Below are 57,671 nucleotides of genomic sequence, written 5' to 3' on the forward strand. Positions count from 1 at the left end.
CAGTATGATGTTTCTACCAATGCCAACTATCAATTTGGTACAGGAGCGAATACATATTACTTAATAGCAAGACCAAAAGGATACAATCAAAATCTAACTTGGGAATCTAGCACAAAATATAATGCTGGTTTAGATTTTTCATTATTTAGCAGAAGATTATCTGGAAATGTAGATGTTTATTTGGCAGATACTAAAGATTTATTATCCATAGTTGCGGAAGGAGCATTACAGAATTTAAGAGTCTTAGGTCCTAAAAACATTGGTTCTCTACAATCTAAAGGTTTAGATTTTAATTTAAACTATCAAATGTTTAAAAAAGAGAATTTTACTTTAGATGTTAACTACAACTTAAGTTATAATCATTTAGAAATTACAGAATTATTTACCGATAATATTCCACAAGGAGGAGTAGGACTTGGTGGTTATGTACAGACTCACAAAGTTGGTCTAGCTCCATTTTCTTATTGGGTATATCAACAGGTTTATGATAGTACAGGCAAGCCAATTGAAGGAGTGTATGTAGATAGAAATGGTGATGGTACAATAGACAGTTTTGATAAATATAATTACAAAAAACCTCAAGCAGACGTTACAATGGGCTTAATGATTGATGGTACATTTATGAAAAACTGGGATTACTCAATGGCTTGGAGAGCAAGTTTTGGTAACTATGTATATGATCAAGTAAATGCAGATAGAGCATACTTTTCAACAATTAATAATGTTGTAGATAATACCTTAGCAAATTCACCTTTAGATTTTGCAAAAACAGGATTTGCATTTGCTAATAAAGAAAGTGATTACTATATTAAAAATGCAAGCTATCTAAAATTAGATAATGTTACTTTAGGTTATACCATTAGGAATAACAACTTCATAGGTGATAGAACCTCTTTAAGAATATACGGAGGTGTGCAAAACGCATTAATTATAAGTGATTATAAAGGATTAGACCCAGAAGTCTTCAATAATGGTCTAGATGGAGTAATTTACCCTAGAGCTAGAATGTATATGCTTGGAGTAAACGTTAATTTTTAATTTAATCAATTTAAAATAATATGAAAAATATATTAAAAAAAGTAAAATGGTTAGCATTTTCAGCATTATTATTTACCGCAGTTTCATGTTTAAATGATTTAGATGTTTCTTTGAAAGATGATGATTCTTTCTCGGTAGATAATTATTTTAACAATCCTGATAATCCAGAACTACCTTATAAACAGTTTTTAGCAAAAATTTATGGTGGTTTATCTTTATCTGGTCAAGCAGCTCCTACAGGAGATTCAGATTTACAATCATTAGTAGATGAAGGATTTTCTCAGTATTTAAGAGGTTACTGGCAGTTACAAGAGCTTACTACGGACGAAGCAATTATTGCTTGGGGAGAATCTGATAACCCAACAATTAAAGATTTAAACTTTAATACATGGAATGCAGATAATAAATTTAATGAAGCATTTTTTGCAAGAGTTTACTATCAGATATCTGTAGCAAACGAGTTCTTAAGAGAAACTACAGATGAAAAATTGAATTCAAGAAAAGTTTCAGAAGATCTTAAAGCTAAAATTAAAGTGATGAGAGCTGAAGCAAGATTTTTGAGAGCTTTATCTTATTATCATGCTATCGATCTTTATGGTAATTCTCCTTTTGCAACAGAAGAAAATGCTTTAGGTTCTGTACCAGTAATGAAAACCAGAGCAGAAATGTTTGATTATGTTTTGAATGAACTTAATACAATTGAAGCAGATCTTCCTGCCCCAAGAGCTAATGAATATGGTAGAGCTGATAAAGGAGCTTTGTGGATGTTAAAAGCAAAACTTTTAATTAACGCAAAAATTTACACAGGTCAAGATAAAAGCACTGAAGCTTTAGCTGCTGTGAACAGTGTATTAGGTGCGGGCTACAGCTTGTCACTTGACAGAAATAATTTATTTGCGGCAGATAATGATGTTAACGGAGCTCAAAAAGAGATTATTTTTCCTGTAAGATATGATGGCGTTAAAACTAAAACTTGGGGAGGTATGACTTATTTAATTCATGGAAGTACTAATGATGCAGTTGCTAAAACCCTAGGTATTGATTTTGGATGGCAAGGTTTCAGAGCTAGAAAAGAATTTATACAAACTATTGCAGGTGACCCACGTGTAAATGTTGTATCTGGTACCGATTCTGAAGATATTACAGACTATTTAAAATTTGCGCAAGGTAAAAAATTAATAAAATTTACTAATAAAACATCTGCAGGTGTTTCAGGTCAAGATCCTACTTTCCCAGATACAGATTTTCCAATGTTTAGATTGGCAGATGTATATTTGATGTATGCAGAATTAGCGGTTGTAAATGGTAAAGGAGACAAAGCTACAGCTCTAAATTATATTAATGATTTAAGATTAAGAGCTGGCGCAAATCCAGTAACTCTATCTGCGCTTACTCCAGATTTTGTTTTATCGGAGAGAGCAAAAGAGCTTTATTGGGAAGGTCACAGAAGACAAGATTTAATAAGATTTGGAAAATATATTTCTGGTTATAACTGGCAGTGGAAGGGCGGTTCATTGAATGGTTCTGCTATAGCTGATTATAGAACTTTATTCCCAATTCCTACAAAAGAGATTAGTTCTAATTCTAATTTAATTCAAAATCCTGGTTATTAATCAGTTTTGACAAATATTATGTTATGAAAAAAAATATAATTAATAAAATTTTATTCGTTTTTATTGCAATATTTAGTTTTATTGCATGCGAAAATAGAGAGTTAATTACCGTGGATAATCAATCAGCGCCAATAATGCTAGATATATCTGCTGAAAAATTGGTGTTGGATAAAAATTTTCCAAGCAACCCTGGTTTAACTTTAAGTTGGGATGTTGCAACCTATACAGTTCCTACTGAAATAAAATATAAAATAGAAGTGTCTAAAGATGAGGCGTTCACTACTCCTTATACATTAGGTACAGTTGCAGGTTCTGTTAGAGCAACTACTTTTTCAGTAGAACAAATGAATCAGGCAGCTCAAGGAATTAATTTAGCGCCTAATGTCTCTGCTAAAATGTACATTAGAGTTTCTTCTTACTTAGGTACAGTAAGTGAAAATTTAGTAGCTAAATCTAATGTTACCAGTTTAATGATTACACCATATGTATTAGTATATCCTGATTTTTATCTTGTAGGTGGTGCTACTTATGTTGGTTGGACCGCTGAGAATGCTCAAATTCTTCATAAAAAAGATAACTTATCTTATATCTATACATACTTAGAAAATAATCAACCTTTCAGATTTTTAGGTCAACAAAGTTGGAATCCTATTAATTATAGTGTTGATAAAGAAGGTACTAGAGCAAATTATAGATATTTCAAACAGCTTTCTGGTAACTTGCTTCAAGATGGTGATGAAAACATGAAATTTACAGGCGATACAGGCATTTATAAAATAGAGATTGATGCAACTAAAAATATTCAGTCTTTAAATATTACCGCATCTCCTGTTTTAGGATATGATTTTCCTGAAGTTTATCTTGTTGGTACAATTAATGGATGGGATGCAGCAAACGCTATTGCTATGACTAAAGTTTCATCTGGAAAATTTGAATACACAGTGAAATTAGATAATGGAGCTGCTTTTAAAGTTCTAGGTCAAAAAGATTGGAAAGAATTAGAATGGGGTAATATTTCTGGTTCAGGAAATTCAGGTTTCTTAGGTCCTAAAGGTGATAGTGGAGATATCAAATTTGATGGTGGTGGAAACACGTATAAAATTACAGTAGATATTAAAGCTGGAGTTTATACCATTGTTCAACAATAATTCAACAATAATTATGAAAAATATAATAAAATTTTTATCATTGGTTCTATTATTGCCGTTTGTTCTTCATTCTTGTAACAACGAGGATTATAGAGACTGGACAAAAGCAGAGCCTTCTTTTAAATTATATGATACGAGTTTAGGAAGCAATGTATTATATTCAACAATGGAGAATAATCCATTCAGACTTACTTGGGATAATTTAAACGCGGCATCATCTTATGATATTGTGTTTTCTAATTCAAATGATTTTACAGTTAAAGTAAAGTTAGGTACATCAAATAAAAATACTTTTACTACTACAATAGGTGCTCTTAATACAGCTTTATTGCAAGCTGGATATTCACCATATTCAATTAAAAAAGTCTATTTTAGAATAGAAGCAGGTTCTAATGTTTCTCTTCCTATTGCTTTTGATGTGCAACCTTATCCTGTAGAAGTACCTGTAATTACAGCACCTACAGCAGGTAGTGTAATTACTTTGGATGCAAACAATCCAACAGGTATTGCAAAAACCATTACTTGGAACGATTATTCTTACGGAATTGATGTAAAATATCTTGTAGAGGTTTCATTATCTGGAGCTAATAAATTTAAAGAATTAGGCACTGTTAATAATCTTAAACTTATTAATGTAACCAATTTTGATTTAGATAAACTTCTTCTAAGTGTTGGTGGTACAATTGGTGTACAAGGTAATTTTGATATCAGAGTATCTGCAATTACGAAATTAGTAGATCCAGAGATTATAAAATCTTCTGCAATTGTAACTTTCAAAGCAACTCCATATCAACTTTCATCATTTATTTATGCGCCTGGAGGCTATCAAGGTTGGAATCCTGATACTGCAAACACGCTAGTTTCTGCTACAAGTAATGGTACGTATTTCGGATTTATTAATTTCCCTGCTGCTGGTACGGAGTTTAAATATACTCAAAACAGAAATTGGGATGTTAACTGGGGAGATAATGGTGCAGATGGTACCTTAGAACTAAACGGATCTAATATACTTTCTCCTAGTGCAGGTTATTATAAAGTAACTGTTGATACTAATAATTTAACACACTCAATGGTACCTTATTCATTAGGCCTTGTTGGTGGTTTCAACAGTTGGGGAGGTAGTCCAGATGCACAAATGGAATGGGATGATTCTATCCTTAAATTCAAAATAGTAGTTACTTTACCTGCTGGTGAATTCAAATTTAGAGTGAACAGCGATTGGGGAGAAAATTACGGTGATGATGGTGCAGATGGAACACTTAATGCAGGTGGTTCTAACTTAAACATTACTTCAGCTGGAACTTATACCATTACATTTGATCCATTCAATATGGTTTATACTATAAATTAGCTGTAATATATCATACAATTTTTAACATAAAAACTGTTGCTTTATAGCAGCAGTTTTTTTATATTTAATGTTTTTTTATTTTTTATTGAGAAATTCCTAAATAATTATAATACAAATATTTAAAGTATGAAATTGATTAAAACAAGTGCGCTTCTGGCTTTACTTTCTGTAGCAGGTATCAACGCACAATCTCTAAAGTCTCCAGACGGAAATTTCGAAATGAATTTTCAACTGAAAAATGGAGTTCCTTATTATCATCTGAATTACAAAGGAAAAACAGTCATAGAAGATTCTAAATTAGGCCTTCGATTGCTAAAAGATAATACCATCGCTTTTGACAATGTCAATAAACTTCCAGATGGTAAAAATCTCAATTCTGACTTCGAAAAAATTGCAGAAAGCAGAGATTCTAAAAACGAAAATTGGGCTCCCGTTCTTGGAGAAAAAAAATATTACACCAATCATTACAACGAACTTTCGGTTACATTGAATCAACCCAATGAAAACCGAAAAATCATCGTTAAATTCAGACTTTTTAATGATGGACTAGGTTTCAGATATGAGTTCCCTCAACAGAAAAATCTTAATTATTTCGTTGTAAAAGAAGAAGATACCGAATTTAATTTCCCTTATGATTTAAAATCTTGGTGGGTTCCTGCAGACTATGATACGCAGGAATATAGACCTACAACCAGTTTGGTTTCTCAAATTTCTACAAAATGGGAAAGCAGTTTTGATAGTAACGCTTCTCAAACTTTGGTTAAAAATGCAGTTCAATCGCCTCTTATGTTAAAAAAAGAGGTTTCTGGCAAAGAAAAACCACTGTATATAAACCTTGCAGAAGCTGCTGTAATCAATTATCCCGCTTCTCATCTTGAAGTAGATTCAGAAAATTTTGACTTCAAAACCCATCTTACTCCAGATGCTCAAGGTGCAAAAGGTTACATGCAAACTCCTGCAGTAACACCATGGAGAACCGTAATCGTTTCAGAAAAAGCAGAAGAAGTGCTAGATTCTAAAATGATTTTTAACTTGAATGAACCAACGAAATACACGGATACTTCATGGATTCATCCAGTAAAATATATTGGAGTTTGGTGGCAAATGTTCGTTCCAAATCGTGGAACTTGGAATTATACCAATATCGATAATGTACATCTTGGCGTTACAGATTATTCTAAAACCAAACCAAACGGAACACACGCTGCGAATAATGACAATGTTAAAAAATACATTGATTTCGCTTCTAAACATGGCTTTGATGCTGTTTTGGTAGAAGGTTGGAACGAAGGTTGGGAAGATTGGTTCGGAAAATCGAAAGAATTTGTTTTTGATTTTATTACACCTTATCCAGATTTTGATATTAAAATGCTGAATGAATATGCACATTCTAAAAATGTAAAACTCATCATGCACCATGAAACTTCTGCTTCAGCTACCAATTACGAAAGATGGCTTGACCCAGCTTTTAAATTGATGAAAGAACATGGTTATGATGCGGTGAAAACGGGTTACGTAGGAAATATTATTCCAAGAGGCGAACATCACTATTCTCAGTGGATGATTAACCATTATCAAAGAGTAGTAGATAAAGCTGCAGAATATAAAATCATGGTTAATTCTCACGAAAGTGTTCGTCCTAGTGGTTTAAGCAGAACTTATCCGAATTGGATTGCTGCAGAAGCTGCTCGTGGAACAGAATTCGAAGCGATGGGAGGAAACAATCCAGACCACACTACCATTTTGCCATTTACCAGATTTATGGGTGGACCAATGGATTACACTCCAGGAATTTTCCAAACACAATACAATTATTACGATGCTAACAGTAAAAATTTTGCCAATACTACTTTAGCTAAACAATTAGGATTATATGTGGTGATGTATTCTCCACTTCAGATGGCTTGTGATTTACCAGAAAACTACGAAAGACATTTAGATGCTTTCCAATTCATCAAAGATGTAGCGGTAGATTGGGATGATACCAAAATTTTATCAGCCGAACCAGGGGATTATATTCACACTGCTAGAAAAGCGAAAGGTTCAGAAAATTGGTTTGTAGGAGGTGTTACAGACGAAAATGCTAGAGATTTCACCGTAGATTTTTCTTTCTTAGAAAAAGGAAAAAAATACGAAGCCACTATTTACGAAGATGGTAAAAATGCAGATTACGAAAAAAATCCGCAGGCTTATCATATTTACAAAAAAATAGTAACCAATGGTTCTAAAATTAAGGTTCACCTTGCAAGAAGTGGTGGTTATGCTATTTCATTAAAGCCAATTAAATAGAATCAATAGAGACGGGCTTTAGCCCGTCTAATAATAAAAAAAAATATAATTGGCTTTAGCCAAAACTTATAAAAAATGAAAAAACTAACATTTTTATTTCTGTTCATCACAACATTTTCCTTTGCTCAATTCCAAAGAGTAGAACCCGCTTTTTGGTGGAAAGGAATGAAAAATCCTGAGCTTCAGATTTTGTTATATGGCAAAAATATTGCCCAACAAAATATTGAACTTTCAGATGGAATTCAGATTAAGGATTTAACGAAGGTAGAAAATCCTAATTATGTGTTTATCACCATTAATACTAATGAAATTAACACTCCTAAATTTAAAATTTTCCTTAAAAATGGCAAGAAAACCATCAGTACATATCAGTATGAATTGAAGGAAAGAACGCCTAATTCATCTGCGCGTGAATCTTATACATCTAAAGATGTTTTCTACCTGATTATGCCAGATCGTTTTGCCAATGGCGATGAAAAAAATGATTCTAACAAATCTCTCATCGAAAAAGCAGACAGAAAAAGTGAAGGTGGAAGACATGGTGGTGATTTAAGAGGAATTATCAATAATTTAGACTATCTTAAAAATCTTGGAGTGACTACACTTTGGCTCACTCCAGTTTGCGAAGACAATGAAAAAGCGTATACGTATCATGGTTATGCACAGACTGATTTGTACAAAATAGATGCGCGATACGGAACCAATGAAGAATACTGTGAACTTTCTACTGAGCTCAAAAAAAGAGACATGAAATTGGTGAAAGACTACGTAACCAATCATTGGGGAGTTTCGCATTGGTTGATTCAGGATTTGCCTACCAAAGATTGGATTCACTGGTTTGAAGATGGGAAGAATGGTTTCAAACGTTCTAACTACAGAACCAATTCTCAAATGAATCCTTATGCTGCTGATGTCGATAAAAAAGTAGCTTTAGATGGTTGGTTTGATACCACAATGCCTGATCTTAACCAAAGTAATCCATTGGTTTTAAAATATTTAATTCAAAATGCAATTTGGTGGATAGAATATGCGCAGTTAGACGGTTATAGAGTAGACACTTATCCTTATAACGACAAAGATGGAATGGCAAAATGGTGTAAAGCGATTACAGATGAATATCCTAACTTCAATATTGTAGGCGAAACTTGGATGTATGACCCAGCTCAAATTGCTTTTTGGCAAAAAGATTCTAAAGTTGGCGAAATAGAAAATTACAATTCTAATTTACCTTCGGTAATGGATTTTATGTTGTATGAAAACCTTCCAAAAGCTTTACAAGAAGAAGAAAATTGGGACAAAGGAATGATTAGACTTTATAATTCTTTTGCCAGTGATTTCTTATTCCCAAATCCTAAAAACATGATGGTTTTCTTTGAAAATCATGATACTCCTAGAATCAATGAAATATTCAACGGAAATCCTGCTTATTATAAATTGGCATTAACGATTGTTTCTACCATTAGAGGAATTCCACAGTTATATTATGGTTCAGAAATAGGAATGCGTGGTGATAAAAATAAAGGAGATGCAGACATCAGAAGAGATTTCCCAGGTGGTTGGAAAGGTGATGTTCAAAATGCTTTTGTTTCTAGAACACCAGAGCAAAATGAGTTTTTTGATTATACCCAAAAATTATTAAACTGGAGAAAGTCTAAAGACGTTATCCATAATGGGAAAACCAAAAACTTTTCGCCAGAGAAAAATGTTTACGTTTATTTCCGTTATAATGATGAAGAAAAAGTAATGGTAGTCATCAACAGCAGTGATAAAGAGCAAGCCATCGAAATGAATAGATTCCAAGAAATGGTTCCTTCTAGTTTTACAGCAAAAGATGTAATGAAAGATGCCGAAGTTCAAATTAAAGATTTGTTAACTATTCCTGCAAAATCTTCATTGATTTTAGAAATAAATAAGTAAATTCGTTAAAAACAAATAAAAACTATAGTATATGAGTAATACACAGAAAAAACCACTCTTGTCTTTCTGGCAAATCTGGAACATAAGTTTTGGTTTTTTGGGAGTGCAAATTGGTTATTCTCTTCAGAACGCGAATACCAGTAGAATTCTTTCGGCAATCGGTGCAGATGTACATCATTTAAGCTATTTTTGGTTGGCAGCTCCTCTTGCAGGACTTTTTGTACAACCTATTGTAGGTCTTTCTAGTGATAAAACTTGGACAAGATTAGGTCGTAGAATTCCATTTATTTTAGGTGGAGCAATTGTTTCTGCGTTGGCAATGTTTTTCATGCCAAATTCTGAACATTTCGCACAATTATTTCCTGCCGTTTTCTTCGGAGCGATGATGTTGCTTTTCATGGACGTTTCTTTTAACGTTACCATGCAACCATTCCGCGCTTTGGTAAGTGATATGGTAGACGAATCTCAAAGAAATAAAGGATATTCTATCCAAAGTTTTTTAATTAATGTAGGAGCTGTTTTCGGTTCACTATTACCATTTTTATTGACTTGGTGGGGAATTGCAAACGAACCAGAAGCTGGTCAAAAAGTTGCACCTACTGTAATTTGGTCTTTCTATATTGGTGGAGCAGTTTTATTGGCTTCGGTTTTATGGACTTCTTTTAGAACGAAAGAATATCCGCCAGAAGAATACGCGAAATACAATAATATAGAAGAAAAAGAAAACGAAAATCCAGAAAAAGTAAGTTTCTTTACTTTGATTAAAAATGTACCAAACGCCATGAAACAATTGGCTGTTACACAGTTTTTTTCTTGGTTTGCATTGTTTTTAATGTGGGTTTACACTACACAAGGAATTGCTCAAAATATTTGGGGAACTACAGATGCTACCTCTAATGCTTTCAACGAAGCAGGAAACTGGACAGGTGTTATCTTTGCCGCTTATAGTGTTTTTGCTGCTTTATTCTCTTTAGTGATTACTCCATTAGCAGATAAATACGGAAGAAGAAATGTTTATGTTGTTTCTTTAATTTTAGGCGGACTTGGTTTGTTATCTATTATGTTTATCAAAGACAAAAACCTATTATTCTTACCAATGATTGGAGTAGGTATAGCTTGGGCAGCTATTTTAGCATTGCCTTATGCCATTTTATCTTCTAAACTTCCAGCAAAACAAACAGGAGTTTACATGGGAATTTTCAATGCTACCATTACTATTCCACAGATTGCTGCTGGTTTATTAGGTGGAGTTTTACTTTCTGCTTTAGGAGGAACTGCAATTAACATGGTTGCTTTAGCAGGAGTTTCTATGGCTGTTGCAGGAATTGCAGCACTTTTAGTGATTAAAGAATAATCGTTTTTAAAATAATCACTTCAAAATCCACCAAAATTTGGTGGATTTTTTTATTATCTTACATCAATGACTTCTGCTTTTGATTAGGCTAACTTTGCAGTATAAAATTGATAAATAATTATCTACATATGAAAACAATATTACATAAAGCAAGCGAAAGAGGATTTCAAAATCACGGTTGGTTAGTTGCCAATCACAGTTTTTCTTTTGCAAATTATTACAATCCAGACAAAGTGCATTTCGGAAATTTAAGAGTTCTCAATGACGATTTTGTAGAAAAAGGAATGGGTTTTGGGATGCATCCTCACGCAAATATGGAAATTGTGACCATTCCATTAAGTGGAGAGCTACATCACCGCGATTCTATGGGGAATTTTGGAGCAATTAAAAAAGGCGAAATTCAAGTGATGAGTGCAGGAACAGGAATTCAACACAGTGAATTTAACGGAAGTAAAGAACAGCCCGTAACTTTATTGCAAATTTGGGTGATTCCTAATAAAATGGGAGTAGAACCAAGATATGACCAATTGAAGATTTCTGACAATGCCATTGATAATGAATTTCAACAGATTATTTCTCCTAATCCTAATGATGAAGGAAGCTGGATTCACCAAGACGCTTGGTTTCACTTAGGAAGTTTCACCGTAAAATCTTCTAGAACTTATCAAGTCAAAAAAGAAGGAAATGGAGTTTACGTTTTCGTTATTTCAGGAAGCGTAAAAATAGGAGAAAATATTCTTGGGCAAAGAGATGCTTTAGGAATTACAGAAACAGAACATTTTGATTTAGAAATAGATAAGGATTCTGAAATTTTATTGATTGAAGTTCCAATGGAATTGCCTAAAATCTAAAAATTAAGTTAAAATTGAAGAGCAATGAAGAAAAAATATTTTTTCTGTTGCTTTTTGTCAATAAAAAATATAATTTTGCCAAATCAAATTCCAAACAAATTGAATATTAAATCGCAACATTTTGGCTCTTGTACATTCCAAGAAATTGGGAAGCTAAAATACGCAGCAAAATAATTGAGGCCGATAATCAGAACGATTGTCGGCTTTTTTTATATCGTTTATTTTTGATTTTCAATGCGTTTGCAGTTTGAAATAAATCTAGTAAAAACCTGAATCTTGCAGGTGAAAGTCCTGCAAGTCATTCAGAAAAAAAAACAAAAACAAAAATGAATAATACGTATAAATCAGCTGGCGTAGACAAAGAAGAAGGCTACAAAACCGTAGACAAAATAAAATCTGCTGTAGCCGAAACGCACAATAAAAATGTACTGAACAATCTGGGAAGTTTTGGAGCTTTCTATGAAATTGGTGGCTATAAAAATCCTGTTTTGGTTTCTGGAACTGATGGAGTAGGTACCAAATTAAAAATTGCATTAGATACCAAAAAATACGATTCTATCGGTGTAGATTGTTTCGCAATGTGTGCCAATGATATTCTGTGTCATGGCGCAAAACCTCTATTTTTTTTAGATTATTTAGCTTGCGGAAAACTAGATGCAGATGTAGCAGCAGAAATCGTTCTGGGAATGGTAAATGCTTGTAAAGACAATGAGTGCGCATTAATTGGTGGTGAAACTGCAGAAATGCCAGGAATGTATCAACCAGGAGATTATGATGTGGCTGGTTTCTGCGTAGGAATTGTAGAAAAAGACCAAATTATTGATGGTTCTAAAATTAAAACGGGTGATAAAATCATCGCTTTACCAAGTTCAGGATTCCATAGCAATGGTTTTTCATTGGTAAGAAAAATTTTCCCAAATTTTGAAGAAGAATTCGAAGGAAAACCTCTTTACGAGACACTTTTAGTTCCTACGAAACTCTATTACAAAGACGTTTTTAAACTGAAAGAAAATGTGGGAATTTCAGGAATTGCTCATATTACAGGTGGCGGTTTAATCGAAAACGTTCCAAGAATTATTCCGAATGGATTGTGTGCGAAAATTGACACTTCTAAAATCCAAATTCCAAACGTAATGTTAGAATTAGAAAAACGTGGAAACATCGAAAGAATGGAGATGTTTGGTACTTTTAACATGGGAGTAGGAATGGTTATCGTAGTAGATGAAAGTCTTGCCGAAAAAGCACTTTCTTTAATCGAAGACGCTTATTTAGTAGGTGAAATCGTAGAAAACGAAGAGAAAATTCAATTAATATAGAAACGAGATTTTAGATAAGAGATATCAGACAAAAATCTGAAATCTGAAATCTGAAATCTGAAATCTAACATGAAAAATATTACAGTTTTAGTTTCGGGTTCTGGTAGCAATTTACAGCGCATCATTGATTGTATTGATAATGGAGAAATTCCCAATACAAAAGTCAATTTGGTGGTTGCAGACAGAGATTGTTATGCTTTAGAAAGAGCAGAAAATCATCAAATTCCGCATCAACTCATCAAAAGAGGAAAAGATTTTTCTGAAAATTTAGAAAAACTTTTGCCCGAAAATACAGATTTAATTGTCTTAGCTGGTTTTCTATCGATTCTAAGTAAAGAATTTTGCGAAAAATACAACGGAAAAATCATCAATATTCATCCTGCCTTATTGCCAAAATTCGGTGGAAAAGGAATGTGGGGACATCACGTTCACGAAGCGGTAATTGCAACCCAAGAAAAAGAAAGTGGTGCAACCGTTCATTTTGTGACTTCTGGAATTGATGAAGGCGAAATTATTCTTCAAGGGAAATTTGAAATTGCAGAAAATGAAACTCTAGAAACTTTAGCACAGAAAGTTCATCAAATCGAGTACGAGATTTTCCCGAAAGCGATTGATTTGGTTTTAAATAAAAGAGTTCCATAGGAACGACAGATTTTACAGAATTGGAATTCATTCCAATGATTTAATAAAAAAAGTATAAATAAAAATGAAAAAACGAGCATTAATCAGTGTCTCCAACAAAAACAATCTTATTGATTTTGCCAAATTTTTAGAATCTAAAAATTACGAACTCATTTCTACTGGCGGGACCTTTAAACATCTTAAAGAAGCGGGACTTAACCCAATTCAGATTGATGAAGTGACCAATTTTCCTGAAATGTTAGACGGAAGAGTAAAAACCCTTCATCCAAAAGTTCATGGTGGACTTCTTGCGGTTCGTGATAACGAAGAACACATGAAAACTGTTCAGGAACATGGAATAGAACTGATTGATATGGTGATTGTAAACCTTTATCCGTTTTTCGAAAATGTAAATAAAGAAATTTCATTAGAAGAAAAAGTAGAATTCATCGATATTGGTGGACCATCAATGCTTCGTTCTGCAGCTAAAAATTTCGCTTCTGTGACTGTAGTTACCGATGTGGAAGATTATGCTAAAGTTCAACAAGAAATTTCTGAAAACGGGAATACTACAATAGAAACTCGTAAAAAATTGGCAGGTAAAGTTTTCAACTTAACTTCTGCTTATGATGCTGCAATTTCTCAAATGTTGTTGAATGAAGAATATCCTGAATATTTACAAGCATCTTACCAAAAAGTTTCAGATTTAAGATACGGAGAAAATCCTCATCAATCAGCAGCGTATTACGTTTCTACTACAGAAAACGGTGCGATGAAAGATTTCGAAATTTTAGGGGGTAAAGAACTGTCTTTCAATAATTTGAGAGATATGGATTTATGTTGGAAAGTAGTGAATGAATTCAAAGATGAAATGGCTTGTTGTGCCGTAAAACATTCTACACCTTGTGGAGTTGCCATCGGAAATTCTGCTTTAGAAACTTATACCAAAACTTTCGAATGCGACCCAATTTCTATTTTCGGGGGAATCATCGGAATGAATTATAAAGTAGATGCGGCAACAGCGGAAGAATTGAATAAAACTTTCCTTGAAATTGTAATGGCGACTGATTTTGATGAAGATGCATTAGAAATTTTGAGAAAGAAGAAAAATCTTAGAATTATAAAAATCAAAAATCCAGTTTCAGACAAAAAAACTTGGGTGAAAATAGATGGCGGAATTTTGGTTCAAGATGTAGATGATCAATTTTCTACAGATTTTAAAGTAGTTACAGAAATCCAACCAACAGAACAGCAAGAAAAAGCACTTTTATTCGCTCAAAGAGTGGTTAAATATGTAAAATCAAACGCTATCGTAGTTTCAAACGGAATTCAAGCGTTCGGAATTGGAGGCGGTCAAGTGAATAGAATTTGGGCTACAGAACAAGCGATTTCTAGAGCTAAGGAAAAATTCAGCGGCGATTTAGTTTTGGCTTCAGATGCATTTTTCCCTTTCAGAGATGTAGTTGATTTCTGTGCTAAAGAAGGAATTACAGCGATTGTACAACCTGGCGGTTCTGTAAAAGATGAAGATTCTATTGCAGCTGCTAATGAACATAAAATTCCAATGATGTTCACAGGAATGAGACATTTCCTACACTAATTAAAAATTGAAGAATTAAAAAATTAATTTTGACTTAAAATCAAACAAATTCGTAAATTTGATAAAATCAATATACCAAATACTAACATACCAAATACCAAATACAAAAAATGAAAGTATTAATAATAGGAAACGGAGGTAGAGAATCTGCTATTGCAAAAAAATTGTCAGAAGACAAAAGAATCAGTCAAATGTTTTTTGCAAAAGGCAATGCTACAACAAAAAATTTAGGTAAAAACTTGCCTTATGAGAGTGTAGCAGAGTTAAGAGATTTTGCTCTTAGAGAAAAAATAGATTTCACATTCGTAGGTCCAGAATTACCTTTAGTTAATGGTATTGTAGACGAATTTCAGAAACATAATCTCAAAATTTTTGGCCCAACAAAACGTGCCGCAGATTTAGAAGGAAGCAAAGCTTTTTCTAAAAAATTTATGCAAGATTATGGCATCAGAACAGCCAAAGCTGCTATTTTTGATTCTTATGTAGAAGCAGACCAATATATCCAAAATCATTCTTATCCTTTGGTGATTAAAGCAAGTGGTTTAGCAAGCGGAAAAGGAGTAGTTATTTGTGAAGACAAAGAAACTGCGCATCACACTTTGCACCAATTCATGATTGAAAGAATTTATGGAGATGCTGGAATAAAAGTTGTCATTGAAGAGTTTTTACAAGGTTTCGAAGCGTCTATTATTGCTTTTTGGAATGGCGAAAAAGCTTTTCCATGTGTTTCTGCCAAAGATTATAAAAAAGTAGGAAACGGAAATACTGGCGCAAATACTGGTGGAATGGGAACTGTAGCTCCAAGTCCAGAATTTACGGCAGAGCATTTAGCAGATTTTAATAAAAATATTTTAGAGCCTACCGTTAAAGGAATTAAAGACAAAGCACTTGATTTTGTAGGGATTATATTTTTTGGCGTTTTGGTACAAGATAATCAATGTTATTTGTTAGAATATAACATGAGATTTGGCGATCCAGAAACGCAAGTCATCATGGCACTTTTAGAGAATAATTTGCTGGATGTTATCCATGATTGTATCGAAGGAAAAGATTTAGATTTACAGTTTTCAGACAAGAAGGCGATTTGCCTCGTAATGTGTTCTGGCGGTTATCCCGGGAATTATGAAATCGGTTACGAAATCCAAGGTTTAGATAAGGTAAAACACAGCAATGTTCTCTTTGCTGGAGCAGAGCAAATTGCAGGAAAAGTAGTCACCAATTCTGGTAGAGTGCTTAACGTGGTTGCAACTGGTGATACTTACGAAGAAGCCCGCGAAAAAGTCTATGAAGATGCTAAAACACTTCATTTTGACTACGCATTTTACAGGGAAGACATCGGAAAATTTTAATAAAATGAGGGAATTTTCCCTCAATTTTTTTAGGAGCTAATCCTGCTTTCCTCTGCAATCTGTCATTGCGAGCAAAGCGAAGCAATCCCAAGTTTTTTGCTCACAATAACAGGATTTCCGTTGCAATCAGGGCTAGTTACGCTTAGAAATAATAAGTAATTTTTGTTTATTTAGTCGAGTTTCTAAGTCTTGAATTTTTGGTTCTTTTGGTTCAAGCCAAAAGAACATTAAAGTAATAAAATAGAAAAATAAATGAATAAAGGAATCATCATTTTGGACTTCGGTTCACAATATAACCAATTGATTGGTAGAAGAATACGCGAAATGGAAGTGTATTCGGAAATTTTACCTTTTAATACCTCTTTAGAAGAAATAAAATCCAAAAATCCTGCGGGAATCATCCTTTCTGGAGGCCCGAGTTCTGTAAATTCTCCAGATGCACATTTGGTAGAAAAAGAATTATTCGAATTGGGAATTCCAGTTTTGGGAATTTGCTACGGAATGCAACTTACAGCACATCTTTTGGGCGGAAACGTAAAAAAAGGTGAAAAAGGAGAATACGGAAAAGCAACTCTAGAAATCACAAAATCTAATCCACTTTTTACAGGAGTAAGCAGATTTTCTACCGTTTGGATGAGCCATTTTGATGAAGTGGAAACCTTGCCAGAGAATTTTGAAATTTCAGCAAAATCTGGAGTAATTGCAGGGATTTTTAACGAAAAGAAAAATATTTATTGCGTTCAGTTCCATCCAGAAGTTTCGCACAGTGAATTTGGAGCTAAAATGCTCGAAAACTTCGTTTTCCAGATTTGTAAAGCAGAAAAAAATTGGAAACTTACCAATTATATCGAAAAAACCGTTGCCGAAATCCGCGAAAAAGTAGGAAATGACAAGGTCATTCTTGGGCTTTCTGGTGGTGTAGATTCATCGGTAGCTGCGGTTCTCATTCATAAAGCTATTGGTGACCAGTTGCAATGTATTTTCGTAGATACAGGACTTTTGCGTAAAGATGAAGGCAAAAAAGTAATGGAAAATTACGGAGAACATTTCCATATGAATATTGATATGGTAGATGCTTCACAAAGATTTTTATCAAAATTAGCTGGCGTTTCAGATCCAGAAGAAAAACGAAAAATCATCGGTAGAGAATTTGTGGCCGTTTTTGATGAAGAATCTCACAAATTTGAAGGCGCTAAATTTTTAGCTCAAGGAACCATTTATCCTGATGTTATAGAATCTCAATCGGTAAAAGGACCTTCTGCAGTGATTAAATCTCACCACAATGTAGGTGGATTGCCAGAAGAAATGAAACTTCAACTTCTAGAACCGCTTCGTGAATTATTTAAAGACGAAGTAAGAAAAGTAGGCGAAGAATTGGGAATCCCGCATCATTTGGTTTACAGACATCCGTTTCCAGGACCAGGTTTAGGAATCAGAGTTTTAGGAGAAGTAGATGCCGAAAAAGTAAAAATTTTACAAGAAGCAGATGATATTTTCATAGAAGAATTGTATAAAAATGATTTGTATGAAAAAGTTTCTCAGGCTTTTGTGGTTTTACTTCCTGTGAAATCTGTTGGAGTAATGGGAGACGAAAGAACGTATGAATACACCGCTGTAGTTCGCTCTGCGAATACTACAGATTTTATGACGGCAACTTTCAGCCATTTTCCTTGGGAATTTTTAGAAAATGTATCGAACAGAATTATCAATGAGGTGAAAGGAATCAATAGAGTGGCTTATGATATTTCGAGTAAACCACCAGCAACAATTGAGTGGGAATAAATTTTAAAATCTTTCATATTAATGAAAGATTTTTTTTATTTTTGGAATAACCTAAAACACAAATGATTATGAAAAAAATAGCTTCTATTTCGTTTTTTCTGATGGTTAATTTCTTGTTTTCACAAATTTCTGATGTGAAGATAGAAGGAGATTTTAACGGAGATGGCGAAAAAGAATTTGCATACGCTAAGGTTTCAGATTGTAGTGATGAATGCGAAGGAAATTGTATTACTACCATTCATTTTTCCGATGAAAAAATTAAACCGATTACCATCAAAAATGCTAAAAACGATGATTTATATAACCTGAAAGATTTAAACAATGATGGCGCAGATGAAATAGGATTTTATCCGAATTGGTGTACCAGTTGTTGGCACTCTTTTTACGTCTACACTTTTAAAAATAATGAATCGAAATTCTTGGTAAAACCTATTCCTACACATTGTTCGCAATGGGAAGAAAATAAATTTCCAATTGAAAAAGATCCTCTGAAAAAAGGATTTGTAAGAATTATTTCAAGTGTTTGGAAAAATGATGAAATCAAAGTAGAAACCAAATCTGTGAAGCTCAAATAATGATTTTTGTCTTATTTTCTTAAATTATTCTCTGCTTAGCATAATTTAGTCCTTTTTGAATGATAATTTTGCATCTTCAAATTTAAATGATTGTTTAAAATTAATGAAGATGAAGAAAATTCTTTTATTCAGTTTTGTATTGTTCAGTTTGGCGATTTTTGCGCAAAATGATTCTAAAAAAGACACCATTTCTAACTATTCTAAAATCTTAAGAAACACTAGTTTTAGTGGTTTGTTGCAGACGAGATATTTGGTTTCTCTCACCGAAAATGTAGACGTAAACGGTGTAAATATTGCAGACCAACAGAAATTAGTATCCAATAGTTTTAATGTAAGAAGAGCAAGATTTTTATTGAAATCTAAAATTAATGACCGTTTTGACTTGGGAATGATGCTTAATTTTTCTGAATTTAACAGCAGTAATCTTACTGGAAAAGTACTAGAACAAGCTTTTGTAAGATATTCTCATAATAAGCATCTTAAAATTCAATTAGGGCAGTTCCGTCCGTATTTTGGGATAGAAGACGAAATTCCGAGTGAGTTTATTAAGTCTGTAGATTTCTCAAATGGTTATTATTTATTGGGGAAAAACGGTTGGCAAAGTTTCCAAACCGGAATTGCTGTTTATGGTGATATCAATAATGCTAAAAATCCTTTGAAATATTATATCGGAGCTACCAATGGAAATTCTCGTGGTTCTGAAATCGATAATGACCAAAGCAAACACGTTTACGCCAGATTAGAAAAGGATTTTAAAGATGATTTAAAAATTGGAGTGAATGGCGGAATTGGCAGTTACATCAATCAATCAGGAAATGTAATCGGGGCCGATGTAGAAAAAACTTTTACCATCAATCCAAAATGGAATCTAGAAATCATCTCTGAATACAAAGAAGGAAACAATTTTTCAGAATTTGGAGTTTCTAAGCTTTCGCCAAAACCAGAGCTGAAAGATTTTAGATTCAGAAGTTTTTATATCAATCCTATTATTCGATATAATCTGAATTCACCAAGACTAAGAAGCATAGAATTCTCTAACCGATATGAATATCTAAATCCTAACTATCAATTAGAAGGCAATGTAAGAACTACTTTTACGCCAATGCTTACATTAGAATTCGCTGACCAATATTTTGCTTGTTTGCAAATAGGAGCAATGATTGATGATTATCAAAAAAATGTTCCACTTACTTCAGAGTATGATCATACTACAATGTTTGTGCAAGTTCAGGCGAGATTTTAACCTCAAATTTAAAAATCGTATTTTTGCCAAATGAAAGTATCATTTGCAGATTTTGATTTGCCAAAACAACTCAACAGCGCTTTAGAAAAATTAGGAATTTCTGAGCCAACACCTATTCAGCTGAAATCTTTTTCGCCAATTATGTCTGGAAAAGATGTAATGGGAATTGCACAAACCGGAACCGGTAAAACATTAGCTTATCTTCTTCCAGTTCTTAAAACTTGGAAATACAATAAAAACGGAAGTCCAACTGTACTTATCCTTGTTCCTACACGTGAATTGGTGGTACAAGTTGCCGAAGTTGTAGAAAAACTGACAGAAGATATGTCAACAAGAGTTTTAGGCGTTTATGGCGGTGTAAATATTAATACTCAGAAACTTTTGGTTTACGAAGGTGTAGATATTTTGGTGGGAACTCCGGGAAGAGTAATGGATTTGATGAAAGATGCTGTTTTGAACTTGAAAGATTTGAAAAAACTGATTATCGATGAGTTTGATGAGATGCTTTCATTGGGTTTCAGAAGACAGTTAGAAGATATTTTCACGATGATGAGTGAGCGCAGACAAAATATTCTTTTCTCTGCAACGATGACGGATGAAGTAGATGCCATGTTAGACGAATATTTCAAAAATCCACAGGAAATTTCTTTAGCAAGAAGCGGAACTCCACTCGAAAAAATAGCTCAATCTGCTATTCCGGTAAAGAATTTTAATACCAAATTAAATCTATTGGCTCACCTTTTAAGAACGCAAGATGAATTTGAGAAAATTCTAATTTTTGCCAATAATAAGAGACACGCCGATTTAATTTTTAATAAAATAGATGAAGAATTTCCTGGAGAATTTGGGGTGATTCACTCGAATAAATCTCAGAATTTCAGATTGAGAACCATGAAATCTTTCTCAGACAATGAATTGAGAGGAATTATTACTACTGATGTTATGGCGAGAGGTCTTGATATTCCGGATGTTTCTCACGTTTTTAACTTTGAAATTCCAGAAATTCAGGAGCAATATATTCACAGAATTGGTAGAACAGGTAGAGCAGATAAAGACGGAATTGCGATTTCTTTTTACACACCAAAAGAAGAAGAACGTTTCATAGAACTGGAAATGTTTATGAACAAGGAAGTGAAAAGAGTAGAATTTCCAGAAGAAGTGAAGGTTTCTGAGGTGAAAATCGCGTCAGAAAAAGAAGTTGTAGTGATGAAAAATCCTGTTCAGTATAAAAAAATTGAACCAGGTTCTGCTTTCCACGAGAAAAAAGATAAAAATAAAAAAGTGAATCTTGGTGGACCAAGCAAAAGAAAACCACCCAAAACCAAACCGGGAAACAGAGCTCAAGCAAAGGCAAAATCTATTGCGAAGAGAAAAAAGAAATAATAAAAAAACCGCTCCGAATTTCGGAGCGGTTTTTTTATTTTAAATAAGGATACATCACTTTAGTCCAGATTTTATAACCTTCAGGTTTCATGTGTAGCATATCTTCTAAGTATAAATCTTTTCTGATGTTACCATTTTCATCATTCATGCTTTCTGTGATGTCTATAAATTCTGCATTTTTCTTAGCATTCATGAAGTTTTTAATTTTTTTATTCACTTGCTTCATGGTCGGCCAATATTGTTCTCTACTTGGCGAATATTTGATGGAAACATAAGCGATGTTGGCATTTGGATAATGAACCCTTACCGTTTTATAAAATTGTTTAAATCTTTTGAAAACTTCATTTGCAGAAGGTTTTTCACCATGTGCAATGTCATTTTCGCCACAATAGATCACCACTTGCTTCGGTTGATAAGGATTGAGTAAATCTTCGGCATAGTAATTTAGATTAAGCAATCTAGAACCTCCAAAAGCTCTATTGATAATGGTTTTATCAGGGAAATAATCTGCTACATCTTTCCACATGGTAAAAGATGAACTTCCCAAGAAAAGGATAGCATCTTTTGGTGGTGTTTTTTCTGCATCTAATTTTTTAAAATGTTGAATATCATCATAAAAATCTGCTTTTTGAGCAGTAAGAGAACCGAAAATAAATACAAAAAAGAGGAATGTAATTTTAAGAAAATTCTTCATGATATAAATATTAGGATAAACTTTTCAAATTTAGGGAAACTCAAATTACTTATTTAGTAATTCTCTCATGAAATTCATCAGTTTATCAATATCATTTTTAGTTGTAGCAATTCCTACAGAAATTCTGGTTGCGCCACGCATTTTTCCTAAAAATTTAATCATGTCTTTGTAATCACCTTGTTCGTGAGAAGAGTAGTAGGTTGCTAATTCATTGTCTGTCAAGCAATTATTAACTTCGTCAATACCGGGATTGCAGAAACAACCTGAACGAAGTGAAATGTTATGCTGATTCGCCATTTCTTCTATTTGCTCGAATTCATAACGAACGCCTTCTTCGTTATAAAACCCTAAAATAATGGTTCCTCCAAGATTTTGATGGTCTTTTGGTCCGAAAATCTGAATTAATTTTCTACCATTATCGTGTTGTAAACTTTCTAAATTTTCGAATAGATATTTTCTAAGTGAAGCAACTCTTTCATTAATGCGCTGAATTCCTATATTTTCGATATAATCTAAACCAATTTTTACTGCAGGAATGTCTAAATAATTGAGCGTTCCATCTTCGAATCTTTCGTGGTTATTAATCAAGAAATGATGAATGGCATTCACCGAAACCAAGCTTACAGTTCCACCTGCAAACCATGGTTTTTGTAGTTTTTTAAACTTTTCTTTATTCACCAAAAGACAACCAATTCCTGTAGGATAACCAAAAATTTTATAAAAAGAAACACATACAAAATCTGGTTTCACTTCCTTTAAGTCCAATTGATTCGTTGGGACAAATGCAGCTGCATCTAGTAAAACATCCCAACCTAAATCCTGTGCTTTTTTAATCCAACCTAAATCGTATTTCACGCCAGAAACGTTTGACTGAGCAGGAAAAGCGAAGAGTTTATTTTCAAAATTTTCAGATTCTTGAAGTTTTTCCATCACGAAATTTTCGTCCATTCTTAAATCCTGATAATAGATAGGAGCGTAAGTAACTTTTCCGCCTTTTGATAGGCAAAATTGACGAATTCCATTTACCGAATTATGGTTGTCTGCAAGAAGTAAAAAATGTGATTTCTCGTTGAATGGATAAGATTCTCCTACAATTTTCAATGCATTAGAAGCATTTTGCGTAAAAATGCAGTAATAATCTTCAGCATTGAAGTAGTCAATTACCTTTTGTCTTGCTTCTTCTACCAATTTTGTTGACAATTGAGAAGTAGGATTGGTAGAATGCGGATTGCCGAGAATATTATTAATCAGCAAATCTTGATGTTCCAAAATCTGTGATTTAGCGTAGAGATTTCCTCCCGTAAAATCTAGATAAACTTGCTTGTGTGTATCTAAACGTTTGTATTCTACATTTCTCAGAATTTCGAAGAAATCATTGTGTGCTAAAACGGTCTTATTCTCTGCTAATGCATTCATTTTTACTTTTTTTCAAAAATAAAAAAAAATCACAGAATTCTCTGTGATTTTGTGAAAGTTATTTTGAGCATATAATGAACGAGTCATTAGTACGCCATTTCTACAATTTTTTTAGCATCTTCAGGTTTTACAATGCCTTTTTCGCCAATCGCTAACCAATTTCTCGCAATAAAAGCTTCTTGAATTTTTTCTGCTGTTCCTTGGTAGTTTTCGGTATACTCAGATAATTTGGTTTTTATCCCTAAACTTTGGAAGAAAGCTTCCATTTTTTCTATTCCTTTCAATGCTTTTTCTTCAGTAGAACCTTCTGTTACATTCCAAACTCTTTCTGCATATTGAGCTAATTTTTCTTTTTTAGCTTCAAAATTATAACGGTAATGAGAAGGTGCAATAATGGCTAAAGTTCTAGCATGGTCTATACCAAATTGAGCAGTTAATTCGTGACCAATTCCGTGAATTGCCCAGTCAGAAATAACTCCTTTTTGAATCAATCCGTTTAAAGCCATGGTACAACTCCACATAAAATTAGCAGCTGAATCATAATCGAATTCTTCTTCCATCATTTTTGGAGCAATTTCTTGTAAAGTTTGTAAAATACTTTCGGCGAAACGGTCTTGAAGCGTTGCGGAAGTTTTTACGGTCATGTATTGCTCTAAAACGTGAGTGTAAGCATCTGTAATACCGTTTGCAATTTGTTTTTTAGGAATCGAACGAATCACTTCTGGATCTAAAATAGAAAATTGAGGGAATAAGCCAGGACCTCCCATTCCTAATTTCTGACCGATTTCTCTTCTAGAAACTACTGCGCCAGAATTCATTTCAGAACCTGTTGCAGGAAGTGTAAGTACAGAAGCAAATGGTAAACCTTTTCCTTCCTCTGTTCTAATTCCATTTTTTAAAATATCCCATGGTTCTCCTTCGTAATTGGCTGCAGCAGAAAGGAATTTAACTCCATCAATTACAGAACCACCACCTACTGCTAACATGTAAGTGATATTTTTTTCTTTGATGATTTTTAACGCTTCTAATAAAACTTCATATTCTGGATTTGCAGGAATTCCACCGAATTCTTCCCATTGATAACCTTCTAATGCTGCTTTTACTTGGTCGTAAACGCCATTGGTTTTAATGCTTCCGCCTCCGTAAAGCACTAATATTTTTTCTGTTTTCGGGATTTCTCTAGAAATTTTAGCGATTTCGCCTTTACCGAAAATAATTTTTGTAGGATTTTTAAATTCAAAATTTAACATATCAATAAATTTTTTCCCAAAATTACGAATTTTGATTTCCTCTATCTTTTTAATTCATAAAAACTTCATATTGAAAAATTCAATGATTAGTGAATAAATATCTATGCGCATGTTTTATCAAAAACGTGCTGACGTTTTATTAAAAAGATGCGCACGTTTTTACAAAAAGATGCGCACGTTTTTTTATTAATAAAATTAGTTTAAAAAAAGTAACTAGATTCGTCTTTATTAGTTACTTTATTAATGTATAATTTTGAAATAAATATATCACAAAATACTGTAAGGAAATTGTAAAATAAGTTATTGTTTTACAAATTTTTCTATTACTTTATTAAGTAAAGTAATTTGTTCATCTTTACTAATTAATAATTTCTCATAGATTTCTTTATTTTCAATGTGTAAATTTTGAACATAACCATTTCCAAAAGAACCTTCGTTGTTTGTTTGATTTTGAATAACCATTTTATCAGCATCAAAAAAATCTATAATACTGGTGTCTAAGATTTCTGCTATTTTATAAAGACGTTCTACTGTAATTTTAGTGTCTTCGTTTTCTAATCTAGCATAAGATGCTTGGCTAATTTCTAAACTATTTGCCATGTATTCTTGTGAAAAACCTTTTCTTTCTCTTACTTTTCTAATATTAAAACCGGTTTTATTCATAATCTGTATATAATTATACGTTATATGAATACAAATATACATTTTTATTTTTGTAAATTTAAATTTAGTGTATATATTTGATAATGTTTTACAATGATTTTGTAAATCAAAAATAATTATTAACTTTAACAAAAACAATTAGCCTATGAAAAGACTCAATTATTATTTGGGAATAGTAGTGTTACTTATTATTACCATTGTATCCTGTAGGAATGAAATTTTCACAGAAAAGACAGAACAAATAGATCCCAACGCCATTTTATTTAAATCTAATGTGGTTTCATTAAGCCAGAGTAAGCACAGAAATAAGCTGTTGCCAGAGATAAGTGCAACAAAAAAAAAGCTAAGTAATGCCAAATACAAGACAAGTAACGGGAAAATAATTAATTTTGGAGATATAAGTTTAGATACAGATCATGTAGTTTATATAGAAAATGGACAAAACTACCATAATTATATTTTCAAAATTACAAGAGAAAATGGAACTGAAAATTTACCATTAGAGAATATTCTATTTACACCGTTGCCAGATGGTAGTTATAAAGAATTTTTGATAAGTTATAACATTACACAACAAGAAAGACAAGCGTTAGAACAAGGGATATGGAGAGTGCCAAAAGAAAGAATAACGATAAATGAGATAAAAAAAGGAACATATTCTAATACAATATTCCAAAAAACAAGTAGTGAAACATGCAATTGGGTTGCAGTAGATACTTATACGTTTTGCAGTGCAAATGTACATTTTCATGGAGAAGGATATCCTGATTGTACAGCAGAAATAAAATCACAATTGGTAACTACGTTTGTCTTAAAATGTGAAAGTGTAGATGATGGTAGTAGTACTAGTGGAGGAGGAACCTCATCAGGTGGAACATGGGAAGGCGGAACAGGAGATACAGACGGAACACAAGATGGAGGAACGGACGGAAGTGGAGGAGGAACCAGCCCATGTTCGGGAACAGGAATATACACACAGCCACAGGATCCTAGTTATAGTACAGGTGATTGCGAAGATGGAGTGCCTCTTTTACCTAATTTAGGGATAGGGAGTCCTCATGCTACACCTACTCCTTGTGAGAAAATAGTTACTGAAAATACTAAACTAAAAAGTATTACAGATAAAGAGCTTTTTATATCTAACAAAAATACTATAACGGCTAATATAAATACAGATACCAATGAGAAATCTTTTTCATATGGTGTAGATTCTAATAATGTATTTAAAACGACTCCAATAAAAGAAAGTACTACGGGTAATAGTGTTGGTATTGATGTTACTTATACTGGGCTTACAGTACAAGGAGGAACACATACACATTATAAAAATTTGTACGCCTCCTTTTCTATTAGAGACTTTTACTTGTTTAAAAATTCTAATGCCAGTAATTCTAATTTCAAAAATTATTTTGCTTTTGGTGCAGATGGTCACACTTATGCACTCTCAATTACTGATGAAGAAAAATTTAATAATTTTTTAACTAATTATCCTCTTAGTACTTTCTATGATGCTACTAATGATGAATGGAATGCCAATGAGAATATTGGACAGGATTATAAACTTGCATATAAACAATTTATGAATGATGGAAAGACAGATGATGAAGCGGATGCATTGGCACAAGCATTAGTGCTTAATAAGTATGGTGCAGGTATGTCTATAAGTAGGCAAGAAAGTGATGGTACTTTTAAAGGACTTTTCATCAACGAAACCAAAGTGCCAATGAATGTTGGTGGTATATTTATTAATGTAAGTGTTTTCACCCAAATAGATAATTGTAATTTATAAATTTAAAAATCATGAAACAACAATTAAAATTAGTTCTAGTATTTTCTTTTTTTCTTTTTTGTGGAGAAAGTAAAGCACAACTAGATACACTAAATTATATTAAGCAATTCGAAATCAATAAAGCCAATTATATTGGTAAACCTTTTTCTAAATTACTTACAGATATGACGAAGATACAGCCAAAGACAGTTTGGCCACAACCTAGAGGCAGATATAAAAATGAGATAAAAGGTTCTTTTTTTAATTTTTGTGAAAAAGAATTTTCCTTTCATAATGTAATTAATCTATATGTAGAATGGCAAGAAATATTACCAAGAGATCAAGTGAAATTTTATGAAACCAAAAATCATTTTTTCTTTACTAATGATGAAAAAACCTATTATAGTACAAAAATTATAAAGGATATAAAAGTTACCAGATGGTAAAGTATTTATTGTTTGTGCTTTGCTTATAAGTTCTGTGAGTAAAGCACAAGTTATTGAAGATGGAACTTATATAGGATTTGAACAGAATCCTTTTTGCTATAGTAAAGATTGTACAAGAGATTATAATGAAAATCGCCTCAAGAGAAATGAACTAGCATATAAAATAGTTTTACAAGTAAAAGGTTCTGATGTTTCATTAAGCAAATTATCTGTTACTTATTTTTCAAAACGTAAACAAATCATAGACTCTACAAAAGGAGGTTATTTCTTATATAAAAATATAGATGTTTCAAGTGACAGAATTTTTGCCTCTATAGATAAATGCAAGTATTGCAAAAAAGGAGGTTGTGGTGTTAGAAAGTATAATTATATTTTTTATCATTTTATAAAAGCAAAAGATGGAATATTATTAAAAAATGATTATAACGAAAATATTTTTTTGAAGAAGATTAAAAAGTAATAAGTTACTTAGTAAGTTAAAGCTACCAATTGGTAGCTTTAACTATTATTAAAATTAATGAGATTTTTATACCTTTGTTTCATGATTAATGAAGCCCGTTTAGAAAAATTTAGACAAGTTGTTGAAACTAAGTTTCAGATTTACAACAGTTTATTCATGAGTTTACCTTATGATAAAATGACCAATATTGGTATGCTTCTTCCGTTTCTATACGAAGAAAGCAGAGATGGTTATGAAGCAGGAAAGTCTCCAGAAGAAATTGTGGAAGAATTCTTCAAGAAACATACAGAGGTTACTACAGAAGAACAGAAGCAGGAATTGCTTTTTAAGATTATTCAATATATCGAAAGGCAAGTTGTGCTTTTTGACAGTATAGAAGATGCAGCTTTTCAACAGCTGCATTCAGAAAGTGATGCAGGAACAGTAATGCAATTGCATGAACGTGCTTTGCAAGAACATAAATTAGGAAAAGTTCGCGAAAAGTTAGAAGATTTTGCCGTAAAAGTGGTTTTTACAGCGCATCCTACACAGTTTTATCCGAATGCTGTACAAAGAATTTTGCATGATTTACGTTCTGCTATTTTAAAAGATGATATCAATGAAATAGACCTTTTGCTTCAGCAGTTAGGGAAAACTCCTTTTGTAAATAAAGAGAGACCAACTCCTCTTGATGAAGCATTAAGCATTATTTTCTACTTGAGATATGTGTATTATGATACAATTGGTGAATTGTATAAAAAACTGAAACAATCTTTCGGAAGTGAATCTTTTGATATACATCAAGACGTTTTTCAATTAGGTTTTTGGCCAGGAGGAGACAGAGATGGGAATCCTTTTGTGACGGCAGATGTTACGCTGAAAGTTGCTAATGAACTCAGAAATTCTATTCTCAAAAATTATTACAATCATTTAAAAGATTTACGAAGAAGATTAAGTTTCAGAGGCGTTTCAGAAGTATTAGAAAAACTAAGCAATGAATTGTACAATAACATTTTCAAAAACGAAAATTCTATTTCAAGTGAAACGATTTTAAAATATTTATCAGAAGCTGAACATATTCTCAAAACTCAGCATAATGGACTTTTTACCAATATTTTGGTAGATTACAGAGACAGAGTTAAGATTTTTGGAACTCACTTTGCAACTTTAGATATTCGTCAAGACAGTAGAATTCACCAAAAAGTGATAGATGAATTGGTGACTAAATATTCTAAGCAAAATATTGCAGAACTTACCAATTCTGAAAAAGTAAATATCTTGATTTCTGAACATATTCTGGCTCATCCCGATGATTTCGAAGATGAAATCATCAAAGAAACGCTAAAAAGTGTCATCAATGTTAAGGAAATTCAGGCAAAAAATGGGGAAAGAGGAATGCACCGTTATATTATTTCTAATTCTGATACGGTAGAAGATGTGATGAATGTTTTCGCTTTATTTAAAGTTTGTGGTTATCAAGATGAAGACATCAACATAGATATTGTTCCGCTTTTTGAAACCATGGAAGGTCTTGCGAATGCAGAAAAAGTGATGCAGGATTTATACAATGATGAAGTTTATCAAAAACATTTGGCGAAGAGAAAAAACGTGCAAACAATTATGCTCGGTTTTTCTGATGGAACCAAAGATGGTGGTTATTTAAAAGCCAATTGGGAAATTTATGCTACCAAAGAAAGACTTTCTAAAATTTCTGAAGAGAATGATGTAAAAGTAATTTTCTTTGACGGTAGAGGTGGACCTCCAGCTCGTGGTGGTGGTAAAACGCACCAGTTCTACGCAAGTCAAGGAAAAACAATTGCCAATAACAAAATAGAATTAACCATTCAAGGTCAAACCATTACTTCGGTTTTTGGAAATAAAGATCAAGCGAAATATAATTTTGAGCAACTTTTGACAGCTGGAATCGAGAATGAAGTTTTTAAAAATCACAAAAAAGATTTAACGGAAAAAGAAAGAACTTTAATTGAAGAATTGGCAGAATTGAGTTATGTAAAATATGTCGATTTAAAAGAAAATCCACTTTTTGTACCATATTTACAAGAAATAAGTACGCTTCAATATTACGGGAAAACCAACATAGGAAGCAGACCTAGTAAACGTGGTGCAGGAAATGAATTGAAGTTCGAGGATTTAAGAGCGATTCCTTTTGTGGGAAGTTGGAGCCAACTGAAACAAAATGTACCAGGATTTTTTGGTTTTGGAACAGCAATTAAAAAATTAAAAGACGAAGGTAGAATAGACGAAGTAAAAGATTTATTTAGAAATTCTGATTTCTTTAAAACTTTGGTGCTTAATTCTATGATGGCGATGAACAAATCTTATTTTCCGCTCACGTATTACATGAAAAATCATCCTAAATTTGGGGCGTTTTGGCAAGTTTTGTTCAGTGAGTATGAATTGTCTAAAGAAATGATGTTCGAAATTACAGGTTTCCATAGTTTGATGGAAGAAGAACCAGTAGGAAGAAAATCCGTGAAAATTAGAGAAAAAATAGTGCTTCCGTTGTTAAGTATTCAGCAGTATGCACTCATGAAATTACAGAAAAACGAAGGAGATAGAGTAACGCTCGAAAAATTAGTTACTCGTTCCCTCTTCGGTAACATTAATGCGAGTAGAAATTCGGCATAGAAGAGTCAAGTAAAAAGTAAGCCTTCAGATTTTCTGAAGGCTTTTTTAGAGTTTATTTTTATTATTCTTTGATGAACTTTTCTACAGTTTCAGAAGAAGAGGTTTTGATTTTTAAAAAATACAGTCCTTTTTCTAATTTCTCAATATTAATTTGATTGGTTTTTGAGTCGAATAAAAATTGGCCTAAACTATTATAAACAGATATTTTTTCAATTTTTTGTGTAGAAGAAATATTGATTTCTTGTTTTGCAGGATTAGGATATACAATAAATTTATTTTTTAAGTCATAATCATTTGTTTTTAAAAAAGAACTGTACGCTTGTCCAAAATTTAAAATTCCATATCCTAATTGGTCAGAATATCCTGGAGATAGTGATGCAGTACTCCTTAAACTATTTTTTACTAAATCTCTATTGGTAGAATTTGGAATCGCTTGAAGTAAACAAGCAATTCCACCAGCTGAAAGTGGTGTAGCATAAGAAGTTCCGTTTCCTGAGTAAGATGCATTGTTATAAGTATAATATGTACTTGTACCTCTTGCTGAAGCATCTGGTTTAACTTTTCCTACAGAATTTGGTCCGTAAGAAGTAAAAACAGACGGATTTCCTAAATAATCTACTGCGCCTATCGTAAAAACATTTTCATTATCAGCAGGTGTAGAAATATATTTCCATGTTTGGTTTCCTTCATTTCCTGCAGCAACCACTACAATTATTCCTTTTTCTGTTGCAATTTGTGCGGCTCTTGCAATAAATGAAGTAGAGCCATTCATCTGAGCGTAAGAATAGTTGTATCTATCGTCGTCAAAGAAGTCTCCATATCCTAGAGAAGTAGAAATGATGTCAACCCCTTTTCTATCAGCTTCTTCTGCGGCTTGAATCCAATATAGTTCTTCTTCTGGAATTTCTTCATCACCCACTTCCGTAGCATATAAATAAAAATTTGCGTCAGGAGCTGAACCTACAAAAATACCATCAATATAACCACCAATAATTCCCAAACAATTTGTTCCGTGGCTATCAAGAGCAGTATTGTAAACATCGTTATTTTTTGAAATAAAATTATAAACGTGTTTAATTTGATTATTGCTTCTCATTCTAGCAAATGCAGAACCAGTATTTACTGTTGGAAATCCCGTATCTATCACTGCAATAGAAACTCCAGTACCTGTAAAACCTTGTACATGGAGTGTTCTCAAGTTTACTTGTTCTATTTGAGCCAAAGAATTTCCGTAATTAAAGTTAATTTTTGAAGATAAATTTTTTGGAAATTTCTCTTTTTTAGAAATTTTTCCAGCAGGGTTGTTTTTTACAAAACTTTCTACTTTTAATACATAGGGTTCGGCTTGTAATTGTGCAATTTGAGTTGAAGTAGCATTCACGGCAACACCATTGAGCCATTTTGATTTATCATTAACTGTAAATCCCAAATTTTGTATATTCTGAATATAATTCGGTTCTATTGGTGCATCTTGAGCCGTAATAGCTATTCCGAGGTTAGTTCTTCTATCAATAGCTTTCTGCGTTAATTCTGAAAGAGGATTGGCTAAAAAAATAGATGCATTTGGTTTGTCTTTAAAATAAACAAATACCAATTCTGTTTGCGAAAAAACAAAACTAAAAAAGAAGAAAAAATATAAATGAATGATTTTTTTCATTTTTCAAATTTGTTACGAATTTATAATATTTTGATTATATGTATTTCAAAAAATTCACTTATTTTTCCTTACAAATTCCGTATTTTTGCTAAAATTTTTAGAAATGAAAAAAATTCAAATGGTTGACTTACAAAGTCAGTATCAAAAAATAAAAAATGAAGTAGACGAAAAAGTGCTAAACGTGATGCAAAGTGCACAATTCATTAATGGTCCAGAAGTTCAGAATTTTCAAAAAGAATTAGAGCAATATCTTGGTGTAAAACATGTGATTCCTTGTGCTAATGGTACAGATGCGTTACAAATCGCTTTGATGGCTCTAGATTTGCAACCTGGTGATGAGGTTATTACTGCGGATTTCACTTTTGCGGCAACGGTAGAAGTGGTTCATCTTTTAAAATTAAAATCAGTTTTAGTAGATGTAGATTACGATACTTTCAATATTGATATTGAAAAATTAAAAGCTGCGATTACTCCAAAAACGAAAGCGATTATTCCTGTGCATTTGTTCGGACAATGTGCTAATATGGAAGCCGTTTTAGAAGTAGCAAAAGAGCATAATTTATTCGTAGTAGAAGACAATTGTCAAGGAATTGGTGCAGATTTCACTTTTTCTGATGGTACAGTAAAAAAATCTGGAACTATGGGAACTATTGGTACCACAAGTTTCTTTCCATCTAAAAATTTAGGTTGTTACGGAGATGGTGGTGCTATTTTTACCAATGATGACGAATTAGCGTACAAAATGCGTGGAATTGTAAACCACGGAATGTACAAGCGTTATTATCACGATGAAGTAGGTGTAAATTCTAGATTAGACAGTGTTCAAGCTGCGGTTCTAAGAGTGAAACTTCCGCTTTTGGATTCTTATAATGCTGCAAGAAGAAGTGCGGCAGATTATTATGACAATGCTTTTGCGAATCATCCAAATATTTTAACACCGAAAAGAGCAGAAAACTCTACTCACGTTTTCCATCAATATACACTCAGAATTTTAAACGGAAAAAGAAACGAATTACAAGCATTCTTAGCCGAAAAAGAAATTCCAGCGATGATTTATTATCCAGTGGCTTTGAGAAAACAAAAAGCCTATTACCAAGAGTCTAATGACGCGGATTTTGTAAATACTGATAAATTATTAGACCAAGTGATTTCTTTACCAATGCACACAGAATTAGAAGAGGAGCAATTGAAGTTTATTACGGATTCTGTATTGGAGTTTATGAAATAAATCTAATTAGAATTCTGAAAGCACAATAAAATAATCATGACAATACTCGTAACAGGCGGATTAGGATATATTGGTTCTCATACTGTGGTAGAACTGCTCAACAATAATTTTGAAGTAGTCATCATTGATGATTTATCCAATACCGAAAAATTTATCCTTAAAAATATTGAAGAAATCGCGGGCAAAAAACCTATTTTCTATCCTTTTGATTTAAAAAGAAAGGAATTACTGAAACAAGTTTTTGATGCTCACAAAATCGAAGGTTGTATTCATTTTGCAGCGTATAAAGCGGTGGGTGAATCTCAGGTAAAACCTATTGATTATTATGAAAATAATTTATTTTCGCTGATTAATCTTTTGCAGGAAATGAAAGAAAGAAATATTTCTAATTTCATTTTTAGTTCAAGTTGTACGGTTTACGGACAAGCCGATAAAATGCCGATAGATGAAGAAACTCCGCTAAAATTGCCAGAATCTTCCTACGGAAAAACCAAACAAATGGGCGAAGAAATTCTGAAAGATTTTGCAATCGCTCATCAGAAAAAAGTCACTTTGTTGAGATATTTTAATCCAATTGGTGCGCATCCATCTGCAAAATTAGGAGAATTGCCTATCGGAGTTCCGAATAATTTGGTTCCTTATGTAATGCAAACTGCAGCAGGAATTAGAGAAAAACTGAATGTTTGGGGAAATGATTATCTTACAGAAGATGGTACTGCAATCAGAGACTATATTTATGTGGTAGATTTGGCAAAAGCGCATGTAAAAGCTTTGCAGAAATTAATTTCTGAAAACTCTGAAACGCTGTTAGATATTTATAACCTAGGAACAGGAAAAGGAAGTTCAGTTTTAGAAGTGGTTCATGCTTTTGAAAAAGCCAACGATGTAGCTGTTCCTTATCAAATTTGTGAAAGAAGAGCAGGAGATATTACCATCGCTTATGCGAATGCTGATAAAGCTGAAAAAGAACTCGGTTGGAAATCTGAAACTTCATTAGAAGAAGCACTCAGAACCGTTTGGCAATGGCAAAAATATTTAGAAACCAGGGATATTTAAAAAACTATGAAACCGAGAATTTTCTTATTACTATTATTTTTTTTCTTTAAATCATTTGCTCAAGAACAAAATGAAAATGTTCTTTATGTAATTGATAATGTAAAAGTTATTAATGATCCGGAAAGAGGAAATGATATAAATGCTAATGATATAGAAGAGGTGGATATTGTTAAAAATAAGGATTCTCTTAAGAAAAATGGTTTAGAAAAATTCGATGGAGTTATTTATATTTTTACAAAAGAATTTAAAAAACGTTCCGATGAATTGAAAAAAATTCCGACTACAAGAAATATGGAAATGTTAAATGGAAATATTTGGCATTATAATAATAAAATTTATAGTGGGAAGTTTATAGATTACTATTATAGTGGAAGAATTCAAGGAGAAGGAAATTTATTGAATGGAAGGCTTGATGGTTTAAGAAAAATGTATTTTCAGAATGGAAATGTTTCTTTAGAAAGATATTATAAAAATTCTATTCCTAATGGTCTGGAACAAGAGTTTTATGAAGATGGCTCTTTAAAACAAAAAGGAGAGTTTATTAACGGAAAAGAAGAAGGAGTTTGGGAAATGTATTATCCTAACGGTAAAGTGAAGCAACGTAATATTTTTAAGAATGGAAAAATGGTAGATAAATCTATTACTTTTATGTCTAATGGAAATGAAGACAGAAATGAATTAATAATAGATGGAAAGATTTTACCAGATTCTAAATTTGCGGAATTAGATTCTCAAATGAAAAAATCTAATGAAGAATATAGAAATGGAAATGAAAAATCTGCAATTAAAATTCTTTCTAAATTAATTGATGCAAGTCCTAGTTTTAAAGATGCTTATTTTTCTAGAGGTACCATGTTGCTCAATCAAATGAAGTTTGATGAGGCTATAAAGGATTTTGATAAAGCTATTGAAATAGAACCTTATTACACTTTTGCGATTACAAATCGTGCCTTTGTAAGAATTAGAAAATATGAATTAGGAGGAAGAGAATTATTGAAAAACTCTGAGGTTACTATTATTGCTTCTAAAAAAGAAGTTATCATCCCAGAAATTGAAAAAGATAAAATCTGTTCAGATTTAAAATTAGCAGTTTTTCTTGGAGATAGAAATGCCATGAATTTTGATGCTTTAGATAAATACTGCACTAAAAAATAAAATTTTCTAATTTTTTTAAATTTAATTTGACTATGAAAACTCAAAAAATAGGAATTACTTTTTCATCATTTGATTTGCTTCATGCAGGTCATATCAAGATGCTAGAAGAAGCAAAAACGGTTTGTGATTATTTGATTGTTGGGCTGCAATTAGACCCAGCTTATGACAGACCTACTAAAAATAAACCTACTCAAACGGTTGTAGAACGCTATATTCAGCTAAAAGCTGTGAATGCAGTTGACGAAATCGTTCCCTATTACACAGAGCAAGATTTAGAAGATATTTTGAGGTCTTTTGTGATTGATGTGAGAATTATTGGTGATGAATATAAAGACAAAGATTTCACTGGAAGACAATATTGCGAAGAAAAAGGAATTGAAATTTATTACAATAAAAGAGACCACCGATTTTCTTCCACAGATTTAAGAAAAAGAATCTACGAAGCCGAAAAAGCTAAGCTAGATAAATAAAAAAATCCGAGAAATTTTTCTCGGATTTTGTTTTTATTACATTGGAACGTCATCCATTCCGCCATTATCTCTTTGCTGGTCTTGTTTTCTTGGTTTCATTTTCTTTTCGTCAGCAAATTTATTCTTAAATCTGTAAGAGAAAGAAAGCATAACTGTTCTAGGCATAAACTGCATTTCTGCTTCTCTATAAAAATCTTCTCCATATGTTTTCATACGTCTCTTTCTTGTGTTAAAAACGTCTTGTACATTAAGGTTGATGGTTCCTTGATTGTTAAGTATATTTCTACTGATCCCAAAATTCATTGCATAAATTGCTAATCTTTCGTTTTGGAAAGTTTTTTGAGGAGCATTATAGTTTCCTTGTAATTGTAAGTTGGTTTGTTTATTTAATTTTATTGCAGTGGTAAGTCTAGTTTGGAAAGATGTTCCTGAATTTTCTGTTTTTATGTTATTAAATTCAGATTCATTTTTATAACCAAATAGGTTAAAATTACCAAATACTCTTAACCATTTAGTAGCAGTAATGTTATAGTTAAAATCCATACCATATCTGTCTTCTGTACCTAAGTTCGCTGGCATAGATACATAGTTTCCGTCTGTGTCTTTGGTTACCGTAAAATTGATGTCATCATTTGTTCTTTGGTAGTATAGAGTAGGATTGATGGTTAATTTATTTCCTTTAGAGTAGTTATAACCCAACTCAAATGAATTTACATACGAAGGATTAAGGTCTGCGTTTCCTTTAAAATAGTTGGTAGCATTTTGTAGTCTGTATGCAGGAATTAACTGAAAAGATCTAGGTCTATTAATTCTTCTAGCATAATTTAGTGAAAATTGGCTTTTATCTGTGATGTTATAACTTAAAAATACAGAAGGGAAAAATCCGTTATAAGATTTAGTGTTTTTAAGATTATTGATAGGTATTACAGGATTTGTTCTGATATCATAACCATTGAAAACCGTAGCAATACTGGTGTTCTCATTTCTTAGGCCTAATTGATAACCAAAATTGTCGAATTTACTTTTGAATTGAGCATAAATGGCTAATATTTTCTCGGTATAATCTGTTTTATTAGAGAATCTTTCGTCTAAATCTTGTCCAGCAGTTACATCATAAAAAAGGTTTTCAGTAATGTTGTTTCTGAAATCATATCTTGCTCCTGCTTCAAATTTAGAATCTTCTGTAATAGGAAGTTCATAATCTGCTTTTGCAATCCAAGTTTTTTGATTGTTATTATTATAATTATTCTGACTTACGCTATTGATGTAATTGTCTTCAATGTCTTCAAAATTATTATTCTTGGTTTTTTGAAAACTTCCACTTGCTGATAAAACATGTCCTTTATTGTCAAATTTATGCTCTAAACCTGCGTCTAATTGTACACTGTTATTTTCGCCTTCTCCATTAACATTTCTAGAAGAATTACCAAATTTAGTAGAACTAGTAGTAGATGTAGATTCGCTATCACTATTATTACCATTGGTCGTAATAGAGAAATTAGCAGAGGTGAAGTCTGTAAAATTATAATTCAGTCCAGTAGTGAAGTTGAAGTTCTTAAAGTTATTTGTATTTAAACTTTCTATATTAGAAATTTCTGCATTTCCCGTATCATTAGAGTAGGTCTTGCTTTTGTTTTCAAATTTTCCAAAACCACCACCACCATTCACAAACCAAGAAAATTTACCATAATTCCATGATAGATTGGTATTAAGCCTTGATTGAGGAAGATAGCCTACAGTTCCTTCTACAGAACCATTAAATCCTAATCCTTTTGATTTTTTTAATACAATATTTAAAATCCCAGCTGTACCTGAAGCTTCGTATTTAGATGAAGGATTTGTAATCACTTCTATCTTTTCTATTTGGTCTGCTGGAATATTTTTTAGAGCATTACTGTCATCTGTAATTCCTAAAATAGATGAAGGTTTTCCGTTAATTAAAAACTTAATGTTTGAGTTTCCTCTCATAGAAACACTTCCGTCTGCATCTACATTTACAGAAGGTACATTAGCGAGTACATCTTGTAAATTCCCACCTTTTGCAGTTAAATCTTGAGTAACATCATATGTTTTTTTATCAAGTTCTACCTTGTAAACAGGTTTTGAAGCTGTAAGAGTAACGCCTTCTATATCTTTGGTTTTAGCGTTGGTAACTTGTTGCTCAGATTCTATTTTGATGTTTCCTAAATTAGGATTTTGCCCGATACTTTTGGTAACCACTAATTTTTTGAAATCTACTGCATCAATGGTGATTTCGTAGTTTCCAGGAATGAGGTTAATAGTGAAGTTTCCTTTCTCATCAGTTAAGGTAGCATCGCTAAAAAGCGCAGCATTTTCTTTTACGGTTTTGTTGCTAAAAGAGATAGAAGCATAAGGAACGGCATTGTTTTGTGCATCTACAATTTTACCTGAAATTTGTTGTTTTTCTTGCGCAAAAGCCATTGCAGCAGCAGAAAGAACGAGAGTTAGACCTAGTGTTTTTTTGGTAATTAAATTTAGAATTTCTGTTTGAATCATCTTCATTAATTTTTTATTGTGAAGCTAAAATTTTCGCTCCAGATTATTTTTTTAAATTTTTAATAAATAAAAAGATTTCTGTGAATTAGACGCAGAAATCTTAACTATGTTAAACTTAAAAAAGTTAAATTTTTGTTAATTTATTGAGTAATGTTTTTTGAATTGAGCCAATCTTGATAAGCTTTTGCATTAGCAGCGTGTTCTACATCATTGTCTGTAAATTTATGAAAACCCATTCTTTTTGGGTCGGCACACATAAAAATGTAATTGTTATTTTCTGCGTTTAGAACGGCATCTACAGAACTTTTATCTACTACACAGATTGGGCCTGGTGGAATTCCTTTTACTGCATAAGTATTGTAAGGAGAAGGGAAGGAAAGATGCTTGTAAAGCACTCTTTTAATATCTTGAGTAAAGTTGTTTTCCTTATTAATCGCATAAATTACAGTCGGGTCAGATTGTAGTTTCATTCCTTTTCTTACACGATTAAGGTATAATCCTGCGATGGTTTTTTGCTCGTCTGTTTTTCCGCCAGATTCTTTGTAAACAATAGAAGCTAGTGCATAAATCTCTTCTCTAGAAAGGTTGAGTTTTCTCTCTTTGGCAAGTCTTTCTTCATTCCAAAATTCTTGATATTGATTTTCGAATTTTTCAAAAAATTCCGCTGGTTTTACCGTCCAAAAGAATTGATAAGTATCTGCAAAGAAGTATTTTTTTAAATCTTCGGCATTATTATAACCTTTAGAAACTGCTATTTTATTGAATTCTTTGACAAAAGTTAAAGAATCTGCTTCTGTTTTTCTGGAAACTCTTCCTATCATTTGATAAACATCATTGAAATCTCCAATTCTGAAACTGCTTTCTGTTTGGTTTCCAGCTTTAATCATGTTTACCAAGTCTGTGTTGTCTGTTCCTGATTCAATTTTATAACGACCAGGCTTAATTTTTTTGTCAAGATTTTTCTTTAATGCTACTTCTTTGAAACTTTTTTTGTTTTTAAGATAAGGAGAGATAGAATCAAGAACCTGTTCGAAATTCGCACCTGTTGGAACAAGAATATAGCCTTCTTTTGCTACGTTCCCGAGTTTATATTTTTTCAAAAAATTAAATGCAAAGTATCCGCCAACCAAAAAAGCGATTAGCCCAATTACAGCGATGATAGAACAACCTTTTTTCATAAATAATTATTGCTTTCGGCCTTCAGCTTTCAGCTTTTGGCATATATTTTTAGTTAGCTAATTGCAGAATGCTGACAGCCGATTTCATTATAAATTGATTTTTCCTTTGAAAACTTGTTTTGCAGGACCTTCTAGCCAAACGTTTTTAAAACCGTTTTCAGCTTCTTCTGCGTATACTTTTAGATTGCCACCCAGAACTTTTACATCTACTTTTTCTACATGATTTTGAAGCATGTAAACCAATGAACAAGCAGTTACTCCCGTTCCACAACTGTAAGTTTCGTCTTCTACACCACGTTCATAAGTTCTTACGAAGATTTTATTTTCAGCAGTTTTTTCTACAAAATTTACATTGATACCTTCTTGAGCATATCTTTCAGAATTTCTGATGGCATAACCATTTTTATAAACGTCGAAATTTTCTAAATTTTCTACATATTTCACAAAATGAGGAGAACCCGTATTGAGTTCAAAATCATCATCAATGTTTTTAATATTTTCTACATCTATCATTTTCAATTTAACCGTTCCGAAATTCATTTCGGCTTCATGTAAACCATCGATAGCGATAAAAGTACACTTATCTTCGAAAATGTCTAAAAAATGGGCAAATGCTACAATGCATCTTCCACCATTTCCACACATGGTAGATTCATTTCCGTCTGAATTGTAATACACCATTTTGAAATCTGTTTTAAAATCTCCTTCTGATGCATTTTCTAATAAAATAAGGCCATCACCGCCAATTCCGAAACGTCTGTCGCAGAGATTTTTGATGATTTCTGTATCTTTTGGGAAACTCAAGTCACGATTGTCTATCATTACAAAATCGTTTCCTGTTCCTTGATATTTATAAAAATCTAGTGTTGTCATTAATTTTTAAAGTTGAAATAATGAATAAGTTTGCAAATATATCTTAGATTATTAGAATTTTTACATTTTTTTGATTGATTTTTTCCATTCTAAATATCCTAAATAAGCCATTGCCGTAAAAACCAAATATTGCACCGAAGTAATTCCTAATCCTTTGTAGAGCATCATCGGAATGCAAATAAAATCCCCAATCATCCAAAAAATCCAGTTTTCTATTTTTCTTTTTGCCATGAGCCACATTCCTACTAAAAATATAGAAGTGGTGAAGACATCTAACCAATTTGCCCAATCGAGATGATGCAAACCTAAATTTACATTTTCGGTAGAGAAATGATTGTCAATTGCAGGTTTGTAATAATAAACAAGGGTAACCAATCCTAAACTGAAGATAAATAAAACTGAGGCAAAAATCCATTGTTTGAAGTTTGCCCACGAAACTTCTACGTGGATGTTATCTTCTGAACTCGCCGACCAAAGAATCCAGCCATAAATGCTCATAATCGTATAATAAACATTAATCATAGCGTCTCCTAAAAGTCCAAAATTAAAGAGGATATACACATAAAGAGCCGTAGAAATAATACCTGTAGGATAAACCCAGATATTTTTTTTGATAGAAAAATAAACACTCAGCAACCCGAAAATAGCTGCCGTTGCTTCCAGAAAAATCTGAAAATTGGTGTAGGTTTCGTAAGGCTTGAGAAAAAGTTCGTACAAATTCATTGTTTCAAAGATAAAGATTTCGTTTAGAAAATAAGTGCGGAATTAAAAATTTAAAGATTCGCAAAAAAATAAATAAAAAAATGATAATCTTTCAAAGCTATTATTTGCGGAAATCTACCATCTCTGTTAAAAAATTGAATAAAACTTCTTAATACTTCTAAAAAATTTATATTTTCGTGAATTCTAAAATGTAAAAAATTGATTTAATATGTCGAATATTTGGATTAAAAAGCCGATGGAAGCTTATGAGGCAGACATCAAAAAGAGTCAGCTAAAGAGAGTTCTCGGAAAATGGAGTTTAACAGCCATAGGAATTGGAGCCATTATTGGTGGTGGTATCTTTGTATTGACAGGAACTGGTGCATATTATAATGCAGGTCCAGCTCTTGCACTTTCTTTCGTAATAGCGGGGATTGCTTGTGTATTTGCAGCACTGTGTTACGCAGAATTTGCATCGATTCTACCCGTAGAAGGTTCTGCTTATGCTTATGCTTATGGAACAGTAGGAGAGATTTTTGCGTGGATTATTGGATGGGGATTGATACTAGAATACGCAATGGGTTCTATGACGGTGGCGGTTTCTTGGTCAGGATATTTTGGGAAATTACTCAAAATGTTTGGCTTGCATCTTCCAGCTTGGTTAACTACCGATCCTCAAACATATTTAGCAGCAGGAAACTCAGGTTTTTCTATGAATTTACCAGCGTTTTTCATTGTTTTAATAGTAATTTCTATCTTATTGAGAGGAACCAAAGGTGCTGCTAAAGCAAATAATTTTATTGTAATGCTAAAAGTAGCTGCGATTATTTTCGTAATTGTAGCAGGAGCATTTTTCATTGATCCAGCTAACTGGACACCTTTTATTCCAGAGCCAACGGTGATTACTGAAAACGGAGTTTCGCACAGTGCTTATGGTTATGCCGGAATTATTGCGGGAGCTTCTGCCATTTTCTTTGCTTATGTAGGTTTTGATGCGGTTTCTACACAAGCTGGTGAAGCGATTAATCCTAAAAAAGATGTACCATTTGCTATTATCGCTTCGTTATTAATTTGTACTTTATTGTATATTTTAGTTTCATTGGTTTTAACAGGGATGATGCATTATTCAGATTTCAATCCACTAGGAAAATATCCAGATGCAATTAAAGCTCCAGTAGCTTATGCGTTTGATATTGCTGGTCAAGCTTGGGCAGGATACATCATCACGATTGCTGCTACAGTAGGTCTTATTTCTGTGTTGATGGTAATGATTATGGGACAATCTAGAATTTTCTTAGGAATGTCTAAAGACGGTTTAATTCCTAAAACTTTCTCTAAAGTAAATGCAGAAACAGGTGTTCCAAGTAAAAATTTAATGATTCTAGGTGGGGTTATTTCTGTAGTTGCAGCTTTTACACCTATTAATGATTTGGCACACATGACAAGTTTCGGGACGCTTTTCGCGTTTACGATGGTTTGTGTTGCGGTTTGGGTATTGAGAGTAAAACAACCTAATCTTCAAAGAAATTTTAGAGTTCCTGCATTGCCAGTAATTGCAACTTTAGGAATTTTAATTAATATTTATTTGATTATTAATTTAAGTATAGAAGCACAAACGTACTCAGCTATTTGGTTGTTGTTTGGTTTTGTGATTTACTTCTTATACAGTAGAAAAAATTCTAAACTTCAAAATGGTGGTTTCGGTGAAACTTTCAAAGCGGAACAAGAACCTTTAGAAGAAATAGAAATCGATATTGATAATAAAGATTAACAAATTAAATCCCACTTTTTGGTGGGATTTTTTATTTTTGTAAAAAAGTAAAAATGAAAAGAATAATATTAGCCTTTTGTTTGTTGGCTCATGCTTTTATAATGGCTCAAAGTCTAGAATTCTCGGTTTTAGCAGATAATTATAACATGAGTGTAAGAGCAATTCAGATTTGGCAAAATAAAGTGTATTACGCTGCTACAGATTCTAAATTTGGGTATATTCATTTGAAAGAACCAACGATTAGAAAGCAAATGAAATTATCAGATGCAAATCTTCAATTCAGGACATTGGCACAAACAGACGATTTGTTTTACACTGTAAACATCGAAAGTCCTGCTACTTTTTATAAAATTACGAAAAGTACTTTTACGGCAGAAGAAGTTTTTACCGATACCATAAAAACTGCATTTTATGACGCTTTTATGTTTGATGAAAAGGGAAGGGGATTGGCGATTAGTGACCCAAGAAAAGAAGGAAAACCTCATTTTAGAATTATTTCGAGCAAAAGTTATAAAAACGACGGCGGAATTATGCCGAAATATCAAGAAGGAGAAGCACATTTTGCAGCGAGCAATACCAATATTGCAATGAAAGGAAATACCGTTTGGATTGCAACAGGAGGAACGGTTTCTAGAATTTTTAAATTCAATTGGGATAAACCTTATTTTTGGAATGTTTACAATACGCCTTTTGTCAACGGGAAATCGTCTACAGGAATTTATTCTATTGATTTTTATGATGAGAAATTCGGGATTGCAGTAGGCGGTGATTATACCCAACAATCAGATAATGTTAACAATATCGCTACAACTTCAGACGGTGGCGAAACCTGGCGAATTCAAGCTTCTGGAAAAAATGGTGGATATAAAACATGTGTTAAAATTCGTCCGAAATCTAAAGGAAAAGACATTATTGCAGTGGGAGACCAGAATATAGAATTTTCTAGCGATTATGGAAAAACTTGGAAAACGATTTCACAAGAAAAAAATCTTTACGTTTGCGAATGGATAGATGAAAACAGTCTCGTTTTTGCAGGAAAAAATAGAATTTTAAAAGCAATTTTTAAATAGTTTCATACAGATTTCACAGATTTTCACAGAAGATATTCATAAAATTAATAAACCTTATCTAAGTTGTCTGTTAGAAATAACTAAATAAACCTTATTTTTGCAAATCAAAATCTAAAATCTAAAATTTAGAATTTAAAATTTCCAAAAAATGAATTCTTTAATCGATAAATATAATATTCCGGGACCTAGATATACTTCTTATCCTACCGTTCCTTACTGGGATAATGATGGTTTTACTTCCGAACAATGGCAGAAAACTGTTATTCAGTCTTTCAACGAGAGTAATGCTCAAGAAGGAATTTCTATTTACATTCACCTTCCTTTTTGTGAGCAATTGTGTACTTTTTGTGCTTGTCATAAACGCATAACTAAACAACATTCTGTAGAAACACCTTATTTAGAAAGTGTTTTAAAAGAGTGGAATCTTTATCTTAATCTTTTTGAAGAAAAACCAAAACTTAAAGAATTGCATCTCGGTGGTGGAACTCCTACCTTTTTCTCACCAGAAAATTTGAGAATTTTACTAGAAGGAATTTTTAGCACCGTAGAAATTGCCGAAAATCCTGAATTTTCTTTTGAAGGTCACCCAAACAATACTACAAAAGTACATTTGCAAACTTTGTATGATTTAGGCTTTAGAAGATGTAGTTTCGGGGTGCAAGATTATGATCAAAAAGTTCAAAAAGCCATCAATAGAATTCAGCCTTTCGAAAATGTGAAAAACGTTACAGAATGGGCTAGAGAAATTGGTTATAAGAGTGTTTCTCACGACTTGGTTTTTGGCTTACCGCACCAAACTTGGGATGCAATGGAATTTACCATCAGAAAAACTTTGGAATTAAAACCAGATAGACTGGCATTTTATTCTTACGCTCACGTTCCGTGGATAAAAGGAGTTGGTCAACGTGGTTTTGACGAAAATGATTTGCCAAGTGGTGAAGAAAAACGTAAACTCTACGAAAATGGCAAAAAGCTGTTAGAAGAATTGGGTTATATAGAAGTAGGAATGGACCATTTTTCACTCGAAAAAGATGATTTGTACCAATCTTTAATTCATAAAAAACTCCACCGAAATTTCATGGGATATACTTCAAGTAATACTCAATTGATGGTCGGTTTAGGTATGTCTGCGATTTCGGATTCTTGGTATGCTTTTGCTCAAAACGAAAAATCGGTAGAAGAATATCAAAAAAGAGTAGAAGAGGGAATTATTCCTGTGGTGAAAGGACATATTTTAAATGAAGAAGATTTAAAATTAAGAAGACATATTTTGAATTTAATGTGTCAGTTAGAAACCACTTTTACACCAGAAAATTCTTTTGAAGAATTACCAGAAGCATTGAAAAAGCTACAAGAAATGCAAGAAGATGGTTTGGTAGAAATTTCAGGAAATACTGTGAAAATTACCGAAAAAGGAAGAGTTTTCACCAGAAATGTTGCGATGGCTTTTGATTTAAGAATGATGAGAAAAATGCCAGAAACCAGATTGTTTTCGATGACGGTTTAACTTTCAATAAATAATTTTTTTTCGTTAAAATTTTAGAGATTTATAACTAAAATTTTTTTGTTATATTTGATAAAATTATTTGTATGAAGTTAATTTTTTCCTTTTTATTGGTATTGTTTTACACTTTTATCAATGCGCAAACTCTAGAAGAGACTATTGATTGGTTAAATACTAAAAAAAGTGATGTGATTTCTGTAGAAAGTTATCATCTTCCAAAAAATTCGACTAATACAATTCTTTTTTCATTTACTAAAATTAGGATTGATAACTCAAATGGTGGTTATACTTCTATTGGTTTTGATACTATTAATGATTTTAGAATCAGTGAAACTAATGAGTCTCCGGCTTTGTATATTGTTTCATCATATATTCATGAAGGTTTGCCTTTGTATATTAAAATGAATTTCCAGACAATTGAAATAAGAGATCGTTTCAAAAAAGCTTTTTCGCATATTGTTAATTTAAAAGGTAATGAAATGGTTACGTCATTGAGCAGCGAAAAAAAAGATATGCTAGAATGGTTAAACTCCAGATCTATTGATATTTTTGAAGGGGAAAATAAATTGAGATTATTATATGATGATGTTGGAATAAAAAAATACTATTTAAAATCTACTAATTCTATTCTTATTAATTGGTCTAAAATTAAGAGCATATCTTATAATGTATATGGTGAAAACAAAAAATACTATGTGTTTAATGTTAAAAGTTCTGATTCTATTACAGGTAATTCTGAAGTTATTAAGTTTTATGTTTATTCAGGAGTTGCAGAATCTTATGGTGAAATTCTAAAAGATTTAGCTATATCAAATGGAGCTCAATTAATTAATGAAGATTTATTTTAATAAAGTTTAATATAATTGCAAAAGTATTCAGAAATGAATACTTTTTTTTTAATAATTTCACTAGATATTTATAAAATTTATTTTAAATAATTAAATATTTAATTTATTATTTTACAATCTGTAAATCATTATTAATACTAAAACGAATAATTGAAAGTTCTTAAACAATATTGAAAAAAATTAATAGCATTATTTTTTATTTCAATATTTATTAAAATCATGTAAACAAAATTTTTATTTCAACTGATAATCATTATATTTGCCGACTATAATTTTAAATGTTGTAAACTATAAACAATGCAAGGAAAAGGACTTATTACGATTGTAGCGATTGTTCTTGGGCTTATTTGTATCAACGAGTTGTTGCCAACTTGGTATGCAAGTAAAATAGAAAACGAAGCCAAAGCTATTGCTGGTGAAGACGAAGCAAAATATAATAAAGAAATTGCGCGTCTTTCTAAAGATACCATCCATTTAGGATTCACTCAGCTGAACTATCCTGAAGCTAAGCAGAAAGAAATGAAGCTTGGTTTGGACTTAAAAGGTGGTATTAACGTTCTATTAGAAATTAACCAAAGAGATTTAGTAAATGATTTAACCAATTATTCTACTAATCCTATCGTTATAGAAGCGCTAGACAGAGCTGACAAAGTTCAGAAACAGTCTACAAAACCTTATATTGAAGATTTTTTCACTCAGTTTGACTTAGTTAATCAAGAGAAAAAAGCTGGTCTTAAATTGGCTAGCCCAGAAGTTTTTGGAACTCAAAAATTAAGTGGTCAAATTAAATTCAATACTACAGATGACCAAGTAAAATCTATTATTAGAAGTAAAATTGATGCTTCTGTAGGAACTGCCTTCGAAGTAATTAGAACCAGAATTGATAAAATGGGAGCGGTACAACCAAACGTACAACGTGTTCCTGGTACTGGTAGAATTGCGGTAGAGATGCCAGGTATTAAAGATAAAGACAAAGTGAAAAAAATGCTTTCTACTTCTGCTAAATTGCAGTTCTGGGAAGTACAACAAATCAACGAAGTTGCTCCTTATCTAGAAACACTTTCTAAAATTGTTCCAGCAAAAGCAGATTCTCTTGGTGTTGCTAAAAACACTAATCTTATCAACATGCTTCAGCTGAATACATTGAGACAAGCTGGTGTAGGTAATATCAAGCTTTCTGATACTTCAGCAATGAACAAAATTCTGAATAGCGAAATTGCAATAAAACTGAGACCAGCAAATCTTAAATTTACCAAATTCATGTGGGCTTATAAACCAGATGCTGCTGATCCAGATAATTTAGTACTTTACGCTATCAGAGGAAATATCAATCAAAAAGCTCCAGTAGATGGTGCGGTAGAAACTGCTAGAATTAACTATGATAATCTTGGTAGAATTGTAGTAGACATGCAGATGGATACTGAAGGTACTAGAGACTGGAAAACACTTACTGAGAAAAACGTAGGAAAACCAGTTGCAGTAACTTTAGATAACATTGTTTACACGGCTCCAAATGTAAATGAGCCGATTCCTTCTGGTAGATCTCAGATTTCTGGAAGTTTTACTCAAGAAGAAGCTAAAGACCTTACAGACGTATTAAGCGCAGGTAAATTGCCAGCTTCTGCTAAAGTTGTTCAGGCTGATGTAGTAGGACCTTCTCTTGGTCAAGAATCTATTTCTGCAGGACTTTGGTCTTTCTTTATTGCATTCCTAATTATTGTAGTATATATTATTTTCTACTATGGTGGTGCTGGTGTTTATGCGATTATAGCAATGATATTTAACCTATTCTACCTTTTCGGAATTATGGATTCTATCAATGCTACACTTACGCTTCCTGGTATTGCTGGTATTGTATTAACCATGGCAATTGCGGTAGACACAAACGTAATCATCTACGAAAGAACGAAAGAAGAATTATTTGCAGGTAAATCTATTAAACAAGCATATACAGACGGTTTCAAACATGCACTTTCTGCAATTATAGATGGTCACCTTACTTCATTGCTAACAGCATTAGTATTATTTATCTTCGGAACAGGACCTATTAAAGGTTTTGCGGTAACTACAGGTATTGGTCTTATCATGACTTTCTTTACTTCTGTATTGTTATCTAGAGTAATGATTTTCCATAGATTAAATAAAGGAAAAGGACTTTCTGTTTGGACTCCAATTACTAAAAACTGGTTCAGAAATGTTTGGATTGATTTTATTGGTAAAAGAAAATTTGCTTACATCTTTTCTACAATTCTTACTATTGCGAGTTTATTCTCCATTTTCAATTATGGTTTCAAAACTGGGGTAGACTTCAAAGGTGGTAGAAGTTATGTAGTAAGATTTGATAAAGATGTAGAAGCTACTAAAGCTCACGAATCTCTTGCTAAATTATTCGTTTTAAATGGTGAATCTCAAGCAGTAGATGTTAAAACTTTTGGTAATGCAAACCAATTAAAAATTACAACTGACTATAAAATTGATGATGAATCCATCGAAGCTGACCAAGATATTGAGAAAAAATTATTTGAAGGTTTAAAACCTTTCTTATCTCCAAATACTACATTAGCAGATTTCAAAGATGCTCATGGTGCTGAATTAGGAATTGTTTCTTCTTCTAAAGTAGGACCTACAGTAGCAGATGATATTCAAACAGGTGGTACTTATGCAGTATTAGCATCGTTATTAGGAATTTTTATTTATATCTTATTTAGATTTAACAAATGGCAATTCTCATTAGGTGCGGTAGCAGCATTAGCTCACGATGCAATTATCATTCTTGGGGTATTCTCATTCTTTAAAAATATCATGCCATTCAACATGGAGATTAACCAAGACTTTATCGCTGCGATTCTTACAGTACTCGGTTACTCGATAAATGATACCGTAATTGTATTCGACAGAATTAGAGAATACTTGAGAGAGAAGAAATCTCTTACTCTAGCGGGATTGTTTGATGACTCTATTTCTAGTACACTAGGTAGAACCTTTAATACATCATTTACTGTATTATTGGTAATTATGGCAATTTTCTTCTTCGGAGGAGATAACTTAAAAGGATTTATGTTCGCATTATTCTTAGGTATTTTCTTCGGAACTTATTCTTCCGTATTCATTGCATCAGCAATTGCATACGATTTCCTAAAAACAGGAAAAGAAGAAGCTCCACACGAAAGAACAACCACAGAAAAATAATAAGAAGCGCTCGAAAGAGCGCTTTTTTTGTAAGATAAATTGATATGTAAAAGTTAAAAAATTTCTAGAAAATCGAAAAAGATGTATCTTCGCTTTCTGTATGAAAAATTCGAATAAAACAGCTGCGATTTGGTTTATATTTATCACCTTAATCATTGATATTACAGGTTGGGGAATTGTAATCCCAGTTGTGCCTAAATTAATAGAAGAATTGATTAATGGAGACTTAAGCGAAGCTTCTAAATATGGGGGGTGGCTTAGTTTTTTATATGCTTTCATGCAATTTCTTTTTGCGCCAGTTTTAGGTAATTTAAGTGACAAGTATGGTAGAAGACCGGTTATTTTATTTTCACTTTTAGGATTTTCTATTAACTTTTTTATTCAAGCTTGGGCGCCAACTATTTTTTGGCTGTTTGTAGGTCGTATTTTTTCTGGAATTACGGGTGCAAGTATCACTACCGCTTCAGCTTATATTGCAGATATTTCAGATGACAGCAATCGTTCTAAAAACTTTGGAATGATAGGTGCTGCTTTTGGTTTAGGATTTATCATTGGTCCTGTAATTGGTGGATTATTAGGACAATTTGGTTCTAGAGTACCATTTTATGCAGCCGCTGTTTTATGTTTGGTAAATTTTGCTTACGGATATTTTATATTGCCAGAAAGTTTAGGAAAAGAGCACAGAAGACCTTTTGAATGGAAAAGAGCTAATCCAGTGGGTTCATTATTAAAAGTAAGAACACATCCTGAAATTTTAAAACTTTTCATTGCTTGGTTTTTGGTGTATTTGGCGAGTCATGCGGTACAAACCAATTGGGCATATTTTACGATGTACAAATTTGCTTGGGACGAAAAAACAGTAGGGATTTCTCTTGGAGTAATGGGAGCTTTTACCGCTTTTGTTCAAGGTTTTTTAATTAGAAAAGTTCATCCTAAATTGGGTAGCGAAAGAAGTATTTTATACGGAATTATGTTTTACTGTACCGGAATGTTGCTTTTTGCATTCGCTCAAAAAGAATGGATGATGTACGCTATTTTAGCCATTTATTGTTTAGGTGGAATTGCTGGGCCAGCTTTACAATCCGTCATTTCATCAAAAGTTTCACCGAAAGAACAAGGTGATTTGCAAGGTGCTTTAACAAGTGTCATCAGTATTACGTCTATTATTGGGCCGTTATTGATGACTCAGATTTTCTATTTTTTCACTCATCCAGATGCTAAAATTAAACTTTTAACCTTAGAATTAAAACTACCATTTCAGTTTTCTGGAGCGCCTTTTTTCTTAGGATTTGTGTTAATGGCAGTGAGTGCTTATTTTGTTTATTACGTTTTTCACAGAAAAAAGTAAATAATTATTAATTAATAATTTAAATTTGCAGAATGGAACTAAGTTTTGGAGAAATGCTGATGATTGCTTTGGTAATCGTCGTTTTATTTGGGCCTAATAAAATCCCTGAAATTGCAAGAGGATTGGGACAAGGAGTGCGTAAAATGAAAGATGCGATGGAAGATGTAAAATCGGAAATCATGAAGGAAACAGATAATCCAGTCTCGGAAATAAAGCGTGAAATAGAAAAAGTAAAAAAAGCAGCTCAAGAATACGATCCTACCGAAAAAATTAAACAAGAATTAGATTTAAGAAAACAAATCGAAGGGAAATCTTCTGATGAATTGATTCAAGAATCTAAAGAAGAAATCAATAAATTGAGCGACGAATATCAAGGCCCCGTTTCAAGATAATGGAAGAAATTATTTTAGAAGACAAACAAGCCATGATTTTCCTGAATAATTTAGGAAGTTCTACTTTTGATCCGTTCTGGATTTTGGTTTCAGAAAAATGGTTCTGGATTCCACTTTACGTAATTTTTTTATATTTTCTGTATAAAAATTTCAATAAAAAGTCATTGTTCTACATATTGCTTTTTGTAGCATTAGGAATTACAGCTTCTGACCAAATCGCCAATATTTTTAAATTTGGTTTTGAGCGATTAAGACCTTGTCATGATCCATCATTAGAAGGTTTATTGAGAGAAGTAAAATGTGGTGGTAAGTTCGGGTTTTATTCTGCGCACTCGTCTAATTCTTTTTTTGTAGCGACTTATCTTACCATGCTTTTAGGCAAAAAAATAAAGCAATTGCCTTACTTTCTATTTGTTTGGGCAGCTATTGTTGCATACAGTAGAGTATATCTCGGAATGCATTTTCCTGGAGATATCATAGTAGGTGCAATCATGGGAATTCTTCTGGCTTTATTCTTTGGAATTTTAGCAAAAAAAGTCATCAGAAAATCAGAAGTTACAACTCTAGACTCATAATTTCTAAATCTTAAATCTAAAATCCCAAATCGTAACTCATCAGTCATTATGATACGGTTTTCCTTGTAGGATTTGGTCTGCTCGGTAAATCTGTTCTACAAAGAATAATCGAATCATCTGATGCGTGAAAGTCATTTTAGAAATAGAGATTTTTTCATTTGCTCTTTGATACATTTCTTCTGAAAAACCATAAGCTCCACCCACTAAAAAACAGATTTTTTTGATAGAATTGTTTTGATAAGAATCTAATTTTTGAGCAAACTCTCTGCTGGTAAATTGTTTTCCTTTTTCGTCCAAAAGTACCACTAAATCGGTGTTTTCTATTTGATTGAGAAATAATTTAGCTTCTTCTTTTTTAAGCAAATCAGGCGTGAGATTTCTAGCATTTTTAACATCAGGAATTTCTGTAATTTCGAAATTCCAATGTCTAGGAAGCCTTGTAAGATAGTAATTGATGAGATTTTTAATTTCTTTATCGTCAGTTTTGCCTATGCAGAGTAAATTAATTTTCATTCCTTATCTTTGTACAAATATAAAATAACGATTTTGAAACTTCCTACTTTCCTTAGAAAAATTCATCGTTTTTTAGATGGCATACATTTGCCCATGTTAGGCATTTCTCTTTGGGAAATGTTTGATATTTATGTAAGAGGAGTTTTTAAAAACCGTTTAATCGCGAAAGCTTCTGCCATTTCTTGGAGTTTCTTTTTGAGTTTATTCCCGTTTTTATTGTTTTTGCTTTCCATTTTGCCTTATTTACCGCATTATGATAAGCTTCAGTTTTATATTTTTGAAGTATTGATGCATAATGTTTTTCCTGCACACATGCATGCAGATGTTACGAATTACATTACCAAAAGTATTGTTCCGAATATGAAGAGCATCAGTAATTTTACCATTATTTTTGCTTTGATTTTTGCAACCAACGGAACTTTTTCTCTCATTGATGGATTTAATGACCACACCGAAGAAAAACGAACCGATGTTTATGAATATATTTTGTCTTTTTTCATCACGATTGGTTTTATTGCGATTATCTTTTTAGCGCTTTTCGGAGTGTATTATTCTGAGGTGGTTCTCAAACTTTTTACGCCACAATATGATATTTCTTGGTTTGTAGATAATTTATCTAAAATCATTGGTTTTGTTTCCTTTCCATTGTTTTATTTCTTGTTGTTGGCATTGTTTTATTGGGTAGGAACAGCCAAGATTGCCAGATTTAGACAAGCGCTTCCTGGTGCTTTTTTTACCACTATAGTATTTGTGATTACTACGTATTTCTTTGCAGTTTATGTAAGTAAATTTGCCAGATATAATGTTTTATACGGTTCTATTGGTTCGATTATTTTATTAATGGTTTGGGTGAATTTAAATGTGATTTTACTTCTTCTAGGAAATGAATTGAATATTGCCATCAGAAAACTCAGAATTGAGAAAATTTTGGCAGATGAAATGAAACACGAAGTAGAAGAATATCACCAAGAAATCGAAAATTTACCCGAAGCAAGTTCTGAACATACCATCAAATTAGATTCTGAGAAAAAATCATAAAAAAAAACTTCAGCAAATAAATTGCTGAAGCTCGAAACACAAGTGGAATAAAAATTTAATCCTTAAAATTTATATTCTACTCCTAAAGTTATATTTCTAGGTTTTGTGGTAAAACCGATGACATCTGTATAACTGGTATTCAATACGTTTCCTACGTTTAAGTAAGTATCAAGAGATTTGGTGATTTTCTGATTGATATTCAGCTTAAACAAATGAAACGCTTCTAATTCTACGTTTTTTGTGCTAAAATTACTGCTATCATAGTACGCATCATTTCTTTTTGAGGTAAATTGATAAGAAATATTGATTCTGTTATTTTTAATCGGTAAAATTTCTAAAAAAGCATTTGCTCTTTGTTTTGGCGAACGCAATCTTGTTGCAGGATTGTCTTTTTCAGCGAAAGAGAAATTACCACCTACATTTACTTTTTCATTGAAATGATATTGAACTCCTAATTCTACACCTTTTACTTTATTGCTGTCTACGTTTAAAAATTTCCCAGCATAAGTGTTGAAATCTACAATGTTATACACGAAAACATCTTTTTCTTTTCTGCTGAAAACACTTGCATTTACCACAAAAGTTCTGTCTTTCTTTCCAAAACTGAAATCCAACTCATGCGAAGCATTGGTTTCTGGTTTTAAATCAAAATTTGGCAAAACATAAGGCAGTGAACCATAAGATTGATAAAGAGTAGGTGCGATAAATGCAGTAGCATAAGAATAGCCTATTTTTAAGAATTTGTCATCTAAATCTGTTAAAATAAATGGATTTACACTGTAAACAAAGTGATTGTCATATTTAGAATGATTGTTCAATCGTGCTCCTAAATCCAAATGAAAAATTTGATATGCTAAATTTGCATTGGCAAAAACATCAAAATTACTGATTTCAGTTTCGCCAAGAGTCAATACATTTTGCATGGAAGTTCCGCCCCAAGGTAATGATTTAGAACCTAAATTCTGAGTTTCATACTGAATTCCCGCTACTAAATTAATATTTTCTGAAAATTGAGTCTGATTGTACAATTCAGCAAAAATATTTTGACCTTGATAGCTGTATTGGTCTTGATAGTTATTATTATTTATGTTTCTCACGATTCTTTCATTCGCTGAAATTCTAGAATTAAACGTGATATTTCCTTTGTCGTATGAATATTGAGCATTGAGTCCGCTGAATTTTTGGGTGTCATTGCCTTTGTATTTTCCATCTTCAAAAGTACCATTGTCAAAATCATAATAATGATGTTGATAACCAGCGTTTACAGTTACATTGAAATTTTGAGTGCTGTAACCTACAGTAGCATTTGCATTTTGCTTTTCAAAACCATCTTTATCGAAATTTTCTCCAAGAGCTGCCGAAATTCCGTCTGATTTTTCATTAGAACCAGAAAATTGATAATTCCATTGATTGATTTTTCCTTGAGCGCTCAAATTTTGCCCGAAAGTTCCGAAACTGCCAATTCTTGCTCCAATTCTTCCTTCTAAAGCTTGTTGCGAAGATTTTTTAGTTTTAATATTAATCACAGAAACGGTAGCATTAGAACCATATAAAACCGAAGATGCTCCATTCAGAATTTCTATAGATTCTATATTTTCTGAAGCAAAAAGTCTAAGGTCTGTAGCGGTATAATCATTTCCGGTAACGTCTTTTAACGGAATTCCATCTACTAGAATTAATACGTTGGCTAGTTTTCCACCTCTAATTTTTAGAGATTTCGGTTCTGGACCATTGTTGAAGTTTCCAGTGATTTGATAACCAGAGACTTGGTTAAGAATTTCTGCCGCGTTTTGTCCTTTGAATTTTTCTAAATCTTTAGAAGTAAGGAGTTGTACATTTTTACCTGTTTTGTGAAGTTGTTGTTTAGCTTTTGCTGCGATGCTCACTTCTGGAATTAATTTTTCTTCTTTTTCTTGAGCTGACAATTGTGAAATTCCCGTCACAAAGAGCATTCCTGCGAAGATTAAGTTTTTCTTCATTGTTAAATTTTAAAGTTAATGACTGCTATCAATAACTTTCTGGAAAAGAAATAAAGAAAAACCACAGAAGAACTGCGTTTTTTACAGGATTTCTCTACTTTTCCTCCGAAAGTATTGATAATGAATGTTTTTGGCAGGTCTCCTGACTTTCGCATTTTTTGCACCTTCTCATCTTTTCAAATAAGATAATGGCTTTTTTTGCAAAAAATTCCTTCGATTTTCACCGAAGCACGATTTACAGTTGCGGGGACAGTTTCGGATTTTCACCGAATTCCCATTTTAATTCCGACAAACATCGGAAACCAAAAGCATTGCAAATGTACATTTAAACCAGAAATTGTGAAAATTTTTGGTCTATATATTTCAAAAAAAATAGAAAACCCTAAGGTTTTCTATTTAGATTTTATAAAAAAGAAGCATCAAACGAGAACGGAAGTAAATCTTTAATCGAATCACATTTATAAACCGCCCCATCAATTCCAGAGAAATAAATTTCTATCGGCTCATTTTGCTTCGTTTCATATTCTAGTAAACTCTGTCTGCATGCACCACAAGGTGGAGTAGCAGTAGTAAAAGTCTCTTCTCTAGAAGGTCCACCAATAACGTATAGTCTTTTAATTTTTACGTTCGGATAATTGGCGCCAATATTAAAAACTGTGACTCTTTCTGCACATAAACCAGAAGGATAAGCTGCGTTTTCTTGGTTGTTACCGGTAACAATTTCTCCGTTTTCCAGAAGAACAGCGCAACCTACATTGAAATGAGAATAGGGAGCATAAGCGTTTTTTCTAGCATTGATAGCTGCTTCATGAAGGGTTTTCTCTATGTCTGAAAGTTCGTTTCTTTCTATTTGAGAAAATTTAATTCTTAATTCTTTTTCCATTTTAAAAAAATCGGAGAGTAAAATTACAAAAATTTTGTGAAACCAAAGAATTAATCGTGATTTTCTGCGTAAAAATGATAAATTTGGGCTCAAATTAATTTTATAAATATGAAACTTTTTACCCCAATTAAGTTTAGAAATTTAGAAATAAAAAACAGAATAGTCATGGCGCCTATGTGTATGTATTCTGCAGAAAATGGCGTAGTAAATGATTTTCATTTGGTGCATTATGCCACTCGCGCTTTTGGTGGAGTAGGATTAATCATTGCAGAAGCTACTGGTGTAGTTCCAGAAGGTAGAATTACGGATAAATGTGCAGGAATTTGGAATGATGAACAAGCTGAAGCATGGAAAAAAATCGTAGAATTCATCCATCAAAATACAGAAACCAAAATTGGGATTCAATTAGGTCACGCTGGTAGAAAAGCTTCTACTTGGAATGGTAAACAAACTTCTTTGGAAGAAAACGGATGGATTACGGTTGCGCCTTCAGAAATTCCTTATCTAGAAGGTGAAAGAACACCTCATGCTTTAACAAAATCTGAAATTTCAGAATTGGTAAACGCTTTTAAAGAAGCTGCAGTAAGAAGTGTGAAAGCAGGTTTTGATGTGATTGAAATTCATGCTGCACATGGTTATTTAATTTCTCAGTTTTTATCTCCTCTAAGCAATGTGAGAACAGATGAATATGGTGGAAGTTTAGAGAACAGAGCGAGAATTTTACTAGAAATCGTAGAGGCTGTAAATGAAGTTCTCAACGAAAATGTTCCTTTGTTTGTGAGAATTTCTGCAACAGAATACGCTGAAAACGGTTGGGATGTAGAGAATTCTGTTGTGCTTTCTAAAATCTTAAAAGAAAGAGGTGTAGATTTAATTGATGTTTCTAGCGGTGGAAATATTTCTGGTGCTAAAATCAATGTTTTTTCTGGTTATCAAGTCCCTTTTTCTCATCAAATCAAACAAGAAGCAG

General features: G+C 32.4%; 46 protein-coding genes and 1 riboswitch (2 of these 47 cut by a window edge). Of the genes, 34 read left to right on the plus strand and 12 right to left on the minus strand.

What is annotated here, in order from left to right; genetic code table 11:
• From QO190_RS02215 to QO190_RS02290, 16 genes are all read left to right on the plus strand, one after another.
• Positions 1–1,038, plus strand: the 3' end of a protein-coding gene (locus QO190_RS02215) for a SusC/RagA family TonB-linked outer membrane protein (protein ID WP_371461366.1). It extends 1,686 nt beyond the left edge of the window; the window shows 1,038 of its 2,724 coding nt (coding positions 1,687–2,724); its start codon lies off the left edge, out of view; its stop codon occupies positions 1,036–1,038.
• A gap of 20 nt (positions 1,039–1,058) precedes the next feature.
• The gene (locus tag QO190_RS02220; protein WP_371461365.1) at positions 1,059–2,651 is read left to right on the plus strand and encodes a RagB/SusD family nutrient uptake outer membrane protein; all 1,593 of its coding nucleotides are present in this window, start codon (positions 1,059–1,061) and stop codon (positions 2,649–2,651) included.
• A 23-nt stretch (positions 2,652–2,674) separates the two neighbouring features.
• On the plus strand, positions 2,675–3,799 hold the full coding sequence (locus QO190_RS02225) for a SusE domain-containing protein (RefSeq protein WP_371461364.1): 1,125 nt from the start codon (positions 2,675–2,677) through the stop codon (positions 3,797–3,799).
• 13 nt (positions 3,800–3,812) lie between these two features.
• Positions 3,813–5,150: a SusE domain-containing protein gene (locus tag QO190_RS02230; RefSeq protein ID WP_371461362.1), complete on the plus strand. Its 1,338-nt coding sequence runs from the start codon at positions 3,813–3,815 to the stop codon at positions 5,148–5,150.
• Between the two features lie 126 nt (positions 5,151–5,276).
• The gene (locus QO190_RS02235) at positions 5,277–7,439 is read left to right on the plus strand and encodes a glycoside hydrolase family 97 protein (protein ID WP_371461360.1); all 2,163 of its coding nucleotides are present in this window, start codon (positions 5,277–5,279) and stop codon (positions 7,437–7,439) included.
• 75 nt (positions 7,440–7,514) lie between these two features.
• Positions 7,515–9,356 carry a glycoside hydrolase family 13 protein gene (locus QO190_RS02240; protein WP_371461359.1) on the plus strand — a complete coding sequence of 614 codons (1,842 nt, stop codon included), beginning with the start codon at positions 7,515–7,517 and terminating at the stop codon, positions 9,354–9,356.
• A gap of 31 nt (positions 9,357–9,387) precedes the next feature.
• Entirely contained in the window at positions 9,388–10,710 is a 1,323-nt protein-coding gene (locus tag QO190_RS02245) for an MFS transporter (protein ID WP_371461358.1), read from the plus strand.
• 128 nt (positions 10,711–10,838) lie between these two features.
• Positions 10,839–11,561: a pirin family protein gene (locus QO190_RS02250; protein ID WP_371461357.1), complete on the plus strand. Its 723-nt coding sequence runs from the start codon at positions 10,839–10,841 to the stop codon at positions 11,559–11,561.
• 326 nt (positions 11,562–11,887) lie between these two features.
• Positions 11,888–12,877: a phosphoribosylformylglycinamidine cyclo-ligase gene (gene purM, locus QO190_RS02255; RefSeq protein WP_371461356.1), complete on the plus strand. Its 990-nt coding sequence runs from the start codon at positions 11,888–11,890 to the stop codon at positions 12,875–12,877.
• 69 nt (positions 12,878–12,946) lie between these two features.
• Entirely contained in the window at positions 12,947–13,519 is a 573-nt protein-coding gene (gene purN / locus QO190_RS02260) for a phosphoribosylglycinamide formyltransferase (protein ID WP_371461355.1), read from the plus strand.
• Positions 13,520–13,583: 64 nt separating this feature from the next.
• On the plus strand, positions 13,584–15,098 hold the full coding sequence (gene purH, locus QO190_RS02265; RefSeq protein ID WP_371461353.1) for a bifunctional phosphoribosylaminoimidazolecarboxamide formyltransferase/IMP cyclohydrolase: 1,515 nt from the start codon (positions 13,584–13,586) through the stop codon (positions 15,096–15,098).
• Positions 15,099–15,208: 110 nt separating this feature from the next.
• A complete protein-coding gene (gene purD / locus QO190_RS02270) occupies positions 15,209–16,447 on the plus strand; it encodes a phosphoribosylamine--glycine ligase (RefSeq protein ID WP_371461352.1) in 1,239 nt (412 codons plus the stop codon).
• Positions 16,448–16,699: 252 nt separating this feature from the next.
• The gene (guaA, locus tag QO190_RS02275; RefSeq protein ID WP_371461350.1) at positions 16,700–18,229 is read left to right on the plus strand and encodes a glutamine-hydrolyzing GMP synthase; all 1,530 of its coding nucleotides are present in this window, start codon (positions 16,700–16,702) and stop codon (positions 18,227–18,229) included.
• 68 nt (positions 18,230–18,297) lie between these two features.
• A complete protein-coding gene (locus tag QO190_RS02280) occupies positions 18,298–18,804 on the plus strand; it encodes a hypothetical protein (RefSeq protein ID WP_371461349.1) in 507 nt (168 codons plus the stop codon).
• Between the two features lie 109 nt (positions 18,805–18,913).
• Positions 18,914–20,047 (plus strand): porin, encoded by a 1,134-nt coding sequence (locus QO190_RS02285; RefSeq protein ID WP_371461348.1) that lies wholly within the window; start codon positions 18,914–18,916, stop codon positions 20,045–20,047.
• 30 nt (positions 20,048–20,077) lie between these two features.
• A complete protein-coding gene (locus QO190_RS02290; RefSeq protein WP_371461347.1) occupies positions 20,078–21,430 on the plus strand; it encodes a DEAD/DEAH box helicase in 1,353 nt (450 codons plus the stop codon).
• Between the two features lie 34 nt (positions 21,431–21,464).
• Here the strand turns inward: QO190_RS02290 and QO190_RS02295 are convergent, their stop codons facing one another.
• From QO190_RS02295 to QO190_RS02310, 4 genes are all read right to left on the minus strand, one after another.
• Positions 21,465–22,124, minus strand: a complete 660-nt coding sequence (locus tag QO190_RS02295; protein ID WP_371461346.1) for a GDSL-type esterase/lipase family protein — start codon at positions 22,122–22,124, stop codon at positions 21,465–21,467.
• 45 nt (positions 22,125–22,169) lie between these two features.
• Positions 22,170–23,540, minus strand: coding sequence for an aminotransferase class V-fold PLP-dependent enzyme (locus QO190_RS02300; RefSeq protein WP_371461345.1), 1,371 nt, complete (start codon positions 23,538–23,540; stop codon positions 22,170–22,172).
• Positions 23,541–23,626: 86 nt separating this feature from the next.
• On the minus strand, positions 23,627–24,790 hold the full coding sequence (locus tag QO190_RS02305) for an iron-containing alcohol dehydrogenase (RefSeq protein ID WP_371461344.1): 1,164 nt from the start codon (positions 24,788–24,790) through the stop codon (positions 23,627–23,629).
• Positions 24,791–25,090: 300 nt separating this feature from the next.
• Entirely contained in the window at positions 25,091–25,453 is a 363-nt protein-coding gene (locus QO190_RS02310; RefSeq protein WP_371461343.1) for a helix-turn-helix domain-containing protein, read from the minus strand.
• Positions 25,454–25,598: 145 nt separating this feature from the next.
• Here QO190_RS02310 and QO190_RS02315 point away from each other — a divergent pair, with 145 nt between their 5' ends.
• From QO190_RS02315 to QO190_RS02330, 4 genes are all read left to right on the plus strand, one after another.
• The gene (locus tag QO190_RS02315; RefSeq protein ID WP_371461341.1) at positions 25,599–27,242 is read left to right on the plus strand and encodes a hypothetical protein; all 1,644 of its coding nucleotides are present in this window, start codon (positions 25,599–25,601) and stop codon (positions 27,240–27,242) included.
• A gap of 11 nt (positions 27,243–27,253) precedes the next feature.
• Positions 27,254–27,667: a hypothetical protein gene (locus tag QO190_RS02320; RefSeq protein ID WP_371461340.1), complete on the plus strand. Its 414-nt coding sequence runs from the start codon at positions 27,254–27,256 to the stop codon at positions 27,665–27,667.
• A gap of 34 nt (positions 27,668–27,701) precedes the next feature.
• Positions 27,702–28,127 carry a hypothetical protein gene (locus QO190_RS02325; RefSeq protein ID WP_371461339.1) on the plus strand — a complete coding sequence of 142 codons (426 nt, stop codon included), beginning with the start codon at positions 27,702–27,704 and terminating at the stop codon, positions 28,125–28,127.
• 81 nt (positions 28,128–28,208) lie between these two features.
• Entirely contained in the window at positions 28,209–30,755 is a 2,547-nt protein-coding gene (locus QO190_RS02330) for a phosphoenolpyruvate carboxylase (protein ID WP_371461434.1), read from the plus strand.
• Between the two features lie 61 nt (positions 30,756–30,816).
• On the opposite strand, the gene QO190_RS02335 is transcribed toward QO190_RS02330, so the two are convergent.
• Positions 30,817–32,412, minus strand: coding sequence for a S8/S53 family peptidase (locus tag QO190_RS02335; protein ID WP_371461338.1), 1,596 nt, complete (start codon positions 32,410–32,412; stop codon positions 30,817–30,819).
• A gap of 103 nt (positions 32,413–32,515) precedes the next feature.
• On the opposite strand from QO190_RS02335, the gene QO190_RS02340 reads away from it, so the two are divergent.
• From QO190_RS02340 to QO190_RS02355, 4 genes are read left to right on the plus strand one after another with little or no spacing between them, the layout of a single operon-like run.
• The gene (locus tag QO190_RS02340) at positions 32,516–33,640 is read left to right on the plus strand and encodes a DegT/DnrJ/EryC1/StrS family aminotransferase (RefSeq protein ID WP_371461337.1); all 1,125 of its coding nucleotides are present in this window, start codon (positions 32,516–32,518) and stop codon (positions 33,638–33,640) included.
• A gap of 36 nt (positions 33,641–33,676) precedes the next feature.
• Positions 33,677–34,696, plus strand: a complete 1,020-nt coding sequence (gene galE, locus QO190_RS02345) for a UDP-glucose 4-epimerase GalE (RefSeq protein ID WP_371461335.1) — start codon at positions 33,677–33,679, stop codon at positions 34,694–34,696.
• A gap of 6 nt (positions 34,697–34,702) precedes the next feature.
• Entirely contained in the window at positions 34,703–35,851 is a 1,149-nt protein-coding gene (locus QO190_RS02350) for a hypothetical protein (protein WP_213189319.1), read from the plus strand.
• Positions 35,852–35,883: 32 nt separating this feature from the next.
• Entirely contained in the window at positions 35,884–36,321 is a 438-nt protein-coding gene (locus tag QO190_RS02355) for an adenylyltransferase/cytidyltransferase family protein (protein ID WP_069798309.1), read from the plus strand.
• A gap of 36 nt (positions 36,322–36,357) precedes the next feature.
• On the opposite strand, the gene QO190_RS02360 is transcribed toward QO190_RS02355, so the two are convergent.
• From QO190_RS02360 to pnuC, 4 genes are all read right to left on the minus strand, one after another.
• Positions 36,358–38,838 carry a TonB-dependent receptor domain-containing protein gene (locus tag QO190_RS02360; protein WP_371461334.1) on the minus strand — a complete coding sequence of 827 codons (2,481 nt, stop codon included), beginning with the start codon at positions 38,836–38,838 and terminating at the stop codon, positions 36,358–36,360.
• A 140-nt stretch (positions 38,839–38,978) separates the two neighbouring features.
• Positions 38,979–40,016: an endolytic transglycosylase MltG gene (gene mltG, locus QO190_RS02365; protein WP_371461333.1), complete on the minus strand. Its 1,038-nt coding sequence runs from the start codon at positions 40,014–40,016 to the stop codon at positions 38,979–38,981.
• Between the two features lie 87 nt (positions 40,017–40,103).
• On the minus strand, positions 40,104–40,889 hold the full coding sequence (dapF, locus tag QO190_RS02370) for a diaminopimelate epimerase (RefSeq protein ID WP_371461331.1): 786 nt from the start codon (positions 40,887–40,889) through the stop codon (positions 40,104–40,106).
• Positions 40,890–40,949: 60 nt separating this feature from the next.
• Positions 40,950–41,612, minus strand: a complete 663-nt coding sequence (gene pnuC, locus QO190_RS02375; RefSeq protein WP_371461329.1) for a nicotinamide riboside transporter PnuC — start codon at positions 41,610–41,612, stop codon at positions 40,950–40,952.
• 208 nt (positions 41,613–41,820) lie between these two features.
• On the opposite strand from pnuC, the gene QO190_RS02380 reads away from it, so the two are divergent.
• The 8 genes from QO190_RS02380 to QO190_RS02415 all read left to right on the plus strand — a co-directional run bounded on the left by QO190_RS02380 (position 41,821) and on the right by QO190_RS02415 (position 52,288).
• Entirely contained in the window at positions 41,821–43,362 is a 1,542-nt protein-coding gene (locus tag QO190_RS02380; protein WP_260204504.1) for an APC family permease, read from the plus strand.
• Between the two features lie 53 nt (positions 43,363–43,415).
• The gene (locus QO190_RS02385) at positions 43,416–44,432 is read left to right on the plus strand and encodes a WD40/YVTN/BNR-like repeat-containing protein (RefSeq protein ID WP_371461328.1); all 1,017 of its coding nucleotides are present in this window, start codon (positions 43,416–43,418) and stop codon (positions 44,430–44,432) included.
• Between the two features lie 148 nt (positions 44,433–44,580).
• Positions 44,581–45,939, plus strand: coding sequence for an oxygen-independent coproporphyrinogen III oxidase (hemN, locus tag QO190_RS02390; protein ID WP_371461327.1), 1,359 nt, complete (start codon positions 44,581–44,583; stop codon positions 45,937–45,939).
• Positions 45,940–46,022: 83 nt separating this feature from the next.
• The gene (locus tag QO190_RS02395; protein WP_371461326.1) at positions 46,023–46,784 is read left to right on the plus strand and encodes a hypothetical protein; all 762 of its coding nucleotides are present in this window, start codon (positions 46,023–46,025) and stop codon (positions 46,782–46,784) included.
• A gap of 297 nt (positions 46,785–47,081) precedes the next feature.
• Positions 47,082–49,973 (plus strand): protein translocase subunit SecD, encoded by a 2,892-nt coding sequence (gene secD / locus QO190_RS02400; protein ID WP_371461325.1) that lies wholly within the window; start codon positions 47,082–47,084, stop codon positions 49,971–49,973.
• A 100-nt stretch (positions 49,974–50,073) separates the two neighbouring features.
• On the plus strand, positions 50,074–51,321 hold the full coding sequence (locus QO190_RS02405; RefSeq protein ID WP_371461324.1) for a TCR/Tet family MFS transporter: 1,248 nt from the start codon (positions 50,074–50,076) through the stop codon (positions 51,319–51,321).
• A 32-nt stretch (positions 51,322–51,353) separates the two neighbouring features.
• Complete coding sequence (locus QO190_RS02410) at positions 51,354–51,713, plus strand: twin-arginine translocase TatA/TatE family subunit (protein WP_069798325.1); 360 nt, start codon at positions 51,354–51,356, stop codon at positions 51,711–51,713.
• On the plus strand, positions 51,713–52,288 hold the full coding sequence (locus QO190_RS02415) for a phosphatase PAP2 family protein (RefSeq protein ID WP_371461322.1): 576 nt from the start codon (positions 51,713–51,715) through the stop codon (positions 52,286–52,288). Before QO190_RS02410 ends, QO190_RS02415 begins: the two co-directional genes overlap by 1 nt.
• 39 nt (positions 52,289–52,327) lie before the next feature.
• On the opposite strand, the gene rlmH is transcribed toward QO190_RS02415, so the two are convergent.
• Entirely contained in the window at positions 52,328–52,801 is a 474-nt protein-coding gene (rlmH, locus tag QO190_RS02420; RefSeq protein ID WP_371461321.1) for a 23S rRNA (pseudouridine(1915)-N(3))-methyltransferase RlmH, read from the minus strand.
• A 93-nt stretch (positions 52,802–52,894) separates the two neighbouring features.
• On the opposite strand from rlmH, the gene QO190_RS02425 reads away from it, so the two are divergent.
• Entirely contained in the window at positions 52,895–53,839 is a 945-nt protein-coding gene (locus QO190_RS02425; RefSeq protein ID WP_371461432.1) for a YihY/virulence factor BrkB family protein, read from the plus strand.
• Positions 53,840–53,901: 62 nt separating this feature from the next.
• Here QO190_RS02425 and QO190_RS02430 read toward each other — a convergent pair whose 3' ends face one another.
• Together QO190_RS02430 and cdd are read right to left on the minus strand one after the other, a co-directional pair.
• Positions 53,902–55,818, minus strand: coding sequence for a TonB-dependent receptor (locus QO190_RS02430; RefSeq protein ID WP_371461320.1), 1,917 nt, complete (start codon positions 55,816–55,818; stop codon positions 53,902–53,904).
• Positions 55,819–55,932: 114 nt separating this feature from the next.
• A riboswitch (cobalamin riboswitch) is annotated at positions 55,933–56,140 on the minus strand.
• A gap of 81 nt (positions 56,141–56,221) precedes the next feature.
• Positions 56,222–56,701: a cytidine deaminase gene (gene cdd, locus QO190_RS02435; protein ID WP_371461319.1), complete on the minus strand. Its 480-nt coding sequence runs from the start codon at positions 56,699–56,701 to the stop codon at positions 56,222–56,224.
• A 108-nt stretch (positions 56,702–56,809) separates the two neighbouring features.
• Between cdd and namA the strand changes: the two genes are divergently transcribed.
• On the plus strand, positions 56,810–57,671 hold the 5' portion of the coding sequence (gene namA, locus QO190_RS02440; protein ID WP_371461318.1) for an NADPH dehydrogenase NamA. It continues 191 nt past the right edge of the window; 862 of the gene's 1,053 nt are visible here — the first part of the coding sequence; its start codon is at positions 56,810–56,812; its stop codon lies beyond the right edge, outside the window.

This window comes from Cloacibacterium sp. Arc13, assembly GCF_041431305.1.
Taxonomy (GTDB): Bacteria; Bacteroidota; Bacteroidia; order Flavobacteriales; family Weeksellaceae; genus Cloacibacterium; species Cloacibacterium caeni_B.

Bases quoted from the DNA above. Each gene is read 5' to 3' on its own strand.
- QO190_RS02220 (WP_371461365.1), top strand. From the start codon at position 1,059: ATGAAAAATATATTAAAAAAAGTAAAATGGTTAGCATTTTCAGCATTA.
- QO190_RS02225 (WP_371461364.1), top strand. From the start codon at position 2,675: ATGAAAAAAAATATAATTAATAAAATTTTATTCGTTTTTATTGCAATA.
- QO190_RS02230 (WP_371461362.1), top strand. From the start codon at position 3,813: ATGAAAAATATAATAAAATTTTTATCATTGGTTCTATTATTGCCGTTT.
- QO190_RS02235 (WP_371461360.1), top strand. From the start codon at position 5,277: ATGAAATTGATTAAAACAAGTGCGCTTCTGGCTTTACTTTCTGTAGCA.
- QO190_RS02240 (WP_371461359.1), top strand. From the start codon at position 7,515: ATGAAAAAACTAACATTTTTATTTCTGTTCATCACAACATTTTCCTTT.
- QO190_RS02245 (WP_371461358.1), top strand. From the start codon at position 9,388: ATGAGTAATACACAGAAAAAACCACTCTTGTCTTTCTGGCAAATCTGG.
- QO190_RS02250 (WP_371461357.1), top strand. From the start codon at position 10,839: ATGAAAACAATATTACATAAAGCAAGCGAAAGAGGATTTCAAAATCAC.
- purM (WP_371461356.1), top strand. From the start codon at position 11,888: ATGAATAATACGTATAAATCAGCTGGCGTAGACAAAGAAGAAGGCTAC.
- purN (WP_371461355.1), top strand. From the start codon at position 12,947: ATGAAAAATATTACAGTTTTAGTTTCGGGTTCTGGTAGCAATTTACAG.
- purH (WP_371461353.1), top strand. From the start codon at position 13,584: ATGAAAAAACGAGCATTAATCAGTGTCTCCAACAAAAACAATCTTATT.
- purD (WP_371461352.1), top strand. From the start codon at position 15,209: ATGAAAGTATTAATAATAGGAAACGGAGGTAGAGAATCTGCTATTGCA.
- guaA (WP_371461350.1), top strand. From the start codon at position 16,700: ATGAATAAAGGAATCATCATTTTGGACTTCGGTTCACAATATAACCAA.
- QO190_RS02280 (WP_371461349.1), top strand. From the start codon at position 18,298: ATGAAAAAAATAGCTTCTATTTCGTTTTTTCTGATGGTTAATTTCTTG.
- QO190_RS02285 (WP_371461348.1), top strand. From the start codon at position 18,914: ATGAAGAAAATTCTTTTATTCAGTTTTGTATTGTTCAGTTTGGCGATT.
- QO190_RS02290 (WP_371461347.1), top strand. From the start codon at position 20,078: ATGAAAGTATCATTTGCAGATTTTGATTTGCCAAAACAACTCAACAGC.
- QO190_RS02295 (WP_371461346.1), bottom strand. From the start codon at position 22,124: ATGAAGAATTTTCTTAAAATTACATTCCTCTTTTTTGTATTTATTTTC.
- QO190_RS02300 (WP_371461345.1), bottom strand. From the start codon at position 23,540: ATGAATGCATTAGCAGAGAATAAGACCGTTTTAGCACACAATGATTTC.
- QO190_RS02305 (WP_371461344.1), bottom strand. From the start codon at position 24,790: ATGTTAAATTTTGAATTTAAAAATCCTACAAAAATTATTTTCGGTAAA.
- QO190_RS02310 (WP_371461343.1), bottom strand. From the start codon at position 25,453: ATGAATAAAACCGGTTTTAATATTAGAAAAGTAAGAGAAAGAAAAGGT.
- QO190_RS02315 (WP_371461341.1), top strand. From the start codon at position 25,599: ATGAAAAGACTCAATTATTATTTGGGAATAGTAGTGTTACTTATTATT.
- QO190_RS02320 (WP_371461340.1), top strand. From the start codon at position 27,254: ATGAAACAACAATTAAAATTAGTTCTAGTATTTTCTTTTTTTCTTTTT.
- QO190_RS02330 (WP_371461434.1), top strand. From the start codon at position 28,209: ATGATTAATGAAGCCCGTTTAGAAAAATTTAGACAAGTTGTTGAAACT.
- QO190_RS02335 (WP_371461338.1), bottom strand. From the start codon at position 32,412: ATGAAAAAAATCATTCATTTATATTTTTTCTTCTTTTTTAGTTTTGTT.
- QO190_RS02340 (WP_371461337.1), top strand. From the start codon at position 32,516: ATGAAAAAAATTCAAATGGTTGACTTACAAAGTCAGTATCAAAAAATA.
- galE (WP_371461335.1), top strand. From the start codon at position 33,677: ATGACAATACTCGTAACAGGCGGATTAGGATATATTGGTTCTCATACT.
- QO190_RS02350 (WP_213189319.1), top strand. From the start codon at position 34,703: ATGAAACCGAGAATTTTCTTATTACTATTATTTTTTTTCTTTAAATCA.
- QO190_RS02355 (WP_069798309.1), top strand. From the start codon at position 35,884: ATGAAAACTCAAAAAATAGGAATTACTTTTTCATCATTTGATTTGCTT.
- QO190_RS02360 (WP_371461334.1), bottom strand. From the start codon at position 38,838: ATGATTCAAACAGAAATTCTAAATTTAATTACCAAAAAAACACTAGGT.
- mltG (WP_371461333.1), bottom strand. From the start codon at position 40,016: ATGAAAAAAGGTTGTTCTATCATCGCTGTAATTGGGCTAATCGCTTTT.
- dapF (WP_371461331.1), bottom strand. From the start codon at position 40,889: ATGACAACACTAGATTTTTATAAATATCAAGGAACAGGAAACGATTTT.
- pnuC (WP_371461329.1), bottom strand. From the start codon at position 41,612: ATGAATTTGTACGAACTTTTTCTCAAGCCTTACGAAACCTACACCAAT.
- QO190_RS02380 (WP_260204504.1), top strand. From the start codon at position 41,821: ATGTCGAATATTTGGATTAAAAAGCCGATGGAAGCTTATGAGGCAGAC.
- QO190_RS02385 (WP_371461328.1), top strand. From the start codon at position 43,416: ATGAAAAGAATAATATTAGCCTTTTGTTTGTTGGCTCATGCTTTTATA.
- hemN (WP_371461327.1), top strand. From the start codon at position 44,581: ATGAATTCTTTAATCGATAAATATAATATTCCGGGACCTAGATATACT.
- QO190_RS02395 (WP_371461326.1), top strand. From the start codon at position 46,023: ATGAAGTTAATTTTTTCCTTTTTATTGGTATTGTTTTACACTTTTATC.
- secD (WP_371461325.1), top strand. From the start codon at position 47,082: ATGCAAGGAAAAGGACTTATTACGATTGTAGCGATTGTTCTTGGGCTT.
- QO190_RS02405 (WP_371461324.1), top strand. From the start codon at position 50,074: ATGAAAAATTCGAATAAAACAGCTGCGATTTGGTTTATATTTATCACC.
- QO190_RS02410 (WP_069798325.1), top strand. From the start codon at position 51,354: ATGGAACTAAGTTTTGGAGAAATGCTGATGATTGCTTTGGTAATCGTC.
- QO190_RS02415 (WP_371461322.1), top strand. From the start codon at position 51,713: ATGGAAGAAATTATTTTAGAAGACAAACAAGCCATGATTTTCCTGAAT.
- rlmH (WP_371461321.1), bottom strand. From the start codon at position 52,801: ATGAAAATTAATTTACTCTGCATAGGCAAAACTGACGATAAAGAAATT.
- QO190_RS02425 (WP_371461432.1), top strand. From the start codon at position 52,895: ATGTTAGGCATTTCTCTTTGGGAAATGTTTGATATTTATGTAAGAGGA.
- QO190_RS02430 (WP_371461320.1), bottom strand. From the start codon at position 55,818: ATGAAGAAAAACTTAATCTTCGCAGGAATGCTCTTTGTGACGGGAATT.
- cdd (WP_371461319.1), bottom strand. From the start codon at position 56,701: ATGGAAAAAGAATTAAGAATTAAATTTTCTCAAATAGAAAGAAACGAA.